Source organism: Rahnella bruchi (assembly GCF_003614975.1).
GTDB lineage: Bacteria > Pseudomonadota > Gammaproteobacteria > Enterobacterales > Enterobacteriaceae > Rahnella > Rahnella bruchi.
This window is the reverse complement of record NZ_QZWI01000001.1, coordinates 172366-230036: the sequence shown is the minus strand read 5'-3', so window position 1 is coordinate 230036 and position 57671 is coordinate 172366. Positions and strand designations below refer to the sequence as shown.

The 57671-nt window shown below is 50.1% G+C and carries 56 protein-coding genes, 3 tRNA genes, 1 other RNA gene and 1 other annotated feature (2 of these 61 only partly in view); of the genes, 37 read left to right on the top strand and 23 right to left on the bottom strand.

Annotated elements, in window-relative coordinates; all coding sequences use genetic code 11:
• From infC to ihfA, 7 genes are all read left to right on the top strand, one after another.
• On the top strand, nt 1-412 hold the 3' portion of the coding sequence (infC, locus tag D5398_RS01080) for a translation initiation factor IF-3 (protein ID WP_013576136.1). The gene continues 140 nt to the left of window position 1, outside the view; only the last 412 of its 552 coding nucleotides appear in the window; its start codon lies off the left edge, out of view; the stop codon is at nt 410-412.
• Between the two features lie 95 nt (nt 413-507).
• Nucleotides 508-705, top strand: coding sequence for a 50S ribosomal protein L35 (rpmI, locus tag D5398_RS01075; protein ID WP_013576135.1), 198 nt, complete (start codon nt 508-510; stop codon nt 703-705).
• Nucleotides 706-747: 42 nt separating this feature from the next.
• Nucleotides 748-1104 carry a 50S ribosomal protein L20 gene (rplT, locus tag D5398_RS01070; protein ID WP_056773451.1) on the top strand — a complete coding sequence of 119 codons (357 nt, stop codon included), beginning with the start codon at nt 748-750 and terminating at the stop codon, nt 1102-1104.
• 139 nt (nt 1105-1243) lie between these two features.
• Nucleotides 1244-1368, top strand: a sequence feature (Phe leader region).
• Nucleotides 1249-1293, top strand: a complete 45-nt coding sequence (gene pheM / locus D5398_RS25380; RefSeq protein WP_106120997.1) for a pheST operon leader peptide PheM — start codon at nt 1249-1251, stop codon at nt 1291-1293. It overlaps the preceding feature by 45 nt.
• 99 nt (nt 1369-1467) lie before the next feature.
• Nucleotides 1468-2451 carry a phenylalanine--tRNA ligase subunit alpha gene (pheS, locus tag D5398_RS01060; RefSeq protein ID WP_120505978.1) on the top strand — a complete coding sequence of 328 codons (984 nt, stop codon included), beginning with the start codon at nt 1468-1470 and terminating at the stop codon, nt 2449-2451.
• Nucleotides 2452-2465: 14 nt separating this feature from the next.
• Nucleotides 2466-4853 carry a phenylalanine--tRNA ligase subunit beta gene (pheT, locus tag D5398_RS01055; protein WP_120505977.1) on the top strand — a complete coding sequence of 796 codons (2388 nt, stop codon included), beginning with the start codon at nt 2466-2468 and terminating at the stop codon, nt 4851-4853.
• 4 nt (nt 4854-4857) lie between these two features.
• Nucleotides 4858-5154, top strand: a complete 297-nt coding sequence (ihfA, locus tag D5398_RS01050; protein WP_004089944.1) for an integration host factor subunit alpha — start codon at nt 4858-4860, stop codon at nt 5152-5154.
• A gap of 384 nt (nt 5155-5538) precedes the next feature.
• Here ihfA and D5398_RS25750 read toward each other — a convergent pair whose 3' ends face one another.
• Nucleotides 5539-5667, bottom strand: a complete 129-nt coding sequence (locus D5398_RS25750) for a lipoprotein (RefSeq protein WP_274387345.1) — start codon at nt 5665-5667, stop codon at nt 5539-5541.
• A gap of 269 nt (nt 5668-5936) precedes the next feature.
• Between D5398_RS25750 and D5398_RS01045 the strand changes: the two genes are divergently transcribed.
• From D5398_RS01045 to lplA, 13 genes are all read left to right on the top strand, one after another.
• The gene (locus tag D5398_RS01045; RefSeq protein WP_120505976.1) at nt 5937-6350 is read left to right on the top strand and encodes a DUF2502 domain-containing protein; all 414 of its coding nucleotides are present in this window, start codon (nt 5937-5939) and stop codon (nt 6348-6350) included.
• Between the two features lie 152 nt (nt 6351-6502).
• Nucleotides 6503-7510, top strand: a complete 1008-nt coding sequence (btuC, locus tag D5398_RS01040; protein ID WP_120505975.1) for a vitamin B12 ABC transporter permease BtuC — start codon at nt 6503-6505, stop codon at nt 7508-7510.
• A 63-nt stretch (nt 7511-7573) separates the two neighbouring features.
• Nucleotides 7574-8125 carry a glutathione peroxidase gene (locus tag D5398_RS01035; protein WP_120505974.1) on the top strand — a complete coding sequence of 184 codons (552 nt, stop codon included), beginning with the start codon at nt 7574-7576 and terminating at the stop codon, nt 8123-8125.
• A 19-nt stretch (nt 8126-8144) separates the two neighbouring features.
• On the top strand, nt 8145-8900 hold the full coding sequence (btuD, locus tag D5398_RS01030; protein ID WP_120506650.1) for a vitamin B12 ABC transporter ATP-binding protein BtuD: 756 nt from the start codon (nt 8145-8147) through the stop codon (nt 8898-8900).
• 352 nt (nt 8901-9252) lie between these two features.
• Nucleotides 9253-10395 carry a UDP-4-amino-4-deoxy-L-arabinose aminotransferase gene (arnB, locus tag D5398_RS01025; RefSeq protein WP_120505973.1) on the top strand — a complete coding sequence of 381 codons (1143 nt, stop codon included), beginning with the start codon at nt 9253-9255 and terminating at the stop codon, nt 10393-10395.
• Nucleotides 10395-11375, top strand: a complete 981-nt coding sequence (gene arnC, locus D5398_RS01020) for an undecaprenyl-phosphate 4-deoxy-4-formamido-L-arabinose transferase (protein ID WP_120505972.1) — start codon at nt 10395-10397, stop codon at nt 11373-11375. Before arnB ends, arnC begins: the two co-directional genes overlap by 1 nt.
• Nucleotides 11375-13357, top strand: coding sequence for a bifunctional UDP-4-amino-4-deoxy-L-arabinose formyltransferase/UDP-glucuronic acid oxidase ArnA (arnA, locus tag D5398_RS01015; RefSeq protein ID WP_120505971.1), 1983 nt, complete (start codon nt 11375-11377; stop codon nt 13355-13357). The genes arnC and arnA overlap by 1 nt, the downstream gene beginning before the upstream one ends.
• Nucleotides 13358-13370: 13 nt before the next feature.
• Nucleotides 13371-14270, top strand: a complete 900-nt coding sequence (gene arnD / locus D5398_RS01010) for a 4-deoxy-4-formamido-L-arabinose-phosphoundecaprenol deformylase (RefSeq protein ID WP_120505970.1) — start codon at nt 13371-13373, stop codon at nt 14268-14270.
• Nucleotides 14270-15940 carry a lipid IV(A) 4-amino-4-deoxy-L-arabinosyltransferase gene (gene arnT / locus D5398_RS01005; RefSeq protein WP_120505969.1) on the top strand — a complete coding sequence of 557 codons (1671 nt, stop codon included), beginning with the start codon at nt 14270-14272 and terminating at the stop codon, nt 15938-15940. The genes arnD and arnT overlap by 1 nt, the downstream gene beginning before the upstream one ends.
• The gene (gene arnE, locus D5398_RS01000) at nt 15937-16269 is read left to right on the top strand and encodes a 4-amino-4-deoxy-L-arabinose-phosphoundecaprenol flippase subunit ArnE (RefSeq protein WP_120505968.1); all 333 of its coding nucleotides are present in this window, start codon (nt 15937-15939) and stop codon (nt 16267-16269) included. The genes arnT and arnE overlap by 4 nt, the downstream gene beginning before the upstream one ends.
• Complete coding sequence (gene arnF / locus D5398_RS00995) at nt 16266-16655, top strand: 4-amino-4-deoxy-L-arabinose-phosphoundecaprenol flippase subunit ArnF (RefSeq protein WP_120505967.1); 390 nt, start codon at nt 16266-16268, stop codon at nt 16653-16655. Before arnE ends, arnF begins: the two co-directional genes overlap by 4 nt.
• 155 nt (nt 16656-16810) lie before the next feature.
• Entirely contained in the window at nt 16811-17290 is a 480-nt protein-coding gene (locus D5398_RS00990) for an NlpC/P60 family protein (RefSeq protein WP_120505966.1), read from the top strand.
• Nucleotides 17291-17385: 95 nt separating this feature from the next.
• Entirely contained in the window at nt 17386-18399 is a 1014-nt protein-coding gene (gene lplA / locus D5398_RS00985) for a lipoate--protein ligase (RefSeq protein WP_120505965.1), read from the top strand.
• Here lplA and D5398_RS00980 read toward each other — a convergent pair.
• Complete coding sequence (locus D5398_RS00980; RefSeq protein ID WP_120505964.1) at nt 18367-18687, bottom strand: hypothetical protein; 321 nt, start codon at nt 18685-18687, stop codon at nt 18367-18369. The genes lplA and D5398_RS00980 overlap by 33 nt on opposite strands.
• A 490-nt stretch (nt 18688-19177) precedes the next feature.
• Here D5398_RS00980 and D5398_RS00975 point away from each other — a divergent pair, with 490 nt between their 5' ends.
• Both D5398_RS00975 and D5398_RS00970 read left to right on the top strand, forming a co-directional pair.
• Nucleotides 19178-19906 (top strand): EAL domain-containing protein, encoded by a 729-nt coding sequence (locus D5398_RS00975; RefSeq protein ID WP_120505963.1) that lies wholly within the window; start codon nt 19178-19180, stop codon nt 19904-19906.
• 142 nt (nt 19907-20048) lie between these two features.
• The gene (locus D5398_RS00970) at nt 20049-21503 is read left to right on the top strand and encodes a protein adenylyltransferase SelO (RefSeq protein WP_120505962.1); all 1455 of its coding nucleotides are present in this window, start codon (nt 20049-20051) and stop codon (nt 21501-21503) included.
• Between the two features lie 54 nt (nt 21504-21557).
• Here the strand turns inward: D5398_RS00970 and D5398_RS00965 are convergent, their stop codons facing one another.
• The 6 genes from D5398_RS00965 to ppsR all read right to left on the bottom strand — a co-directional run bounded on the left by D5398_RS00965 (nt 21558) and on the right by ppsR (nt 27546).
• Nucleotides 21558-22346 (bottom strand): heme ABC transporter ATP-binding protein, encoded by a 789-nt coding sequence (locus tag D5398_RS00965; protein WP_120505961.1) that lies wholly within the window; start codon nt 22344-22346, stop codon nt 21558-21560.
• Complete coding sequence (locus D5398_RS00960; protein ID WP_120505960.1) at nt 22339-23367, bottom strand: FecCD family ABC transporter permease; 1029 nt, start codon at nt 23365-23367, stop codon at nt 22339-22341. The genes D5398_RS00965 and D5398_RS00960 overlap by 8 nt, the downstream gene beginning before the upstream one ends.
• A complete protein-coding gene (locus tag D5398_RS00955) occupies nt 23364-24194 on the bottom strand; it encodes a heme/hemin ABC transporter substrate-binding protein (protein ID WP_120505959.1) in 831 nt (276 codons plus the stop codon). The genes D5398_RS00960 and D5398_RS00955 overlap by 4 nt, the downstream gene beginning before the upstream one ends.
• Complete coding sequence (locus D5398_RS00950; RefSeq protein WP_120505958.1) at nt 24191-25225, bottom strand: hemin-degrading factor; 1035 nt, start codon at nt 25223-25225, stop codon at nt 24191-24193. Before D5398_RS00950 ends, D5398_RS00955 begins: the two co-directional genes overlap by 4 nt.
• A 324-nt stretch (nt 25226-25549) precedes the next feature.
• Nucleotides 25550-26596 carry a 3-deoxy-7-phosphoheptulonate synthase gene (locus D5398_RS00945; protein WP_120505957.1) on the bottom strand — a complete coding sequence of 349 codons (1047 nt, stop codon included), beginning with the start codon at nt 26594-26596 and terminating at the stop codon, nt 25550-25552.
• 128 nt (nt 26597-26724) lie between these two features.
• A complete protein-coding gene (gene ppsR, locus D5398_RS00940; RefSeq protein ID WP_120505956.1) occupies nt 26725-27546 on the bottom strand; it encodes a posphoenolpyruvate synthetase regulatory kinase/phosphorylase PpsR in 822 nt (273 codons plus the stop codon).
• A 520-nt stretch (nt 27547-28066) separates the two neighbouring features.
• Between ppsR and ppsA the strand changes: the two genes are divergently transcribed.
• Entirely contained in the window at nt 28067-30442 is a 2376-nt protein-coding gene (gene ppsA, locus D5398_RS00935; RefSeq protein WP_120505955.1) for a phosphoenolpyruvate synthase, read from the top strand.
• Nucleotides 30443-30620: 178 nt separating this feature from the next.
• On the opposite strand, the gene rprA is transcribed toward ppsA, so the two are convergent.
• Nucleotides 30621-30731, bottom strand: an RNA gene (gene rprA, locus D5398_RS00930) — antisense sRNA RprA.
• A 199-nt stretch (nt 30732-30930) separates the two neighbouring features.
• Nucleotides 30931-32028, bottom strand: coding sequence for an AI-2E family transporter YdiK (gene ydiK, locus D5398_RS00925; protein WP_120505954.1), 1098 nt, complete (start codon nt 32026-32028; stop codon nt 30931-30933).
• 391 nt (nt 32029-32419) lie between these two features.
• Here ydiK and ydiJ point away from each other — a divergent pair, with 391 nt between their 5' ends.
• Both ydiJ and D5398_RS00915 read left to right on the top strand, forming a co-directional pair.
• Nucleotides 32420-35476 (top strand): D-2-hydroxyglutarate dehydrogenase YdiJ, encoded by a 3057-nt coding sequence (ydiJ, locus tag D5398_RS00920; protein WP_120505953.1) that lies wholly within the window; start codon nt 32420-32422, stop codon nt 35474-35476.
• Nucleotides 35477-35491: 15 nt separating this feature from the next.
• Complete coding sequence (locus D5398_RS00915; protein ID WP_120505952.1) at nt 35492-35911, top strand: hotdog fold thioesterase; 420 nt, start codon at nt 35492-35494, stop codon at nt 35909-35911.
• Nucleotides 35912-36023: 112 nt separating this feature from the next.
• On the opposite strand, the gene D5398_RS00910 is transcribed toward D5398_RS00915, so the two are convergent.
• A complete protein-coding gene (locus tag D5398_RS00910) occupies nt 36024-36428 on the bottom strand; it encodes a hypothetical protein (RefSeq protein ID WP_112287950.1) in 405 nt (134 codons plus the stop codon).
• Between the two features lie 458 nt (nt 36429-36886).
• Between D5398_RS00910 and sufA the strand changes: the two genes are divergently transcribed.
• From sufA to D5398_RS00875, 7 genes are all read left to right on the top strand, one after another.
• Nucleotides 36887-37258, top strand: coding sequence for a Fe-S cluster assembly scaffold SufA (gene sufA, locus D5398_RS00905; RefSeq protein WP_120131975.1), 372 nt, complete (start codon nt 36887-36889; stop codon nt 37256-37258).
• Nucleotides 37259-37310: 52 nt separating this feature from the next.
• Nucleotides 37311-38834: a Fe-S cluster assembly protein SufB gene (sufB, locus tag D5398_RS00900; protein ID WP_120131974.1), complete on the top strand. Its 1524-nt coding sequence runs from the start codon at nt 37311-37313 to the stop codon at nt 38832-38834.
• 116 nt (nt 38835-38950) lie between these two features.
• On the top strand, nt 38951-39697 hold the full coding sequence (sufC, locus tag D5398_RS00895; RefSeq protein WP_120131973.1) for a Fe-S cluster assembly ATPase SufC: 747 nt from the start codon (nt 38951-38953) through the stop codon (nt 39695-39697).
• Complete coding sequence (sufD, locus tag D5398_RS00890; RefSeq protein WP_120505951.1) at nt 39672-40973, top strand: Fe-S cluster assembly protein SufD; 1302 nt, start codon at nt 39672-39674, stop codon at nt 40971-40973. The genes sufC and sufD overlap by 26 nt, the downstream gene beginning before the upstream one ends.
• On the top strand, nt 40973-42193 hold the full coding sequence (gene sufS, locus D5398_RS00885; RefSeq protein ID WP_120505950.1) for a cysteine desulfurase SufS: 1221 nt from the start codon (nt 40973-40975) through the stop codon (nt 42191-42193). Before sufD ends, sufS begins: the two co-directional genes overlap by 1 nt.
• A gap of 28 nt (nt 42194-42221) precedes the next feature.
• Nucleotides 42222-42635 carry a cysteine desulfuration protein SufE gene (gene sufE / locus D5398_RS00880; RefSeq protein WP_120505949.1) on the top strand — a complete coding sequence of 138 codons (414 nt, stop codon included), beginning with the start codon at nt 42222-42224 and terminating at the stop codon, nt 42633-42635.
• A gap of 260 nt (nt 42636-42895) precedes the next feature.
• The gene (locus D5398_RS00875) at nt 42896-43912 is read left to right on the top strand and encodes a L,D-transpeptidase family protein (RefSeq protein ID WP_120505948.1); all 1017 of its coding nucleotides are present in this window, start codon (nt 42896-42898) and stop codon (nt 43910-43912) included.
• Between the two features lie 201 nt (nt 43913-44113).
• On the opposite strand, the gene D5398_RS00870 is transcribed toward D5398_RS00875, so the two are convergent.
• From D5398_RS00870 to D5398_RS00845, 6 genes are all read right to left on the bottom strand, one after another.
• Nucleotides 44114-44350 (bottom strand): major outer membrane lipoprotein, encoded by a 237-nt coding sequence (locus D5398_RS00870; RefSeq protein ID WP_056773575.1) that lies wholly within the window; start codon nt 44348-44350, stop codon nt 44114-44116.
• Nucleotides 44351-44643: 293 nt separating this feature from the next.
• The gene (gene pykF, locus D5398_RS00865; RefSeq protein WP_120506649.1) at nt 44644-46056 is read right to left on the bottom strand and encodes a pyruvate kinase PykF; all 1413 of its coding nucleotides are present in this window, start codon (nt 46054-46056) and stop codon (nt 44644-44646) included.
• Between the two features lie 554 nt (nt 46057-46610).
• Nucleotides 46611-46687, bottom strand: a tRNA-Val gene (locus tag D5398_RS00860).
• Between the two features lie 28 nt (nt 46688-46715).
• Nucleotides 46716-46792, bottom strand: a tRNA-Val gene (locus D5398_RS00855).
• A gap of 28 nt (nt 46793-46820) precedes the next feature.
• Nucleotides 46821-46897 (bottom strand) — tRNA-Val (locus D5398_RS00850).
• A gap of 220 nt (nt 46898-47117) precedes the next feature.
• Nucleotides 47118-48491: an MATE family efflux transporter gene (locus D5398_RS00845; RefSeq protein WP_120505947.1), complete on the bottom strand. Its 1374-nt coding sequence runs from the start codon at nt 48489-48491 to the stop codon at nt 47118-47120.
• 256 nt (nt 48492-48747) lie between these two features.
• Here D5398_RS00845 and D5398_RS00840 point away from each other — a divergent pair, with 256 nt between their 5' ends.
• Nucleotides 48748-49401 carry a riboflavin synthase subunit alpha gene (locus tag D5398_RS00840; protein ID WP_120505946.1) on the top strand — a complete coding sequence of 218 codons (654 nt, stop codon included), beginning with the start codon at nt 48748-48750 and terminating at the stop codon, nt 49399-49401.
• A gap of 95 nt (nt 49402-49496) precedes the next feature.
• On the opposite strand, the gene cfa is transcribed toward D5398_RS00840, so the two are convergent.
• Nucleotides 49497-50648: a cyclopropane fatty acyl phospholipid synthase gene (cfa, locus tag D5398_RS00835; protein ID WP_120505945.1), complete on the bottom strand. Its 1152-nt coding sequence runs from the start codon at nt 50646-50648 to the stop codon at nt 49497-49499.
• Between the two features lie 377 nt (nt 50649-51025).
• The gene (punC, locus tag D5398_RS00830) at nt 51026-52219 is read right to left on the bottom strand and encodes a purine nucleoside transporter PunC (RefSeq protein ID WP_120505944.1); all 1194 of its coding nucleotides are present in this window, start codon (nt 52217-52219) and stop codon (nt 51026-51028) included.
• Between the two features lie 136 nt (nt 52220-52355).
• Here punC and punR point away from each other — a divergent pair, with 136 nt between their 5' ends.
• Complete coding sequence (gene punR, locus D5398_RS00825; RefSeq protein ID WP_120505943.1) at nt 52356-53261, top strand: DNA-binding transcriptional activator PunR; 906 nt, start codon at nt 52356-52358, stop codon at nt 53259-53261.
• Between the two features lie 39 nt (nt 53262-53300).
• Here punR and purR read toward each other — a convergent pair whose 3' ends face one another.
• On the bottom strand, nt 53301-54326 hold the full coding sequence (gene purR / locus D5398_RS00820) for an HTH-type transcriptional repressor PurR (protein WP_120505942.1): 1026 nt from the start codon (nt 54324-54326) through the stop codon (nt 53301-53303).
• Between the two features lie 262 nt (nt 54327-54588).
• On the opposite strand from purR, the gene cydH reads away from it, so the two are divergent.
• Nucleotides 54589-54750: a cytochrome bd-I oxidase subunit CydH gene (gene cydH / locus D5398_RS25815; RefSeq protein WP_120505941.1), complete on the top strand. Its 162-nt coding sequence runs from the start codon at nt 54589-54591 to the stop codon at nt 54748-54750.
• A gap of 174 nt (nt 54751-54924) precedes the next feature.
• Here cydH and D5398_RS00810 read toward each other — a convergent pair whose 3' ends face one another.
• Complete coding sequence (locus tag D5398_RS00810; protein WP_120505940.1) at nt 54925-55830, bottom strand: C40 family peptidase; 906 nt, start codon at nt 55828-55830, stop codon at nt 54925-54927.
• Between the two features lie 354 nt (nt 55831-56184).
• On the opposite strand from D5398_RS00810, the gene D5398_RS25745 reads away from it, so the two are divergent.
• Both D5398_RS25745 and D5398_RS00805 read left to right on the top strand, forming a co-directional pair.
• Nucleotides 56185-56313 (top strand): hypothetical protein, encoded by a 129-nt coding sequence (locus D5398_RS25745; RefSeq protein WP_279634994.1) that lies wholly within the window; start codon nt 56185-56187, stop codon nt 56311-56313.
• Nucleotides 56294-56635 carry a Grx4 family monothiol glutaredoxin gene (locus D5398_RS00805; protein ID WP_120505939.1) on the top strand — a complete coding sequence of 114 codons (342 nt, stop codon included), beginning with the start codon at nt 56294-56296 and terminating at the stop codon, nt 56633-56635. Before D5398_RS25745 ends, D5398_RS00805 begins: the two co-directional genes overlap by 20 nt.
• Before the next feature lie 128 nt (nt 56636-56763).
• Here D5398_RS00805 and rnt read toward each other — a convergent pair whose 3' ends face one another.
• Together rnt and gloA are read right to left on the bottom strand one after the other, a co-directional pair.
• On the bottom strand, nt 56764-57480 hold the full coding sequence (gene rnt, locus D5398_RS00800) for a ribonuclease T (RefSeq protein ID WP_120505938.1): 717 nt from the start codon (nt 57478-57480) through the stop codon (nt 56764-56766).
• Nucleotides 57481-57571: 91 nt separating this feature from the next.
• Nucleotides 57572-57671 carry the end of a lactoylglutathione lyase gene (gene gloA, locus D5398_RS00795; RefSeq protein ID WP_112287933.1) on the bottom strand. It continues 308 nt past the right edge of the window, so the window shows 100 of its 408 coding nt (coding positions 309-408); its start codon lies off the right edge, out of view — the gene reads right to left on this strand; its stop codon occupies nt 57572-57574.

The following is a 57671-nucleotide window of genomic DNA, read 5'->3' as shown; positions in this document are numbered from 1 at the left end:
GGAAGCGGGCGTCGATTTAGTAGAAATCAGTCCGAATGCCGAGCCGCCAGTTTGTCGAATCATGGATTACGGCAAATTCCTCTACGAGAAGAGCAAGTCGACTAAAGAGCAGAAAAAGAAACAAAAAGTTATTCAGGTTAAGGAAATCAAATTCCGACCTGGTACCGATGATGGCGACTATCAGGTCAAACTACGCAACCTGATTCGCTTTCTGGAAGATGGCGATAAAGCCAAAATCACCCTGCGTTTCCGTGGGCGTGAAATGGCGCACCAACAGATCGGTATGGAAGTGCTTAACCGCGTCCGTAAAGACCTGTGTGAAGATTCTGAATTGGCCGTTGTCGAATCCTTCCCTACGAAGATCGAAGGCCGTCAGATGATCATGGTGCTCGCACCTAAGAAGAAACAGTAAGGCTTCCAAGTAATCCTGCTGCGCGGTGCTTGCACCGCGTATGCTGGATTCGCCTTTCTGATTCATGTTAATAACAATGCGAAGTGGAATTTAAAATGCCAAAGATCAAAACAGTACGCGGCGCCGCTAAACGCTTCAAAAAAACCGCCAACGGTGGTTTTAAGCGTAAGCACGCAAACCTGCGTCATATTCTGACCAAAAAAGCTACTAAGCGTAAACGTCACTTGCGTCCAAAAGGCCTGGTATCCAAGAACGATTTGGGTCTGGTCTCTGCATGTCTGCCGTACGCATAAATACACTTTTTTTCATCTAGAATATAAAACTCAGGAGAGCATATGGCTCGCGTAAAACGTGGTGTGATTGCACGTGCACGTCACAAAAAAATCTTAAAACAGGCGAAAGGCTACTACGGTGCCCGTTCTCGCGTATATCGTGTTGCATTCCAGGCTGTTATCAAAGCTGGTCAATACGCTTACCGTGACCGTCGTCAGAAAAAACGTCAGTTCCGTCAGCTGTGGATCGCGCGTATCAACGCAGCAGCTCGTCAGAACGACATGTCTTACAGCAAATTCATTAACGGCTTGAAAAAAGCTTCTATTGAAATTGACCGTAAGATCTTGGCTGACATCGCAGTATTCGACAAAGTGGTATTTGCCGCTCTGGTCGAAAAAGCGAAAGCAGCACTGGCGTAAGTCAGGTGAAAGAGGGAGCTTGCTCCCTCTTTTATATTTTGTGTTTAAAAACATTCTGTTTCGTTGTTTAATACCCCTGATCTGATACGAAGCATTTCGTCAGAACATCAGCACAAAATTTACAACTGATAAGGTAACGCAAGCATGAATGCTGCTATTTTCCGTTTCTTTTTTTACTTTAGCGCCTGACTCAGGAAGGCTTTCGCGCGTAAGAGAAGAAACGAAAAGTAGCGCCTAAGCCTCCCTCGTGGAGGCTTTTTTGTATCTGTGCTTTATACACTAAGGTTCAGGGTCAAAATCGCGCCCCTGATTAATCACGGTTATTTTACATCGGGCCATATTGGCCAGAAGAAGAGGAAAGCAATGCCACATCTCGCAGAGCTGGTTGCCAATGCCAAGGCAGCCGTAGAGAGTGCTCAGGATATCACCGCGCTGGATAACGTGCGTGTCGAATATCTGGGTAAGAAAGGCCACCTGACACTCCAGATGACAACCCTCCGTGAATTACCTGCGGAAGAACGTCCGGCAGCGGGCGCGGTCATTAACGAAGCGAAAGCGCAGGTTCAGGAAGCCCTGAACGCGCGTAAAAATATGCTGGAGTCTGCCGAACTGAATGCACGCCTGGCTGAAGAAACGATTGACGTTTCTCTGCCTGGTCGTCGCATTGAAAACGGCGGTCTGCACCCGGTGACCCGTACTATCGACCGCATTGAAACCTTCTTCGGTGAACTAGGCTTTACCGTGGAAACCGGCCCGGAAATCGAGGATGACTATCATAACTTTGATGCACTGAATATTCCGGGTCACCACCCGGCACGTGCCGACCACGATACTTTCTGGTTTGATGCCAAGCGCTTGCTGCGTACCCAGACTTCCGGTGTTCAGATCCGTACGATGAAAGACCAGCAGCCGCCGATCCGCATTATCGCGCCGGGCCGCGTTTATCGTAACGATTACGACCAGACTCACACCCCGATGTTCCACCAGATGGAAGGCCTGATTGTTGATAAAGACATCAGCTTCTCCAACCTGAAAGGCACACTGCACGATTTCCTGAACAACTTCTTTGAAGCTGATTTGCAGATCCGTTTCCGCCCTTCCTATTTCCCGTTCACAGAGCCTTCTGCGGAAGTGGATGTGATGGGTAAAAATGGCAAATGGCTGGAAGTGCTGGGTTGCGGCATGGTGCATCCGAATGTACTGCGCAACGTCGGTATTGACCCTGAAGTGTATTCCGGTTTTGCCTTCGGGATGGGAATGGAACGTCTGACCATGTTGCGCTATGGCGTGACTGACTTGCGTGCATTCTTCGAAAATGATCTGCGTTTCCTCAAACAGTTTAAGTAAGGCGGGAATATCACATGAAATTCAGTGAACTCTGGTTGCGTGAGTGGGTAAACCCAGCCATCAGCAGCGAAGCATTATCAGACCAAATCACCATGGCCGGCCTCGAAGTCGATGGCGTGGATCCGGTTTCCGGCGCATTCAATGGCGTGGTAGTCGGTGAAGTTGTCGAATGTGGTCAGCACCCTAACGCAGACAAACTGCGTGTGACTAAAGTGAATGTCGGCGGCGATCGCCTGCTGGACATCGTTTGTGGCGCACCCAACTGCCGTCAGGGCCTTAAAGTTGCAGTCGCGACTGTGGGCGCCGTATTGCCGGGTGATTTCAAAATCAAAGCCGCCAAACTGCGTGGCGAGCCTTCAGAAGGCATGCTGTGTTCGTTCTCCGAGCTGGGTATTTCCGAAGATCATGACGGCATCATTGAACTGCCGCTGGATGCACCGGTTGGCACCGATATCCGTGAATTCCTGAAACTCGATGACACCATTATCGAAATCAGTGTGACGCCAAACCGTGCGGACTGTCTGGGTATTCTGGGCGTGGCGCGTGATGTTGCGGTGATTAACCAATTGCCGCTGGTTGAGCCTGAGATCAATCCGGTCAAAGCCACCGTTGACACTACGATTGCTATTGATGTGCAGGCTCCCCAGGCGTGTCCGCGTTATCTGGGTCGTGTCATTAAAGGCATTAACGTTAAGGCCACCACGCCATTATGGATGCGTGAAAAACTGCGCCGCTGCGGGATCCGCTCTATCGACGCCGTTGTCGATATCACCAACTTCGTATTGTTGGAACTCGGTCAGCCAATGCACGCATTCGATCTGAATCGCATCAGCGGTGGCATCGTTGTGCGCATGGCGCAAAAAGACGAAGCCCTGACCCTGCTCGATGGGACCACGGCAAAACTGGCGGAAGATACGCTGGTCATTGCAGACCATGAAAAAGCGCTGGTTATGGCCGGTATCTTTGGTGGTGAACATTCCGGTGTGAACGATGAGACGCAGGATGTCCTCCTGGAGTCTGCGTTCTTCGCTCCGCTTTCGATCACGGGACGTGCACGCCGTCAGGGCCTGCATACGGATGCTTCTCACCGCTATGAACGTGGTGTGGATCCCGAGCTGCAATTTAAAGCAATCGAACGCGCAACTGCTTTGCTGTTGAGCATCTGTGGTGGTGAAGCCGGTCCGGTTATCAACGCGACTTCAGAAGAGCATCTGCCGAAAGCGGCGACCATCACTTTGCGCCGTGAAAAACTCGATCGCCTGATTGGTCATCACGTCGAAGACGTACAGGTGACGGATATCCTGACCCGTCTGGGCTGCCAGGTTAAGCACAATGGCGATCATTGGGTGGCTGTGGCGCCAAGCTGGCGTTTCGACATGCAGATTGAAGAAGATCTGGTGGAAGAAGTTGCGCGCGTTTACGGCTATAACAACATCCCTGATGTGCCAGTGAAAGCCAGTCTGGTGATGACGAAGCATCATGAAGCGAATTTGTCGCTGAAACGTGTGAAAAATCTGCTGGTTGACCGCGGTTTCCAGGAAGCAATCACCTACAGTTTTGTGGATCCAAAAGTTCAGGCTCTGCTGCATCCGGGTGAAGAAGCGCTGATTTTGCCAAGCCCGATCTCCGTAGAAATGTCCGCGATGCGCCTTTCTCTGTGGTCCGGCCTGCTGACTGCAGTCGTAAATAACCAAAATCGTCAGCAAAGTCGTGTGCGTTTATTCGAGAGCGGCCTGCGCTTTGTACCTGATACACAAGCTGATTTGGGTATCCGTCAGGACGTCATGCTGTCAGGTGTGATCTCCGGCACGAAAAATGAAGAGCATTGGGATCTGGCGCGCCAGTCAGTTGACTACTACGATTTGAAAGGTGATCTTGAGGCTATTCTTGAGCTTACCGGCAAAATGAACGACGTACAGTTCAAGGTTGAAGCAAATCCTGCGTTGCATCCTGGACAGAGCGCAGCGATTTATTTACACGGCGAACGTATTGGTTTCATTGGTGTAGTCCACCCTGAGCTGGAACGTAAACTCGATCTTAATGGTCGTACCGTGGTGTTCGAACTCTTATGGAATAAGGTCGCAGACCGCGTACTGCCTGATGCGAAAGAGATTTCTCGCTTCCCGGCGAACCGTCGTGACATCGCTGTTGTAGTGGCCGAAAACGTGCCCGCAGACGATATTTTGGCAGAGTGCAAGAAAGTTGGCGCAAATCAGGTAGTTGGCGTAAACTTGTTTGATGTGTACCGTGGCAAGGGCGTAGCTGAAGGTTACAAGAGCCTGGCTATCAGTCTGGTGTTGCAGGATACCGGCCGTACACTGGAAGAAGAGGAGATCGCCGCTACCGTTGCAAAATGTGTAGAGGCTCTAAAACAGCGATTCCAAGCATCCTTGAGGGATTGAACCTATGGCGCTTACTAAAGCTGAAATGTCAGAACACCTGTTTGAGAAGCTCGGGCTGAGCAAACGGGATGCCAAAGATCTTGTTGAGATATTTTTCGAAGAAGTACGTCGTGCTTTGGAAAATGGCGAGCAAGTTAAACTGTCTGGCTTTGGCAATTTTGATCTGCGTGACAAAAACCAACGTCCGGGACGTAACCCGAAAACCGGCGAAGATATTCCGATCACGGCGCGTCGTGTGGTGACTTTCCGTCCGGGACAGAAATTGAAAAGTCGTGTAGAGAATGCTACTCCGAAAGAATAAGTGAAATCAGCAAAAAGGCCGCGAAAGCGGCCTTTTTTTTGGGCAGCATTTGCGATTTTTCTGAAATGAAATAATTAGCGTGAAATTGCACAGGAAGTGAAAAGATTTCGTTAATAGGGTGGTTGTTTCAGGAATCGTCTGATAGATTAAATTTATCAGCAAGCAAGTTAAAATATTATCTCTGGTGGATTGACCATTAATTAAGCTTTATTTTATAAGTACAGTATTGTTCAAATATTTATCCCAACGAACTGTGTAAATATGAACCCAATAAAAAATAAAAGGGGCCGAAGCCCCTTGATGTTAAACGCATTGATATCTGTTTATATTCAGATTCGCAGTCGGTAAATAAACAAATACAATGCCGAAAATTCTTAATCAGTGTTAGTGCCAGTAATAATGGGGATGACCACCGCCATGACCACCGCCGTGACCATAAGGGCCAGGGAAGATACAGCCACTGAGGCTTACCACGACCAGAGCAACACCAACGAAAGCGAGAATACGGCGCATAGGAATGTCCTTTATTGGAATAAACAATTTAATTATAAATAAAAGGCTGGCGGGTTATCGTCAGGCTTGCGTTAAGATTTGTTAGTATCGTAATAAGAATTGAATAGTTAATAATCTCCATCCTGCTGAATTATTTCAGTCAGGATATATTTGTATTTTTATTGTAAGGTCACAGCAAGTTATCCGAAAATACGCCGCACTCTTATATTCTCTGTCTTTACTGCCTGATATAAAAAGCACGTCATAAAAATAAAGAAGGCATGACTATTATGAAAAAATCTCTTTTATTGCTTTGTTGTGCACTGGCATTGCCTGTGATCGCGCAGGCAAATGTTTCTGTTGACGTTAACGTACCCGGCGTATCGGTTCATCTCGGGGATCAGGATCATCGTGGCTACTACTGGGATGGTTATGACTGGCGTCCGCCACAGTGGTGGCATGACCATCAGGGCCATCACTATGGTGAGCGCAATGAGCATGGTATGTACTGGCATGGTAACCGCTGGGATTCTAGTCCGCCACAACGTGGTCACAGTAATCCGCCGCACAACCAGCCACACCCGAACAACGGCGATCATCATGATAATGGTGATCACCATGATAATCGGGATCATCAGGGCGGGCATAATGACAATCACGGGAATGGCCAGCCGATCCCGCCAGACGGTCATCAGGGCCACTGATTCCGTAGCTTCCATTAAGACTTTTCAAGCCGGTGCTTTGTCACCGGCTTTTTTGTTTCCTGTTTTTGTCATTATCCGGTTCACTAGTCAGAGCTAACTGACTAATATCGGTAGGATAGTCATCTACAGTGAGTCTCAGGAAACTGCCTTTCATGCCCATTCCGCAGACCTATTCTGCTCTTGAACAACAACGGGAACGCCGTGACCGCCGCTGGCTGGTCGGGCTGAGTCTGTTGCTGATAATTATTTGCGTATTCAGCCTGAGTGCGGGTGAAAACTGGTTATGGCCCGATCAATGGCTCAGCAGTGAGGCGCGGCTGTTTGTGTGGCAACTGCGGTTACCCCGCGCTATTGCGGTAATTTTAGTCGGTGCGGGTCTTGCCGTTGCTGGCGCAGTGATGCAGTCATTATTCGAAAACCCGCTCGCAGAACCCGGATTGCTCGGTGTTGCTAATGGTGCCGGTGTGGCACTGGTTTTTTGCGTCATGCTTAGCCACGGCATTTTACCTGTCTGGATGATGAGTCTGGCGGCCATTGCAGGCGCATTGATTGTCACATTTTTCCTGTTAGCTATTTCCCGTAAGCGCCTGTTAACTAACGCCCGCATGCTGCTGGTCGGCGTGGCAATCGGTATCGTTTGCAGTGCCTTAATGACCTGGGCCATTTACTTCAGCAGTAATCTCGATTTGCGCCAGCTGATGTACTGGATGATGGGCGGTTTCGGAGGGGTTGACTGGAATCAGGTCTGGCTGGGCTTGCTGATATTGCCGGTATTGCTTTGGTTGGTCTTCCAGGGCAACGTCCTCAACCTTCTGTCGCTTGGCATTGTACAGGCGCAGCAACTGGGAATATCGCTGACGACGTGGCGCTACGTACTGGTTCTGGCGGTCGGGTGGATTGTCGGGCTGAGCGTGGCGCTGTCCGGCGTGATAGGTTTTATCGGACTGGTTATCCCGCATATTCTGCGACTGGCAGGTATCACCGACCAGCGTCGTTTGCTGCCAGCCTGCGCACTTGGCGGCGCTTGCGTGTTACTTCTCGCAGACGTGGTATCGAGAATCGGTCTGTATGCGGCTGAATTGCCCGTCGGCGTGGTTACCGCCACACTGGGAGCTCCGGTCTTCATCTGGCTTCTGATCAGAGTCGGACAAATCCGCTGATTATTTACGGCGGGTCGTCTATGCTCTCCCTTTACCTAACCTGCAACTATCAGGATAAAAACAATGAGTAATGACATTTTTGACATCTCCCTGAAAACCATTGATGGCGAAACCACAACGCTGGGTGCTTTTAAAGGTTCAGTATTGCTGGTCGTGAACGTGGCGTCACAATGTGGTCTGACTAAACAGTATGAAAGCCTGGAAAATATTTATCAGGCCTGGCATGACCAGGGATTTGAGGTTCTGGGATTCCCATGTAATGAGTTTGGCGCGCAGGAACCGGGCACTGAAGATGAAATTAAAACCTTCTGTACCACCAACTTTGGCGTGAAATTCCCTATGTTCAGCAAAATTAACGTGAATGGCGACAACCGTCATCCTCTGTATTCTGCGATGATTGCTGCCCGTCCTGCTGCGGTAAAACCGGAAGACAGCGCTTTCTACGAGCGTCTTGCGAGCAAAGGTCGTCAGCCTTTAAAACCCGATGATATTTTGTGGAACTTCGAAAAATTCCTTATCGGTCGTGACGGCACTGTAGTGCAACGATTTGCACCGGACATGACGCCGGAAGATCCTATCCTGATGGAAACGATTAAAGCCGCACTGGCGAAATAACACAGTCATGGAAGCACAGATGCTGGAATGTCGCGAAATTGCGGTTGAAGGCCGCCTTCAGGCGTTTAGTTCGCATATCGCGCCCGGAAGCCGGATACATCTTATCGGGCCGAACGGGGCAGGGAAGAGCACATTACTGAATCGGCTGGCAGGGATATCGGGCGGGAAAGGTGACGTCTTTATCGACGGACAAAGGCTGGCGGAGTTGCCGGGCCCGCGCCTGGCACGACTGCGCGCCTGGCTTTGCCAGCAACTGACACCGGCATCGCTGATGCCGGTATTCCAGTATCTGTCCCTGCATCAGCCAAAAAATTCCGACCCTGTTGTGCTGGAGCGCACGATTTCCCGTTTGTGCTCCGCTTTACATCTGAGCGATAAACTTGCCCGTCCGGTCACGCATCTTTCTGGTGGTGAATGGCAAAGGGTCAGGCTGGCCGCTGTCTTGCTCCAGGTATGGCCTGAAGTCAATCCGGACAGCCAGCTTTTATTTCTCGACGAACCGATGAACAGCCTGGACGTCGCGCAACAGCAGGCACTCGACCAGTTACTGACGGAGTTCTGTGCCGCTGGGCGTTCAGTGGTGATGAGTGATCATGATCTCAATCATACTCTGCATTATGCACATAACGTCTGGCTGATGTCGGCGGGTGAAGTTGTTAAGACGGGGAAATGTTCTGATGTTATGCAGGCCGAAACACTTTCTGCGGTTTATAAGGTGGCGTTTCAGGGATATAAACTGGCGGGGCGTCAGTGGATAATGGCCGCGATGACGTAACGCGAAACTTAATGAATAGCGGTGTAATTATTTTATTATCAGGTGTTAGGTTTATGACCGACCTGTCTGTTCATAAAAAGAACAGCGTTTCCAATATCTAAATAAAGTTCATTTTTTAGCATGCCCTGAAGATGAATTCAATGTATTGTTTTAAAAAGAGTTTTACCAATCACTTTTATTTATTTTCTTCTGGTTTAGTTTCTATTTAACTTCACAAAACTGGAAAATCCTTAAGGTTAAATTAAGATTAAACCGACATCATAAGATTCATAAATTCATGACAGTGTTTACCTGTTGTTAAATAAATACGGTCTAAAGTTGGCATCAATTAATTACCTTTCGGGATAGCGTAATGGAAAACTTTTTGCCTTTCTCACGTCCGTCTATGGGCGAAGAAGAGATAGCGGCTGTGGGACAGGTTTTGCGCTCAGGTTGGATCACTACCGGACCGCAAACAAATCAGCTGGAACAGGACTTCTCTTCGGCTTTCGGTTGTAAACATGCTATCGCAGTCAGTTCCGCAACCGGTGGCATGCATGTCACGTTGATGGCGCTGGGCATAGGTCCCGGCGATGAAGTCATTACCCCTTCTCAGACATGGGTTTCAACTATCAATATGATTGTTCTGCTGGGCGCAGAACCGGTCATGATCGACGTTGACCCCGATACCCTGATGGTAAGTGCACAAGCCATTGCTGCCGCCATCACGCCGAAAACTAAAGCGATTATTCCGGTGCATTACGCGGGCGCGCCTTTAGATCTTGACCCGATTTACGCAGTTGCTGATGAACACGGAATTCCGGTCGTGGAAGATGCTGCGCACGCGGCAGGCACCCGTTACCGCGACCGCTGGATTGGCGCGCAGGGAACGGCAATCTTTTCCTTCCACGCTATCAAAAATATGACCTGCGCCGAAGGTGGCCTGATTGCCACGGATGACGACGAACTGGCGAATCGGGTCCGCGCGTTGAAATTCCACGGTCTGGCCGTTGATGCATTTGATCGCCAGGTACTCGGGCGCAAACCGCAGGCTGAAGTTGTCGAGCCCGGTTTTAAATACAATTTGTCCGATATTCACGCTTCTATCGCAGTCGTTCAGCTTAAGCGCCTGCATGAAATGAATGCACGTCGTAGCGAACTGGCACAGCTTTATCTCGATAAATTACAGGGTTCACCTTATCTGCCAATGAATGTGCCGGCTTATCCGCACCTCCATGCCTGGCATTTATTCATGATCCGTGTGGATGAAGAGCGTTGCGGTATCAGCCGTGATGCGCTGATGGAACGCCTGAAAGAGCAGGGAATCGGAACCGGTTTGCATTTCCGCGCAGCCCATACTCAAAAATATTACCGTGAACGCTATCCGCACCTGAGTCTGCCAAATAGTGAATGGAACTCGGCACGTTTGTGCAGCCTGCCGCTGTTTCCTGATATGCAGGACAGCGATGTGGACCGTGTTGTCGCGGCTCTTTTTTCCCTTCTGGAGGCGCAGTAGTGGCGCAATACGAACCCATTCGTAAAGTCTCGGTAGTTATCCCGGTCTACAACGAAGAAGAAAGCTTGCCGGCGTTGTTATCACGTACGCAGGCAGCCTGTAAGCAATTAACTCAACAATACGAAATCATTCTGGTGGATGACGGCAGTTCTGACAGCTCCGGTGACATGCTCACTGCTGCTGCGGAACAACCGGACAGCCATGTTATTGCTGTTTTGCTCAACCGCAACTACGGCCAGCATTCGGCCATTATGGCTGGTTTCAGCCATGTGACCGGTGATCTGGTTATTACGCTTGATGCTGACCTGCAAAACCCGCCGGAAGAAATCCCGCGTCTGGTCGCCACCGCCGATGAAGGCTATGACGTTGTCGGTACCGTGCGCGCGAACCGCCGCGATTCCTGGTTCCGTAAATCTGCATCGAAAATGATCAACATGATGATCCAGCGCGCCACCGGCAAATCGATGGGTGATTACGGTTGCATGTTGCGTGCTTACCGTCGCCACATTATCGAAGCCATGCTGCATTGCCATGAGCGCAGCACCTTTATCCCGATTCTGGCGAACACCTTTGCACGCAAAACGATTGAGATCCCAGTTCAGCACTCAGAGCGCGAATTCGGTGATTCTAAATACAGCCTGATGAAACTCATCAACCTGATGTATGACCTGATCACCTGCCTGACGACGACGCCACTGAGAATGCTCAGCGTGGTGGGCAGTGCGATCGCCATCTTCGGTTTTGTGCTGGCGGTATTTCTGATTTTGATGCGCCTTATCAACGGTCCTGCCTGGGCTGCGGATGGCGTATTTACGTTATTTGCATTGTTATTCATGTTTATCGGTGCGCAGTTTGTTGGCATGGGGTTACTCGGTGAATACATCGGGCGTATCTACAATGATGTCCGTGCGCGTCCCCGTTATTTCGTTCAAAAAGTCGTCGGCGTTCGTTCCGAAGATAACAGTCAGGAAGAAGAGTGATGAAAGCGATTGTATTTGCCTACCATGATATAGGTTGTGTTGGTTTACAGGCTCTGGTTGACGCAGGTTATGATGTTCAGGCGGTCTTTACGCATACTGATGCCCCTAATGAAAACCAGTTCTTTTCATCTGTAGCCCGTCAGGGCGCTGAACTGAATCTGCCGGTTTATGCACCGGAAGATGTTAACCATCCATTGTGGGTCGACCGCATCCGTGCTTTGCAGCCTGATGTTATTTTCTCTTTCTACTATCGTAACATGCTGAGCGAAGAGATTTTATCTCTGGCGCCACGCGGCGGTTTCAACCTGCACGGTTCATTGCTGCCACGCTACCGTGGTCGCGCACCGGTTAACTGGGCGCTGCTGAATGGCGAAACTGAAACCGGCGTTACTTTGCATAAAATGGTTAAACGCCCGGATGCGGGTGATATCGTGGGTCAGCGTAAAGTGGCTATTACCGCTGATGACACCGCGCTCAAACTGCACGCTAAAGTCCGTGATGCCGCTAAAGCGCTTCTGACCGATGTTCTGCCAGAAATGAAAGCCGGTAAAATTACCCTGACACCACAAGACGAATCGCAGGCCACTTACTTTGGCCGTCGCACCGCTGCGGACGGCGAAATTCACTGGCACAAAACTGCCACTGAAATTAATAACCTGATCCGTGCTGTGACCGAACCTTATCCGGGGGCTTTCTCTTATCTGGGTCAGCGTAAACTGACTATCTGGCGCGCACGTCCGCTGGATACCCGGCATGACAAACAACCGGGTACCGTGCTTTCTTCTGATCCACTGACCATCGCCTGTGGCGAAGGCGCACTGGAGATCCTGGCGGGACAAAGTGAAAACGGCCTGTATGTTCAGGGTTCACGTCTGGCGCTGGAACTGGGCATCATGCCGGACATGCGCGTGTCGACGCTGCCAACGGCTGTCATGAAACGTCGTACCCGCGTGCTTATTCTGGGTGTGAACGGTTTCATTGGTAACCACCTCAGCGAACGTCTGCTGCGTGAAGACCGTTACGAAATTTATGGTCTGGATATCAGCTCTGATGCGGTCAGCCGCTTCATGGATAACCCGCATTTCCACTTCGTTGAAGGCGATATCAGCATCCATTCCGAGTGGATCGAATATCACATCAAAAAATGTGACGTCGTTCTGCCATTGGTGGCCATCGCAACGCCAATTGAATACACCCGCAATCCGCTGCGCGTATTTGAACTGGATTTCGAAGAAAACCTGAAAATCGTTCGCGACTGTGTGAAATACAAAAAACGTATCATCTTCCCGTCAACGTCTGAAGTTTACGGTATGTGTGATGACAAAGAATTCGATGAAGATCATTCCCGTCTGATCGTCGGCCCGATCAACAAGCAGCGCTGGATTTATTCTGTTTCTAAACAGCTGCTCGACCGTGTTATCTGGGCGTATGGTGCGAAAGAAGGACTGAAATTTACGCTGTTCCGTCCGTTTAACTGGATGGGACCACGTCTGGATAACCTGGATGCGGCGCGTATCGGTTCTTCCCGTGCGATCACTCAGCTGATCCTGAATCTGGTTGAAGGTTCACCGATCAAACTGGTTGACGGCGGCGAACAGAAACGTTGCTTCACTGACATCAACGACGGCATCGAAGCGTTGTTCCGCATCATCGAGAACCGCGACAACCTGTGTGATGGGCAGATTATCAATATCGGTAACCCTACGAACGAAGCGAGCATCCGCCAGCTGGCAGAAATGTTGCTGAGCAGCTTTGAAGCTCACCCGCTTCGCGCCCAGTTCCCGCCGTTTGCCGGTTTCAATCTGGTTGAAAGCAGCACTTACTACGGTAAGGGTTATCAGGACGTTGAGCACCGCACGCCGAGCATCAAAAATGCCCGTCGTCTGCTTGACTGGAAACCTGAAATTGGCATGGATAAAACTGTCGCCGAGACGCTGGATTTCTTCCTGCGTTCTGTAAATCCTGACGCTGACAAAGCCTGATACGGTGCCAGACATGAAGAAAGTGGGTCTGCGCATTGATGTGGATACCTGGAGCGGCACCCGAGAGGGTGTCCCTCAGCTTCTGCAAACTCTTGCAAAACATAAAATTACCGCCAGTTTCTTCTTCAGCGTTGGCCCGGATAACATGGGGCGCCACTTGTGGCGCCTGCTTAAACCGCGCTTTCTGTGGAAAATGCTGCGCTCTAATGCTGCTTCTCTTTACGGCTGGGATATCTTGCTGGCGGGTACCGCCTGGCCGGGTAAACCTATCGCGCGTGATCTCGGTTATCTGATGAAAGAAACCGCGAAACGTGGTCACGAAGTCGGATTGCACGCCTGGGATCATCAGGGCTGGCAGGCAAAAGTCGGTAAATGGTCAGATAAACAGCTGGAAGAACAAATCCGGCTGGGGCTGGATGCGCTGGAAAAGAGCCTGGGACATGATGTCGAATGTTCGGCGGTGGCGGGATGGCGTGCAGATGAGCGCGTCATAGAAGTGAAAGAGCGTTTTCATTTCTATTACAACAGCGATTGCCGCGGAACCCGTCCTTTCCTGCCGGTGCTGGAAAATGGAACCCTGGGAACCGTGCAAATTCCGGTGACGCTGCCGACTTACGATGAAGTGGCGGGCGGTGAAATTACGGCGGATAACTTCAACGATTTTATTCTTGATGCTATCGCCAAAGATACCGGTGTGCCGGTTTATACCATCCACGCGGAAGTTGAAGGGATGTCGCTGGCAACGCAATTTGACGAGTTACTGACTCGCGCTGCTGCGCAGGGGATCAAGTTTTGCGCGCTGGGCGATTTGCTGCCGCAAGATCTCAGTACGTTGCCAAAAGGCAAAGTGGTTCGCGCCAGTTTCCCAGGCCGGGAAGGCTGGTTAGGCTGTCAGCAAGAAGGTTTTTCCTGATGTCGAAAACAATTAAAAGCGTATGGAGCACCTTGATCCTGGTGTTCTTTGCGCTCGTTTACCTTGTTCCTCTTAATACCCGCCTGTTATGGCAACCCGATGAAACCCGTTATGCCGAAATCAGCCGCGAAATGCTTCAGCGTGGCGACTGGGTTGTGCCTCATCTTCTCGGATTGCGTTATTTTGAAAAACCGGTGGCAGGTTACTGGTTCAACAATATCAGCCAGATGATTTTTGGTGAAAGCAACTTTGCGGTGCGTTTTGGTTCCGTCTTCAGCACTATGCTGAGCGCCATTCTGGTGTTCTGGCTGGCAAATCTGATGTGGCGTAATCGCCAGACCGCTTACATCGCTGTGCTTATCTACCTTTCCACTTCTCTGGTGTTCAGTATCGGCACTTACAGCGTTCTGGACCCGATGATCACCCTTTGGATGACCGCCGCTATGGTGGCGACCTGGTTCTGCCTGCGGGTTTCGCGGACACCGCAGAAAGCCATGAGCTGGATAGCTCTGGGACTGGCCTGCGGTATGGGCTTTATGACCAAAGGTTTTCTGGCGCTGGCGCTGCCGGTGATTGCGGTTCTGCCGATTGTCTGGCGGGAAAAACGCTTCAGAACCCTGTTTGGCTGGGGGCCGCTTGCGGTTCTGAGCGCGGTGGTACTGAGTTTGCCGTGGGTGCTGGCAATTGCGCGACATGAACCTGATTTCTGGAATTACTTCTTCTGGGTCGAACATATTCAGCGGTTCGCTGAATCGGATGCACAACATAAAGCGCCGTTCTGGTTCTATCTGCCCGTGCTGTGTCTGGGCGCTCTGCCATGGCTCGGTTTGCTGCCGGGCGCATTGCGTGAAGGCTGGAAGAAACGGGTTATGCGCCCGGAGCTGTTCTTCCTGCTGAGCTGGGCGATTATGCCGCTGATCTTCTTCACCATCGCCAAAGGTAAACTGCCGACCTATATTCTGCCGTGCTTTGCGCCGATTGCGTTGCTGATGGCTGATCATCTCGAACAAATCCGCCAGTCAGGTAAATTGCGCGCGCTGAAAGCGAATGGCGTCATCAACATCATCTTTGGTGTTCTGATGGCGGTCGCTGTACTGGTGATATCCGGCATTCTGCCGTTCCACGTTAAGGCCGTCTTTACCCGTACGGAATTACCGCGCGCTCTGATCGGTATTCTTTGTTTTGCCGTATGGGCGCTGGCAGGGGCGATGTCTCTGACCGACGTGAAAAAACGCTGGTACTGGGGCGCTGTCTGCCCGCTGGTGCTGGCGCTTTTAGTCGGACAAGCCATTCCGCAGAAAATTATCGATTCCAAACAACCTCAGGTCTTTTTAGAGCAGCACTTCGACCTGTTGCAGGACAGTCGTTTTATTCTGGCAGATAACGTCGGAGTGGCCACCGCCGTGGCATGGTCACTGAAGCGCAGTGATATTCTGATGTTTGATGAAAAAGGCGAGCTGCAATACGGATTAAGTTATCCTGATGCCAAAGATAACTTTATTGATGCAGCAGGCTTCCCGGCATGGCTGCAGAAAGCCCGTCAGGAAGGTAATGTCTCGGTGATACTCAGGCTTGACCGCAATGCGCAAATAAAATCAACCATGCCTGTGGCTGACCAAACTGTGAAGTTTGATCGTCAGGCGATACTGTTCTACAAAAAACTGCCATGACCGGATTCCTTCTGGTTCTGGCGGTCAGTGTGATTACCTGTGCCGGTCAGCTTTGTCAGAAGCAGGCCGCACAGGTGTCCGCTGACGGAATGGCGCGCGTACTGCGCTGGCTGGGACTGGCGGTGCTGCTGTTAGGTATCGCCATGTTGCTGTGGCTGCGGGTATTACAGTTGTTGCCACTGAGTCTGGCGTATCCGATGCTCAGTCTGAATTTCGTGCTGATCACCTTATGTGCCCGCTGGTTTTTCCATGAATACGTCGACGGACGCCACTGGTGCGGCGTCGCGTTAATCATGTCTGGGATTGCACTGATGAGTGTCAGCTTATGAAAGGCTATCTGTGGGGCGCAGCCAGTGTGCTGCTGGTGACAACCGCGCAACTTCTGATGAAATGGGGGATGGTGCAGCTCCCGTGGATTGCTCTGTCTGCCATCGATACCTCGTTTATTCTTAGCCATTTATATGCGCTGATTGCCGTGTTATTGGGTTTGTGCGGATACGTATTATCTATGGGCTGCTGGTTTTTTGCCTTACGGCATCTGCCGCTCAACCGCGCTTATACCTTACTGAGTCTGAGCTATGCGCTGGTATATATCGCGGCGGTAACCTTGCCCTGGTTCAATGAAAGCATCAGCTTAACCAAAACGATGGGCGGGTTACTTATCCTGTCTGGTGTGTGGTTGATTCACAGTAAACCTGTCAAAAAGCCCGAATAAATTTATTCTGAAACGATAAAAATCATCATAAAAGATTGGATGACGGATAAAATAGCGCTAAATTCTATTAGTTCTTAGATAACGGCGACTTATCCGGCCCGCGCAAACCTTCGTGTTCCGGTGATGCCGTGACGCTATTGAGGAAGGAATGCACTATGCGCTGGTCGTCCGTATCCATGTATTCCCTGCTGGCTGTTGCCGCGTTAATTCTTAACGGTTGCAGCAGCCACGCTCCACCGCCAAGCGGCCGGTTTGCTGATTCAATTACCGTTGTTGCCGAGCTTAATGATCAGCTCAGTCAATGGCACGGTGCGCCTTATCGCTATGGCGGCTTACAACCCAGCGGCGTCGATTGTTCCGGTTTTGTCTTCCGCACTTATCGCGATCGTTTTGGTGTGGTATTACCAAGAACAACGGTCGATCAGACGAAAATCGGCACGAAAGTTTCCCGTGATGAACTGCTTCCTGGCGATCTGGTGTTCTTTAAAACCGGCAGCGGAGAGAACGGTTTGCACGTCGGAATTTACGATACTGCCGATCAGTTTATTCACGCCTCGACCAGTCAGGGCGTCACGCGTTCTTCGCTCGATAACGTCTACTGGCGCAAAGTGTACTGGCAGGCTCGTCGTATCTGATACGGCATAAAACCCATTCCCCCCGATTTCACTGCGTATTTCATCCTGTTTTTTGCTGGTATTATCAGAGCAGACTCATTCAGGATGAATATGCGATGAAACCACTCAGACTATTACTTTCCGATTCTTATGATCCCTGGTTTAACCTGGCCGTAGAAGATTGCATCTTCCGCGAAATGACGACTCAGCGGGTTTTATTCCTCTGGCGTAATGCAGAAACCGTGGTGATCGGGCAGGCGCAAAATCCCTGGAAAGAATGTAATACCCGAAGAATGGAAGAGGACGGTATCCGGCTGGCGCGTCGCAGCAGCGGCGGCGGCGCGGTGTTTCATGATCTGGGAAATACCTGCTTTACGTTCATGGCCGGCAAACCGGAATATGACAAAAGTGTCTCAACCAACATTATCCTCAATGCGTTAAAACGCTTAAACATCGAAGCCAGCGCTTCCGGTCGCAACGATCTGGTGGTTCAGACCACAGAAGGGGAGCGGAAAATCTCCGGATCAGCGTATCGTGAAACGGCTGACCGTGGTTTTCATCACGGAACTTTGCTGCTCAATGCCGACCTGAGCCGTCTGGCAAACTACCTCAATCCTGACATCAAAAAACTACAGGCGAAGGGAATTACGTCAGTGCGTTCAAGGGTGGCAAATCTCAGTGAATTTGTGCCAGACATCAATCATGAGCAGATTTGCGAAGCCGTGACTGCCGCTTTCTTTAACTGGTTCGGTGCGAGTGTGGAACCGGAAATTATCTCACCAGACGTTTTCCCTGATATTCCGGGTTTCCCGGAACGATTTGCTAAACAAAGCAGCTGGGAATGGAATTTTGGCAAAGCACCGGCTTTCAGCCATCTGCTGAACGAACGTTTTGTCTGGGGTGGGGTGGATATCCACTTTGACATAGAAAAAGGCAGCATCAGCCGCGCGCAGGTTTTCACTGACAGCCTGAATCCAACCCCTTTACTGGCCTTAGCCGATGCACTTGTTGGTACGCGCTACCATGCGCAGGATGTCGGACTCACGTGCCAGGAAATCATCGGTCAATATCCGGAAATGCGGGCAGAACTGACCGAACTACAATCCTGGCTGGTGCGTTGTATTCAGTAGGGATGAGTCCCGGAGATAGCCTTTCTTTCGCTGTCTCCGGTAAGAATTTAGCCATGCGTTATGGACGACAACGAATGGCAGCGCGCGTCCCGCCGCCTGCTCACTCAGTGCATCATCGATATACTTCCCAACCGTTTCCAGGCGGGGAACGGAGGTAAACCAAAGCTCCCATAATTCGCCGTCGGCAGCGGCTTCGGCCAGTGCATCCGCATGGTCGTGACGTAAAGGGTGCAAACTGATAGTACTGCTTTCCAGAACCGCTTCTTTTAACCATAACGTCACTGACATTTTCTAATAACCCCAGCTTTATTATTTGTTTAGAGGAGATGAAACGTTCGGAGTGAGTGCCTTATATGCCGCAGTACGCCTTGCGCGATATCTCATAAGACACTATAACCATTAACTAAAATATTTGAAGATGCCTCCGTTAAGACGTTAGCGCAAATTGTGACCGTTAATTTGTCTGAATATGTCTGACAGCGCTGACACTGCACGTTGCGTGTTTTCATTGCTGACGATAAGATTAGTCTGAAACCCCTGTAATGACAGATATATCCCTCAATCAGAAGGTGAGAAAGGGGAATCACATCTTGCAACGTATTATTTTGCAGTCATCAGCACCGTTGTCGCCGCAAACTGGCAACCGGACTGGCTCTTTCTTGATATCAATTTCTCTAACGTTTCGGTTACGCCTCGGGGCTCCGGCATTTTTATGATTTGATTGATAGTCAAAAAGTTTATTAATCAATTCGCAGTGCCGTTGATGTTTTGGATAAAAATGAAAATACAATTCGATACGGCCTTTAACAGTAGCTATCTGTGTCAGCCGGTCTACACCACTGAAGGGAAATTGCTTGCCGTAGAATTAATTTGCCGTTTTTCAAGCGCAGACAGCAAGCTGGTTATGCCCACAGAACTGGTGTTGAACCTGTTATCACCCCAGCAGTTATTGCGTTTTCTCAGTGAACAGCAAGCCTGGGCGAATGAACACGCCCAATGGTTTCACGACAATCAGGTTATCTTGAATATCAGTGTTGAAGAAAAACAGGTGGCTTTATTGCTTGGGGATGAAAAGATCCGTGAGGCTTTTAAAGCGCATCCTTTTATTCATCTCAACCTGAGCGAATCCTTTCCACAGCTTTCTCAGGGAAGGAACAACGTGCAACTGGTCGCACTCAAGCAACATTTTACCTTGTGGCTGGAAAACTTTGGCTCGGGGAATATTACGATGGCGCCGGTTTTCGACCATCTGTTCCAGTGGGTTAAACTGGATAAAAACCTCTTCTGGCAACTTTATGACGGCGAGCATTTTACTATCGTGATGCCGTCATTAATCCGCAATGTTAACCGTTTTTGCCGCAATATTGTGGTCGACGGACTGGACAGTCAGGAGTATTTCGATGCACTGCGTAAAAAGGATGTACAAGGTGTAAAAGGCTTGTTGTGGCCTGGCGTTGACCCCGCTGAGCTGGACCGCTTGCTCAACCGGCCTGCTCAATTTCATTAATCGTCACTGTCGTCGTGATATTCAGGATCCCGGTCAGTACCTGCTGTACCGGGATTTTTTATGGTGACCGCCCATAATCTCCCTGCATTTACTCAGTGTTAATCGGGACGGAGCAGACCTACACTAAAGAAAAGGGGGATTTATGCCACAATTCGAACACCATTATGCAGACCAATTGCCCGGATTTTACACCGCGCTGCAACCGACGCCACTCAAAGGTGCGCGCCTGCTTTATCATAGCGAGTCGCTGGCGCAGGAGCTGGGGCTGGATGAATCTCTTTTCGGCGCAGATCACCGTGAATACTGGTGCGGCGAGAAATTTTTCCCGGGCATGCTGCCCGTGGCACAGGTCTACAGCGGGCATCAGTTTGGTGTATGGGCCGGTCAGCTGGGTGACGGTCGGGGAATTCTTCTCGGTGAACAGGTTTTGCCCGGCGGAAAACGCGTTGACTGGCATCTGAAAGGGGCTGGACTGACACCTTATTCACGCATGGGCGATGGTCGTGCAGTATTACGGTCCGTCGTGCGTGAGTTTCTGGCATCAGAAGCGCTGCATCATTTATCGATCCCTACCACCCGCGCTTTGACGATTGCCACCAGCGATGAGCCTGTTTTTCGTGAACAGCCGGAGCGCGGCGCGATGCTTATTCGCGTGGCCGAAAGCCATATTCGTTTCGGACATTTCGAACACTTCTATTATCGTAAGCAGCCCGAACAGGTGAAGCAATTAGCCGATTATGTCATTGCTCACCATTGGCCTGAATTGCTGGAAAGTGAACCGGTAGAATCATTACGTTATCAGCGCTGGTTTACTGAAGTTGTTGCGCGAACCGCCAGTCTGATGGCGCAATGGCAAAGTGTCGGATTCGCCCACGGCGTGATGAATACGGACAATATGTCTATTCTCGGGCTGACCATCGATTACGGCCCGTTCGGGTTTCTGGATGACTATCAGCCGGGTTACATCTGCAATCATTCTGATCATCAGGGACGTTACAGCTATGATAATCAGCCCGCCGTTGCGTACTGGAATTTGCATCGGCTGGCGCAGACGCTGTCCGGCCTGATGACCACCGAACAACTGCAAAGTGCTCTGGATGAGTATGAACCGGCGCTGATGAAGGCTTACGGTACGCTGATGCGCGGAAAGCTGGGCTTCTTTACCGAGAACAAACAGGACAACGACCTGCTGACCGGTCTGCTGAGTCTGATGGCGAAAGAAGGCAGGGATTTCACCCAAACCTTCCGGTTATTAAGTCAGACCGAACAGCAACAGGCCACTTCCCCGCTGCGGGATGAATTTATTGATCGTGCGGCTTTCGACAGCTGGTATCAGGCTTATCGCCAGCGCCTGCTGACCGAAGAAGTTGCCGACGCGACGCGCCAGGATGCGATGAAACAGCGTAATCCGAGAGTCATTTTGAGGAATTATCTTGCGCAGCAGGCCATTGAACGCGCCGAAAAAGATGACATCAGTGCGCTGACCCAGCTGCATCAGGCGTTGCGTGATCCCTACAGCGACGCGCCGCAGTATGATGCAATGGCGGCGCTCCCGCCGGACTGGGGAAAGCATCTGGAAATATCCTGTTCAAGCTGACAAAAAAGCCACAAAGCAAACTGCCTTGTGGCTTTTTCATTTATTCACCGCGTTTTACTGGCGCAGAAAAACCTGAGGCAACGCGGTATCCGGATGCGGGCAGACGTTTAAATCGGCCTGATACCAGCGACTCAGCGTTTCTTCACTCAGTACCTGAGCCGGAGTCCCGCTGGCAACCACTTTCCCGCTGTGCAGCAAAATAATGCGGTCGGCATACAGCGCGGCTAGATTCAGGTCATGTAAAACACAACACACTGCCAGCGGTGTCTGTTGCGTGAGCTGACGTAACAGACGCAGCGCATGTTGCTGATGATACAAATCGAGCGCAGAAGTCGGTTCATCGAGAAACAGCCATCGCGGGGCGGGCTCAGGTTGCCAGAGTTGGATTAATACCCGTGCAAGCTGGACGCGTTGTTGTTCTCCGCCGGATAACTGGCGGTAGTCACGCTCAGCCAGATTCAGGCAGCCTGTCTGCGCCATCACCTCTGCCAGCGCGAGCTGCATATTTTGCTGACCGTGCGGTGAACGCCCGAGGGCCAGCACTTCACGAACACTAAATCCGAAAGCCAGCGTACTGTTCTGGCGCATTACCGCACGTGTGCGTGCCAGTTCTTGTGGCTGCCAGTCGTTCAGCAGCTTGCCCATCATCGAACATTGCCCGGAATCCGGGGCAAGATAACCGGTTAACATGCGCATCAGTGTTGATTTACCTGCGCCGTTTGGCCCGATCAGTGCCACCATTTCGCCACTTGCCAGACTGAGCGACACATCATCGATCAGCCGGCGACCACTGACAGAATACGTCAGGTTTTCTGCCATCATGGATGAGGAAAAATCAGACATTGCGTGGCACTCCAGGGCGCAGGATCAGCCAGAGAAAATACGGGCCGCCAAGTAAACTGGTCAGTAAACCCACCGGCATTTCTGCCGGGGCGACCAGCGTGCGGGCCAGCGTATCCGCCAGCAATAACAGACAGGCTCCGGCCATGGCTGAACCCGGCAGCAGCCAGCGGTGGTCGGCACCAACACGCATACGTAAAAGGTGTGGGATCACCAGCCCGATAAAGCCGATAACACCTGATACTGCCACCGCAGCGCCCACCAGCAACGCACTCAGCAGCAACAACTGCAACTGGGTACGACGGACATTCACGCCCAGATAATGGGCATCTTCTTCACCCAGTTGCAGAATATTCAGACGCCGCGCCATGAACAGCGCCGCAATACAGGCTGGCAGGATCAGCGAAGACGCGACGGCCAGTGTCGGCCATTGTGCCTGACCCAGACTGCCCATGCTCCACAGCGAAAACTGGCGCAATTGCTGGTCATCACTGACATAAGTCAGGACACCCACGGCAGCGCCACACAACGCATTAATGGCGATCCCTGCCAACAGCAGACGTGATAATCCGCCATGCCCGAAACGGCTCAGGGTAAACACAATGGCTGAAATTGCGAGACTGCCGATAAAGGCGCTGATCATATGACTGTAAAGTGCCAGAAGCGGCGGCAGGGCGAGGGGCATAACAATAGTCAGCGCGACGGCCAGCGCCGCACCGCTGCTGATACCAAGCAAACCGGGATCCGCAAGAGGGTTACGAAATAATCCCTGCATCACGGCGCCGGAAGTTGCCAGCGCACAGCCGACCACGACAGCCAGTAAAACGCGTGGCAGACGGATGGTCAGCCAGACTTGCCAGAGACCATCATTAAAAGGACGAGAAAGCAGCGTTCTGAGGGACAACGCCATCGCACCGGTATTGGCTGCCAGAATTGCCAGAACCAGCAGAGCACCGCCGAGTACGATCAGCGCCCAAAGCGGCGAGCGGCGTCGAGATGGCACCGGAGGGCTCATGCTGCTCATTTCGCTTGTTCCGCCGCCTGACGAAGTTGAGCCATTACCGCCGGAGTTTGCAGGCCAAAGCCCAGCAGTGACATATCATCCAGCACTAAAACGCGTTTGTTTTTACCGGCAGGCGTCATGGCTACTCCCGGTAATTTCCATACCTGATCCAGCCCGCCCAGCGTTTTGACACCGTCTGCGGTCAGCAGAAGAATATCCGGCGCACGGGCAATCACGCCTTCCTGAGAAAGCGGGCGGTAACGACTGAATCCCTGCATAGCGTTTTTGGCGCCAACGGAAGTTATCATCGCATCTGCTGCCGTATTTTGCCCCGCTGCCATAGAAGACATGCCGCCGTGGCTCATCACAAACAGCATTTTTACGGGCAACTCGTCGTGGCGAATAGTTGAAAGCTGTGAACGATAAGTAGCAATCAGTTTTTCGCCTTCAGCCTGACGGTTCAGGGCACCGGCGATAACTTCGATTTTTTCAGGAACGGTATTGATCGAAGGCGTACCCGGCACACGAACGACCTTTACGCCATTTTGCGCAAGCTGTTGTAATACCAGTGAGGGTTCTGCCAGTTCGCTGCTTAGTACCATTGAAGGATGCATAGATAAAATGCCTTCGGTATTCAGCTGGCGCATATAACCGACATCCGGCAGCGCCAGTACAGCTTTCGGGCGCAGACTTGTGCTGTCGCGGGCTACCAGTTCATTGCCTGCCCCAAGGGCATAAACAATTTCGGTCACATCACCGCCGATACTGACCAGTTTTTCAGCGGCATGTACCAGCGGTGCTGCCAGTAATGTGCTGGCAGCGAGCAGGACTTTCAGGGTGAGATTCATGCTGCAACGCCTTCACTGCTGAGCTGAGCCAGCTGCTCGCGCCATTGAGTCTGCTCTGGTGTGCCTTCGGTACGCTGTCCGTAAAGCTGCGCAATCTGAGTCCCGTCGGCAGCAAACAATTCCAGGCTGGTGACGAAACCGTCTTTGGTCGGCTTACGGGTGATCCAGCTTTGTGCGATGGCGCTTTCCACCAGATGCAGCGTGAAACGTTCATTGAATACGTTGATCCACTCACCGTGCGGCATGACTTTTTCGATCTTACCGGTAAATATTTGCACACAGCCACGGTTACCAACAAAAATCATAATTTCGTTTTGGTCGTCTTTAGCGATGTTAAGCAAACGGGTTAGGGAACCATTTTCCACGCGCCATGCAAGATCATCACCGACCGCTTCAAAGGCCTGCTGACGGGTAATATCATGACGTTTCAGTAACTGGAAAAACTGATGAACGTCGGTCATTGCGCGCCAGTCTGCATCGATTGTAATGGTGTCAGCAGCTTTCACTGCCGGAGCCGTTGACGCAGCTTCAATTTGCAGTGGCGGATTGATATCGCTTTTATACTGCGCAATCAGCGCGTTCCAGGCCACAATATCGGTTTCATCGGTGTTGTAGACTTTATGCACCGCATCGCCGTGCGCATCAAAAAACTGAATGCTGTGGCGAACGCCGCGCGGCGTGGTCTCGGACATACTGAAAATATGCTGCCAGTGTTGCAGGAACAGGCGTAAATCCAGTGCGCGCGGATTCAGAATCAGACCAGCATGACCATTCAGATGCTGATTCTCATAGCGACCTTGCTGCTCGTGTACCGCAAAGTCGTTACGGGTAATTGATTTTGTGCCGCCGACATTTTCCAGAGCCGCCAGTAAGGTGCGGGCATCCACATCCAGTCGTGCGGCATCATGGGAAACGCGTAATGCGGTTAATTCCGCCTCGCTGATACCCAAAATCGCCGCCAGATCGCGAGCATATTTACTTGGGTTAGCTTCTTTAGCCTGTAAATAATCCTGATAGTGAACTGAATGCATTGCTGTCTCCTCGTTAGCCTAAGTCACCCGCTATCTGACGGGTTAAAACTCGCGATATTATGTGAATGATTTGTAATGATATTTTAGATAGAATCTCGTAAATTCATATATGGTAATAGGAATTAATATCAATTTGATAATCATTATCAAATCATTACAACAACACATCAAGAAAATTTTGTTGATGGAATGTAATTTTTGCACGATATCCCTTTAATTTAAGAGGGATAGAGAGAGATTTTGTAAAGGCAATCGCAGGTGTTCAGGGGAGGCAGGGAACAGCAGGTATAAAAAAGGGCAACGTCGTTGCCCTTGAAAAAGTTATCAAAACCGGCTGTCAGTGGCCTCAGCCAACATCGACAACAAGGTTTCAGTATCTTCCCAGTTAAGGCAAGGGTCAGTCACTGACTTGCCGTAAACTAACGGCTTACCCGGATGTATCGCCTGTGTACCCTCTACCAGGAAACTTTCAGCCATAATACCGGCAATAGCCGTTGAGCCGCTGCGGATCTGCTGGCAAATGTCTTCTGCCACCTCCAGTTGACGACGGTGCTGCTTCTGACAGTTACCGTGGCTGAAATCGACCACCAGACGCTGAGGCAAATCAAACTCAGCCAGGTTCTGGCAAGCCTGCTCCAGATCTTCTGCATGATAGTTTGGCTTTTTACCGCCACGCATGATCACGTGACCATAAGGGTTGCCTGAAGTGCGGTAAATCGTCATCTGACCGGTTTTGTCCGGTGACAGGAACATATGGCTGGTGCGTGAGGAACGTATGGCATCAATGGCGATACGTGTATTGCCATCTGTACCATTTTTAAAGCCAACCGGGCATGACAGGGCCGATGCCATTTCACGGTGGATCTGACTTTCCGTGGTTCGTGCGCCAATCGCGCCCCAGCTGATCAGGTCAGCGATATACTGGCCGATCACCATATCCAGGAATTCGGTAGCAGTCGGAATGCCAAGCTCATTAACGGCAAGCAGGACTTTGCGCGCCAGCTCAATACCGTCATTCACGCGGCAAGAACCGTCCAGCTCAGGATCCGAGATCAAGCCTTTCCAGCCGACAACCGTACGGGGTTTCTCAAAATACGTACGCATCACGATTTCAAGACGGTCCTGATATTTGTCACGTAATACACGCAGCTTGCCCGCGTAATCAATCGCCGCTTCAATATCGTGGATAGAGCAGGGGCCGACAACAACCAGCAAGCGCTGATCTTCGCCGCTGACAATTTTTTCAATCCGTTTACGTGATTCCATCACGTGTTGTGCGACCGACGGGGAAATTGGCAATTTGTCTGCCAAGGCCTGAGGCGTAATCAGGCTGTCGATGCGCGTCGTACGCAGTTCATCTGTTTGTGACATGGTGTTCTCGAAAATTTGTTTCTTCTCTGCGGCAGGAATACCGGGAAGTGATGGCGATCACAATAACCCAAAAACAGATGAATTCAACCACTGTCCGCAGGATATGCCACCCAAATCAGTAAAAGGATTCAGAACATACGGCGACTCATGCCGAAGCTGTCCATAATCTTCGCTGATATCTCTTCAACGGAATAATTCGTACTGTTGAGATAGCGGATTTTGTTCTTGCGAAATAGCGCTTCCACTTCCGAAACTTCCATCCTGCACTGGCGCAAAGACGCATATCGGCTGTTTTCTACGCGCTCCTGACGGATGGCTGTCAGACGTTCCGGATCAATCGTCAGACCGAACAGTTTATGCATATGCGGTTTCAGTGCCGCTGGCAGCTGGATGTTATCCATATCGTCAGCAGTAAAAGGGTAGTTAGCGGCGCGGATACCGAACTGAAGCGCCAGATAGAGGCTGGTGGGGGTTTTACCGCAGCGCGAGACGCCCAGTAAAATCACTTGCGCCTGATCAAGATTACGCAGGGAAATACCATCGTCGTGCGCTAGCGTGTAATCAATGGCGGCAATACGTGCATCATATTTGGTGATGTTGCTGGCCGTCAGACCGTGTGTCCGGTTAGCAATGGGAGTGGGATCGACACCCAGCTCATTTTGCAGAGGTGCCACCAGTGACTGAACAATATCCTGGCAAAAACCTTCGCTGGCCTTAATGATGTCGCGGATGTTGGGGGAAATAATCGAGTAAAACACCAGCGGACGGGCACCTGTTTTTTCAAAGATTTCGTTAATCTGCTTGCAGACAGTTCTCGCACGGTCCTCACTTTCCACAAAAGGTAACGAGTAAGTAGTCGCGTTGACCGGAAATTGAGAAAGCACCGCATGGCCCAAAACCTCTGCCGTGATAGCCGTACCATCGGAAATGTAAAACACGCATCTGTCCACAAACGACTCCTGAATTAAATCACTTCATTTTATTTATTCGTGCCGATGTCTCGCGGCTTATTAAGTAATAACCAGAATTGAAGGAAATAAAAAGGGTAATTTCCTGGCAACCACAACTTATCGTCATTGCTGCGAGATAGTGCGCAAAATCGCTGTAATAAATGAAATGGCATTTTAAATTTCTCGCGATTCATCGCAGGTTTCTGATTTGCTTCAGCACGGCTTCAGCAGCTCTGTTAGCATGAATCATTGATCGGGGGGTGAGATAACTTCTTCATGATTCATAAGGAATAATACTCATTTCCCGTCAGTAACAAAAATCCGGCGTCTGGAATTTTCCTAAACAAAAATAGTTTGATTTGCTGGATCGATTCACCTGTCCATCTCTTATGGATCATTATGCTAGTCTCAAAATGAAAGCGTTGTTTAATGACACAAAAAGTGTTGCAGGCAGCGGTGGAATAACCGGTTTTACACTCCTGTTGACTATTACTGTAAATAAATAAGAAAGGATTGTTTCATGGCTCATCCCGATCCCGATTTACGCAATGTTATCTGGTACAACCAACTGGGTATGAACGACGTTGATAAAGTCGGGGGCAAGAACGCATCCCTCGGAGAAATGATCACTAATTTGTCTGACCTGGGTGTTTCCGTTCCAAATGGTTTTGCAACGACGTCTCAGGCATTTAATGATTTTCTCGATCAGAGCGGCGTAAACCACCGTATCCATGAACTGCTGGATCAAACGGATGTGGACGACATCGCACAACTGACCAAAGCGGGCACGCAAATTCGTCAGTGGATCATTGATACGCCATTCCAGCCAGAACTTGAGCAGGCTATTCGCGAGGCTTATCAGCAGCTTTCTGAAGGCGAGCCGGATGCCTCTTTCGCTGTACGTTCATCGGCCACAGCCGAAGATATGCCCGATGCGTCTTTCGCCGGGCAGCAGGAAACCTTCCTGAACGTTCAGGGATTTGACTCAGTAATGACGGCTGTGAAACATGTTTATGCCTCCCTCTTTAACGACCGTGCGATTTCTTATCGTGTGCACCAGGGCTACGACCACCGTGGGGTGGCATTATCTGCCGGTGTTCAGCGTATGGTGCGCTCTGACCTCGCCGCAGCTGGCGTGATGTTTACCATTGATACTGAATCGGGTTTCGATCAGGTGGTCTTTATCACTTCTGCATACGGCCTGGGTGAAATGGTGGTGCAGGGGGCAGTGAACCCCGACGAGTTCTATGTGCATAAGCCGACGCTTGAGAAGAAAAAACCTTCGATTGTTCGTCGCACCATGGGCTCAAAGAAAATCCGCATGGTTTATGCACCCAGCCAGGAACACGGTAAGCAAGTTCAGATTGAAGATGTGCCTTCAGAGCTGAGCACCCGATTCTCCCTGACCGACGATGAAGTGCAGGCGCTGGCGCGTCAGGCTTTGTTAATCGAAAAACATTATGGCCGTCCGATGGATATCGAATGGGCTAAAGATGGTCATAACGGCAAACTTTATATTGTGCAGGCGCGTCCTGAGACCGTGCGTTCAAACGGTCAGGTGATGGAACGTTACCAGCTCAATGGCAGTAGCAAAGTGCTGGTAGAAGGGCGTGCAATTGGTCATCGCATCGGTGCTGGACCCGTTAAGATCATCCACGACATCAGCGAAATGCATCACGTTAAAGCAGGTGATGTTCTCGTGACAGATATGACGGATCCCGATTGGGAGCCGATCATGAAAAAGGCCTCGGCCATCGTCACTAACCGCGGAGGCCGCACCTGCCACGCCGCGATTATCGCCCGCGAACTGGGCATTCCTGCTGTTGTCGGTTGCGGAGATGCTACGGAGAAACTCACTGAAAATCAGAAAGTCACGGTTTCCTGTTCAGAAGGCGATACCGGGTATGTGTATCAGGATGAGCTGGATTTCACCGTACAAAGTTCTGAAATCGATGAGCTGCCAGAATTACCGCTGAAAATAATGATGAATATCGGCAATCCCGACCGTGCCTTTGATTTTGCCTGTCTGCCGAATGAAGGTGTCGGGCTGGCGCGTCTGGAATTTATCATCAACCGTATGATTGGCGTCCATCCTAAAGCCTTGCTGGAGTTTGATCAGCAATCGCCTGAACTTCAGGAAGAAATCAGCAAGCTGATTCAGGGCTACGACAGTCCGCGTGAATACTATGTCGCGCGTCTGACAGAAGGGATTGCGACACTAGGTGCGGCATTCTGGCCAAAACGCGTCATCGTGCGTTTGTCTGATTTCAAATCAAACGAATATGCCAATCTGGTCGGCGGCGAGAAGTATGAACCGCATGAAGAAAACCCGATGCTCGGCTTTCGTGGTGCTGGTCGGTATGTCTCAGATAGCTTCCGTGATTGTTTTGCACTGGAGTGCGAAGCAATGAAGCGCGTGCGAAATGATATGGATCTCACTAACGTTGAAGTAATGATACCGTTTGTGCGTACCGTGGCTCAGGCTGAAGCCGTCGTAGCTGAACTGGCTAATCAGGGACTTAAGCGCGGCGAAAACGGGCTTAAAGTCATCATGATGTGTGAAATACCGTCCAATGCTTTACTGGCGGATCAGTTCCTCGAACACTTTGATGGTTTCTCGATTGGTTCGAATGATATGACTCAGCTTGCTCTGGGGTTGGATCGCGATTCTGGAGTGGTTTCAGAACTCTTTGACGAGAGAAATGAAGCCGTCAAGGCACTCCTTTCAATGGCAATCAGAGCAGCGAAAAAACAGGGGAAATATGTCGGTATTTGCGGGCAGGGGCCTTCTGATCATCAGGACTTTGCGCAATGGCTGATGGATGAGGGAATCGACAGTCTGTCGCTGAATCCGGATACGGTTGTCCAAACCTGGCTGGCATTAGCGGAAAAGTAAGCCGATTCCTAAAGTTATTCCTAACGCATTAAAGTAAAGGCTGTCACTCGCGGGTGATGGCCTTTTATTTTGGCAAAAATCGGAGGCGAATAATTATACCGGAGAGGGTTAAGAAAAAAACGGAGGTTTTTGTCGGGTACTTGTACCGGCAATAATTAAAAAACCCAGGACAATAAATAAAAAAAAAAGCCCGTCATAGGAGACAGGCAAAGACTACACACAGCAATTTGGGGTATACCGGCTCAGGGGAAAGCCTGTATATATATCAGTGGGTTGAAATCCGAACTGTTAATAATACTAAGTTTCTCCAGGTATTTAGTCTGTAAGAATTCTCCTAATAGGGTTTATTCTCATACTAATTAAGGAGGGCAGTTATTGAGGGCAGGCCAGCTGCTGAAAAATGAGGAGATATGAGAAGGGAATAAAAAACGGCGCTGCCACATTCAATTTCATGTGCAGCGCCGTCGGCGTGTTACTTAATGACGATATTATTCATCCAGTGCTTTCAGAGCTTCTTCAGGATCCATCTCCGGCTCTGGAGCTTCATGTACCCAGAGAGAAATCAGGCGATAGGATACGGCCAGTACGACCGGCCCGATGAACAACCCGATCATACCGAAGGCGAACAACCCGCCAATAACACCAGACAAAATCAGCAGCATAGGCAAATCCGCACCCATGCGGATCAGAACCGGACGCAGTACGTTATCAAGTGACCCGACCACGCAGCTCCAGACCAGAAGCACGGTGCCCCAGGTATTGTCGCCAGACCAGTAGAGCCAGATAATTGCCGGGATCAGTATCAGTAACGGGCCTATTTGTGCGACGCAGCAAACGAACATTATTACGGTGAGGACCGTGGCATAAGGGATGCCCGCAATCGCCAGTCCGATACCACCAAGAATTGACTGCACAATGGCTGTTACGACCACGCCTAAAGCTACAGCACGGATAGCTTGCCCGGCGAGAATAACGGCGGCGTCACCGCGTTCTGCGGCCAGACGAATGGCGAAGTGGCGGATCCCCAGAGCAACCTGTTCACCACGGCTGTACAGTAAGGCGCTGAATAACAGCATCAGCGAACAATGGACAATAAACCGACCCAGATGGCCTGCCTGGGTAACAAACCACGCAGCTGTTTGTCCTACATAGGGCTGAACTTTACTCATCAGCGCATTACCACCGCCATTAATCAGCGCGTGCCAGCCGGTATAAAGCTTATGACCCACCAGCGGAATGGAGTTGAGCCAGTGGAAATCAGGCATATGCAAAGAGGAAGGGTGGCTGGCAATTTCAACCAGTGGCGCACCATTTTCAATAGCGCTGCTCACCAGCATCGCAATAGGTAAAACGAACAATAGGATCAGCAGCAAAGTCATGATGATGACGGCAAGAAACCGGCGTCCCCAAAGAATGCGTTGCAGCTTTATCATCAGCGGCCATGTCGCGATAACCACCATGCCTGCCCAGACAAACCCAAGGATAAAGGGCTGAACGATCCAGATACTGGCGATGGTCATCAGTGCAATAAACAGCACCCCAAACATAATCTGGGGTAAATCGTAACGTTTAATTGGGAGATTCATTCATGTTTCTCAATGTGGTAAACGAATTAAGGCACGAACCCTGTGCCTCCATACCTTGTATTTCAAACCCGGGACTTTCAAAATCCTGAGTATTCAAAATTCATAGTCTTCAAAATCCAGAGTGTTCAAAATCCATGCAATCTGAATTAAGCATGGAACATCCGGCTGCTTTTGGATAGCTCGCCGCAAGATTAGTTGCAACGCGGTTTGTTGATACGTGCTTTTTGCGATTCATTATGAAAGTAATGCAACAAAGGGCAACCAGACTGAGCGCGGAAAAACGAAGTATGTTAGTTTTTATTCTGGGTAATTAACAGGTGGATCTGCAAGGCAGATCCGGCAGGTCGCCTCGGGCCCGCCAGGCATACAACAAAGACAGAGTCATAATTCAATGATCCCACAGATTTCTCAGGCGCCGGGTGTCATCCAGCTGGTGCTCGATTTTTTGGAAGCGTTAAAAAAGAACGGTTTTACGGGTGATGTCACAACGACTTACGCAGACCGGCTGACGATGGCGACGGACAACAGTGTCTATCAGCTGTTGCCAGATGCCGTCTTATTCCCGATCGCCACATCAGATGTTGCACTGATTGCCCGCCTTGCAGGGCAGGAACGTTTTAAAGCGCTGGTATTCACTCCGCGCGGTGGCGGTACCGGTACCAATGGTCAGTCGCTTAACCGTGGAATTGTGGTTGATATGTCTCGTCATATGAACCGCATTTTGGATATTAATACCGAGCAGGGTTGGGTCAAAGTTGAATCTGGTGTGATAAAAGATCAACTTAATGATTATCTGCGACCATTTGGCTATTTCTTCTCGCCAGAACTCTCAACCAGTAACCGCGCCACGCTTGGCGGAATGATTAATACCGATGCCTCCGGGCAGGGGTCGCTGGTGTACGGCAAAACCTCAGATCATGTACTGGGCGTCCGCGCTATCGTGCTTGGCGGCGACATGCTTGATACCACTGCCATTCCTACCGAGCTTGCCGATAAACTCGGTGAAGAAGATTCAGTTATCGGGCGGATTTACCGCACGGTTCTCGACAGTTGCCGTGATAACCGGGCGCTGGTGATTGAGAAATTCCCGAAACTAAACCGTTTCCTGACCGGATATGATTTGCGGCATGTGTTGAGTGATGACCTGCAAACTTTCAATCTGACCCGTATCCTGACGGGTTCAGAAGGTTCGCTGGCCTTTATCACCGAAGCCCGGCTGAACATCACGCCTATCCCAAAAGTGCGTCGTCTGGTCAACATCAAGTATGACTCTTTCAACTCGGCACTGCGCAACGCTCCTTTTATGGTGGAAGCGAAAGCCCTTTCAGTAGAAACCGTGGACTCAAAAGTGCTAAATCTGGCGCGCGAGGATATTGTCTGGCACAGCGTGCGTGATTACATCAAGGATGTTGAAGGCAAGGACATGCAAGGACTGAACATTGTCGAATTCGCGGGTGACGATGCGGACCTTATTGAAAGCCAGGTCAGCGACTTGTGCGAGCGTCTTGACGGCCTGATGAGCGACAAAGAAGGCGGGGTGATTGGTTATCAGATTTGTGCCGACCTGCAGGGTATTGAGCGCATCTATAACATGCGTAAAAAAGCCGTCGGGTTGCTGGGTAATGCGAAAGGTCAGGCTAAACCGCTGCCCTTTGCCGAAGACACCTGCGTGCCGCCTCAGCATCTTGCAGACTACATCGTTGAATTCCGGGCGTTGCTCGACAGTCATAATTTGAGTTATGGCATGTTTGGGCACGTCGATGCTGGTGTATTACATGTTCGTCCAGCACTGGATATGTGTGACCCACAACAGGAAATGTTGCTCAAACAAATTTCCGATGAAGTGGTGGCGCTGACGGCAAAATATGGTGGTTTGCTGTGGGGCGAACATGGGAAAGGTTTCCGTGCCGAATACAGCCCGGCATTCTTTGGGGAAGACCTGTTCCATGAGTTACGCCGGATCAAGACCGTGTTCGACCCGGATAACCGTCTCAACCCAGGTAAAATTTGTGCGCCGCTGGATTGCGACGAACCGATGATGAAAGTAGACGCGGTAAAGCGCGGCACACTGGATCGTCGTATCCCGCTGGAAGTTCGCCAGTCATTCCGCGGTGCGATGGAATGTAACGGTAACGGTTTATGTTTTAATTTCGATGTGAAAAGCCCGATGTGCCCGTCGATGAAAATCACCGGCAGCCGCATTCATTCGCCAAAAGGTCGTGCGGGTCTGGTACGTGAATGGTTGCGCCTGCTGTCAGAACAGGGTGTTGATCCGCTGGCGCTGGAAAATGCCTTGCCTGAAAAAGGCCTCAGTTTCCGTACCCTGATTGACCGCACTCGCAACACATGGCACGCCAGTAAAGGCGAGTATGATTTTTCGCATGAAGTGAAAGAGGCGATGTCCGGTTGTCTGGCCTGCAAAGCCTGTTCCACACAGTGCCCGATTAAAATTGATGTTCCCGGATTCCGATCGCGTTTCCTGCAGCTTTATCACACACGTTACCTGCGTCCTGCCCGTGATCATTTCGTGGCCAGCGTGGAAAGCTATGCACCGCTGATGGCGAAAGCGCCAAAGTTGTTTAATTTCTTCCTCAAACAGCCCTGGGTGCGTGAAATGAGCCGGAAAAGTATTGGTATGGTAGATCTGCCATTGCTCTCTTCTCCGACACTGCGCGAACAACTGCTTGGGCATCGCGCCAGTACAATGACGCTTGAGCAACTGGAAGCGATTCCTCCCGCGCAGCGTGGTGAATATGTGCTGGTAGTTCAGGATCCGTTTACCAGTTTCTATGACGCGCAGGTAGTAGCGGATTTTGTCCGGCTGATTGAAAAGCTCGGCCTTAAACCAGTTTTGTTGCCATTCTCTCCGAACGGTAAAGCGCAGCACATTAAAGGCTTCCTGACCCGCTTTGCGAAAACAGCAAAGAAAACGTCACTGTTCCTCAACCGGGTTTCGCAATTAGGGATGCCGATGGTGGGCGTCGATCCTGCGCTGGTGCTGTGTTATCGCGACGAATATAAAGAAATCCTGGGTGAATCGCGTGGCTCATTCCAGGTGCAGTTGGTACATGAATGGCTTGATGTGTGGCTGGCAGAGCGTCCGGCTCAGCAGCAAAGTGGCGAATCCTGGTATCTGTTTGGCCATTGCACAGAAAGTACGGCGTTGCCAAACAGCGGCAAACAATGGGGTGATATTTTTGCCCGTTATGGCGCGAAGCTGGAAAGCGTCAGTGTGGGCTGCTGTGGAATGGCCGGGACGTACGGTCATGAAACCAAAAATCTCGAGAACTCCTTGGGGATTTACGAGCTCTCCTGGCACACGTCTTTGCAGCGATTACCGCGCCAGCGCTGTCTTGCAACCGGCTATTCTTGTCGCAGTCAGGTAAAACGCATTGAAGGCAACGGTGTTCGCCATCCGTTACAGGCCTTACTGGAAATCATTCCCTAAACATAAGGAAGCGCTATGCCACTCTGGAAACGCAGTACCACGCTGGATGCCCTGAATCAGCGCAGTCAGGGATGTATGGTCGGGCATGTGGGAATAGAGTTTACCCGCCTGGGTGAGGACTTTCTCGAAGCCACTATGCCGGTAGACAACCGTACGACACAACCTTTTGGTCTGCTGCATGGTGGGGCGTCGGTGGTTTTGGCTGAAACGATGGGGTCGATGGCTGGCTACTTATGTTGCGAGGGCAGTCAGACGGTCGTCGGCGTGGAGATTAATGCCAGCCATATGCACTCAGCGCGGCAGGGACATGTTCGCGGCGTATGTCGTGCATTGCGTACCGGCCGTCGCAGTCAGGTCTGGCAAATTGAAATTTTTGATGAGAAAGAAAATCTGTGCTGTGTTTCAAGGTTAACGACGATGGTGATTGATCACTGATACAGGCGCTAATCAGTTTCACGGAGTCGAGTGACAGAGGAGGGCGGATACTTCAATCGGGTGTCCGCCTTTTTATTTGGCTTAAGGAGTTTTATAAGGCATTGATATTTAATCAAAGCTGGAAAGGGACGCGTTTTGCGAAGTCAGTTTGGAAGGCCGTTGCTTTTTCCCAGATGCCCATCATGGCATAATACTGACAAATGAGTTTTAACGTATGCCGCGCAAAATGATAACTCTGAACACGAAAAAGCTCACAGCGGACAACACTGTTGATTTCAAGGATCAGGCGGTTGTGTAATTTGCAAAGCGCATGAAGATAGCTGTGGTCATCCCCGTTTTGCAGGCAAAGATTAGCCATTTCCAGGCAAATATTGTTGAAGCGTTTGAGCTGGCACAAATGTGCATCAGGGCGTCGTAAGGCAGCATCTGCCATGTAGAAATCCACAGTAGCATCGCGGACATTCGATTTATATTCGTCGATCTTGCCTTGCAACCACGCATTTACCGATTGAGCCATTCTCAGTATTCCGGGTTATCTGAATGATAATCATTATCAAAGAATGAACATCATATTGGCAAAAAATGGCCGGATCAACGTTTTCATCGGTTTTTTTTCATTTTGTTGTGTGAAAGCCGATAAGCAAAAAGAGCTTTAATTTTTTCGGTTGTGGCGAATTCATAAATAGGCATTTCCGATGAATGTTTTATAATAGACACAATGAAAGCTATTAGTCCGCACTTTTTGTAAGGTTAATTTTAATTTTTAACAAAAAATTGACAATTTATTCAATCAGTTGATGGTTGCGGTGTTCAAGACCCGCCAGCGACCAGGTGTTAACCCGATGCACGTTGAGTGACTTTCCTCATGGGCAATCGCTATACCCTCTTAAAACAAGAGGTTGAAGTGGTACCTGTTATCACTAGAATAGAGACAATAGGTCTTGTCTATGACCGTAATTTTATGAGGTAAGACAGATGCAAACTGAAACTGTCGGCTCTTTCTCTTTAGACGACAACGTATGGCAAGGTGTGAGCCTGACTGATTCTGCGGCGAAACAGATTAACACTCTGATGGCGCAGGACTCTGACGTCAAAGGTCTCCAGCTCTCGGTGAAACAATCGGGCTGTGCCGGCTTTGGCTACGTTCTGGATTTAACCAAACAACCGGCCAGCGATGACCTGGTGTTTGAACATGACGGCGCTTTGCTGTTTGTTCCGCTGAAGGCCATGCCTTTCATCGACGGAACCGAGGTGGATTTTGTCCGCGAAGGACTGAATCAGATATTTAAATTCAATAATCCTAAAGCTCAGCATGCCTGCGGGTGTGGCGAAAGTTTCGGCCTGTAAGAAAACAGCTTTCAGTCTCTAAGATTATTGTAAACAAAGCGATGTAACCAACATGTCACGAAGCAACGTAGAAATTCCAGATGATGTGCAGTCTTGGGTCGGCGAGGGGACGAACTATAAAGAAGGGTTCTTCACCCAGCTGGCAACCGATGAATTAGCATCAGGCATCAATGAAGATGTGGTGCGTGCCATTTCCGCGAAGCGTAATGAGCCTGAGTGGATGCTGGAGTTCCGTCTGCAGGCTTATCATGCCTGGTTGAAAATGGAAGAACCGCACTGGCTCAAAGCGTATTACACGCCTCTTGATTACCAGGATTACAGTTATTACTCCGCGCCATCTTGTGGCAGCTGCGATGATACCTGCGGTTCTCAGCCTGGCGCCACGCAGCAACCTCCGGCCGATTCTCACAGCATTCCTGCACTCGACGGTAAAAACTATCTGACCAGTGAAGTGGAAAAAGCCTTTGAGCAGTTAGGTGTTCCTGTTCGTGAAGGCAAAGAAGTGGCGGTCGATGCAATCTTCGACTCCGTTTCAGTGTCAACCACCTACCGTGAAAAGCTGGCGGAATCTGGCGTTATTTTCTGCTCATTCGGCGAAGCCATTCACGAATATCCTGATCTGGTGCGCAAATACCTCGGTACTGTCGTTCCCGCTCAGGATAACTTCTTCGCTGCGCTGAATGCTGCCGTTGCTTCTGATGGGACCTTCGTCTATGTGCCAAAAGGCGTGCGTTGCCCGATGGAGCTGTCGACTTATTTTCGTATCAACGCAGCGAAAACGGGTCAGTTTGAACGTACGATCCTGATTGCCGACGAAGGCAGTTATGTCAGCTATATCGAAGGCTGTTCTGCACCCGTTCGTGATACCTACCAGCTGCACGCAGCGGTGGTTGAAGTGATCCTGCATAAAGACGCGGAAGTGAAATACTCCACCGTGCAGAACTGGTTCTCAGGCAGCAAAGACAGCAGTGGCGGTATTCTGAACTTTGTGACCAAACGTGCATTGTGCGAAGGCGCAGGTTCGAAAATGTCCTGGACGCAGTCTGAAACCGGCTCAGCGATCACCTGGAAATACCCAAGCGTTATCCTCAAAGGCGATAACTCTATTGGTGAGTTTTTCTCGGTTGCACTGACCAGCGGTAAACAGCAGGCGGATACCGGCACCAAAATGATCCACATTGGTAAGAACACCAAGTCGACCATTATCTCCAAAGGCATCTCTGCGGGTCACAGCCAGAACAGTTATCGCGGCCTGGTGAAGATCCTGCCAAGTGCAGAAAACGCGCGTAACTTTACGCAGTGTGACTCGATGCTGATTGGCGCAGACAGCGCAGCGCATACCTTCCCGTATGTTGAAGTGCGTAACAATACTGCGCAGCTGGAACATGAAGCCACAACGTCAAAAATCGGCGATGACCAGCTGTTCTATTGTCTGCAACGTGGTATCAGCGAAGATGATGCTATTTCCATGATTGTTAATGGTTTCTGTAAAGATGTCTTTTCCGAGCTGCCGCTGGAGTTCGCTGTCGAAGCACAGAAACTGCTGGCCATCAGTCTTGAACATAGCGTCGGTTAATTCGTCGACGTTTTACCTCCCGACATAGCGTGGTGTGACGTCTGTGCCGGGCAGGTTTTAGTTCAGCAAAGCATAAACAGAATTATGAGCGCGCAGGCGCAAACTCAAGGATACGTATGTTAAGCATTAAGAATTTGAAGGTCCGTGTCGAAGAAAAGGAAATTCTGAAAGGCCTTGATCTGGAGATCAAACCGGGTGAAGTACACGCCATCATGGGCCCGAACGGCTCAGGCAAAAGTACGCTCTCCGCGACACTGGCTGGCCGTGAAGATTACGAAGTCACCGATGGCTCCGTCATGTTCAACGGTAAAGATTTGCTGGAACTCGCTCCTGAAGATCGCGCAGGTGAAGGCGTCTTTATGGCTTTCCAGTACCCGGTGGAAATTCCCGGTGTGACTAACCATTTCTTCCTGCAAACTGCAGTGAATGCGGTACGTAAATACCGCGGGCAGGAACCCATGGACCGTTTTGACTTCGCTGATTTCATCGAAGAAAAAATCGAAATGCTGAAAATGCCAGCCGATTTGCTGACCCGTTCAGTGAACGTTGGTTTCTCCGGCGGTGAAAAAAAACGTAACGATATCTTGCAGATGGCAGCCCTTGAGCCAAGCCTGTGCATCCTTGATGAAACCGACTCCGGTCTGGACATCGATGCGCTGAAAATTGTTTCCAACGGTGTTAATGCTCTGCGTGACGGCAAACGTTCATTCGTTATCGTGACCCACTACCAACGTATCCTCGACTACATCAAGCCTGACTACGTGCATGTTCTGTATCAGGGCCGCATTGTTAAATCCGGCGATTTCACCTTGGTTAAACAGTTAGAGGAGCAGGGTTATGGCTGGCTTACCGACGAAGAGTAATGCACCTGCGGCGGGCAGTTCGCACGCCATGCAGCAGCTTTACCGTCTTTTTGAAAGCCGTGGCGGTGAACAATCCACTCACGCTCATGCACACTGGCAACAGGTGCTGCGTCTGGGTTTCCCGCACGCAAAACTGGAAGACTGGAAATACACCCCGGTGTCTTCATTACTGGGTAATCAGTTCTTTGCTCCGCAGCAACAGGCGCTGACTGTTGATCAGGTTAAATCGCTGGCGCTGCCAGTCGATGGTTACCGTCTGGTGTTCGTTGATGGTCGTTTCGATGCGGATCTCAGTGATTCAGACACCGGTGCTTTTGAAATTGATAAACTGAGCCCGGCGGCGCAGCAAACGTTGCCCGACCCAATTCAGTCAGAAGTGTTTTTACACCTGACAGAAAGCCTGGCGCAAGATTCTCTTTCTGTCCGTTTGCCAGCGGGCAAGCAGGCGGAAAAACCGTTGTATCTGCTACATCTGAACAGCGGTCGTGACCAGTCACGCGAAATGAATACCGTACATCATCGCTATCATCTGGCGATTGAAGGCGGTGCGAATGCAGAAGTTATCGAACATTATCTCAGCCTGAACGATCACGGCCATTTCACCGGCGCACGCATGACGGTGAACGTGGGTGATAATGCCGATTTCACGCATTACAAACTGGCCTTTGAAAGCCAGTCAAGTTTCCACTTCTCGCACAACGATCTGGTTATTGGTCGTGATGCGCGTGTTTCCAGCCACAGCTTCCTGCTGGGTGCGGGCCTGACCCGCAACAACACCAGTGCGCAGTTGAACGGCGAAAACAGCAATCTGAACATTAACAGCCTGGTTCTGCCGGTTGATTCTGAGATTGCTGATACCCGTACTTACCTGGAACACAACAAAGGTTATTGCAACAGCAATCAGTTGCATAAAGTGATCGTGAACGATCGTGCTAAAGCGATTTTCAACGGCATGATCAAAGTGGCTCAGCACGCACTGAAAACCGACGGCAAAATGACCAACAACAACTTGTTGCTGGGCAAACACACAGAGGTTGATACCAAACCGCAGCTGGAAATTTATGCCGATGACGTGAAGTGCAGCCACGGTGCTACTGTGGGTCGTATCGACGACGAACAGCTTTTCTATCTGCGTACCCGTGGGATCAGCGGGCAGGATGCTCAGCAAATGATCATCTTTGCTTTTGCCGCTGAACTGACGGAAGCCATTGAGAATGAAACCCTGCGTGAAGTCGTGATTGCCCGTATTGCAGGCCGGCTAAATCGAGGTAAGTAATGAGTTTTCCACTGGAAAAAGTACGTAGCGATTTCCCTGTACTGAGCCGTGAAGTTAACGGCCAGCCGCTGGCCTACCTTGACAGCGCGGCCAGCGCACAGAAACCGCGTCAGGTCATTCAACGTGAAATGTCTTTCTTCGAGCAAGGTTATGCTGCGGTTCACCGCGGCATTCACACCATGAGCGCAGAAGCGACCGAGCAGATGGAAAACGTCCGCACGCAGGCCGCACAATTCATGAATGCTGCGTCGGCAGAAGAAATTGTCTTCGTGAAAGGTTCCACGGAAGCCATTAACCTGGTCGCTAATACCTGGGGGCGAGAATTTTTGCAGCCCGGCGACCACATTATTCTGACCGAAATGGAACATCACGCAAACATCGTGCCCTGGCAGATGCTGGCGAAAGAACGCGATTTGCATATCGACGTCTGGCATCTGACGCCGCAAGGCGAGCTTGATTTATCGCAGCTCGAATCCCTCATCACGTCGCGCACTAAATTGCTGACGCTGGCACATGTTTCCAATGTGCTGGGCACCGTTAACCCACTCGAAAAAATCATTCCTCAGGCGAAAGCCGCCGGGCTGACCGTATTGGTGGATGGCGCGCAGGCAGTTATGCATCACGCGGTAGACGTTCAGGCGCTGGGTTGTGATTTCTACGTGTGGTCCGGGCATAAACTGTACGGGCCGACCGGTATCGGGATTCTGTATGGTCGAAAAGCGTTACTTGATCAGATGCCACCCTGGGAAGGCGGCGGCTCGATGATCAAGCATGTCAGCCTGACAGAAGGCACCACTTTTGCAGCAGCCCCGTGGCGCTTTGAAGCGGGTACCCCGAACACCGGCGGTATCATGGGGCTGGGCGCTGCCATCGAATATGTGACTGAACTGGGCCTGGAGAATATCCACGGTTATGAACAGGAACTGATGGACTACGCGCTGAAAGCGATGGAGCAGGTGCCGGATATTCAAATCTACGGCCCGGCGACGCGTGCAGGGGTGATTGCGTTCAATCTGGGTAAACACCATGCCTATGATGTCGGCAGTTTCCTTGATCAATACGGTATTGCAATTCGCACCGGTCATCACTGTGCGATGCCGTTAATGTCCTTCTACGGTGTACCGGCTATGTGCCGCGCGTCGCTTGCGATGTACAATACCCGTGAAGAAGTCGACCGACTGGTCGCAGGACTGCAACGTATTCACCGGCTGTTGGGTTAATCCTGCCAGCCTTGATCAGGATGTTGTTATGGCTTTGCCCGATAAAAATAAGTTAGTTAAAAACTTTTCCCGGTGCCCGAACTGGGAAGAGAAGTATCTGTATGTGATCGAACTGGGCGGCCAGTTACCGGTGCTGGCAGAAGAACATCGTCAGGATCAAAACCTGATTGCAGGCTGCCAGAGCCAGGTGTGGATTGTGATGCGTACAGATGAAAATGGTGCGCTGACCTTTGAGGGTGACAGTGACGCTGCCATCGTTAAAGGTCTGGTGGCTATCGTGTTCAGCCTGTATCAGGGGTTAACGCCGCGTGATGTGGTTGAGCTGGATGTGCGTCCATTCTTCACTGAACTGGAACTGAGCCAGCATCTGACACCTTCCCGCTCGCAAGGGCTGGAAGCGATGATCCGCTCGATTCGGACTAAGGCTGCACAGCTTTCTTAATATAGCCTGCCGTCGCGCTGCTTTGCTCATTAGGAATTATCTGCTAATGAGCAAGGCAAATTCCCCGTTCTCCCTTTCGCATTTCCTTTTTAGTCTGATTTTTCAATTCACTATCTTTGTCGTTTTCTCCAGACTTCCTTCAGGTAACTTTCTGATTTTCTGTGGTTTGATTGCCACCAGATTCTGCGCTGCTAGTATTACCAGACTAGATAATTGTCTTGCCTCAGATTGTCTGAGTGCAGGCCGAAAAAGGACTGAGTATGAGACGCGCATTACCCCTTCTGGCAATGTTAGTTGGCACTTTTATGGCAGCCCATTCCATGACTGCAAGTGCAGCAGAATACCCTTTGCCGCCGGATAATAGCCGCCTGATTGGCGAAAACACGACTTATGTGGTGCCCAATGATGGCAAACCGCTGGAAGACGTGGCAGCCAAATATCAGATTGGCCTGATCGCTATGCTGGAAGCTAACCCGGGTACAGACCCTTATCTGCCAAAAGCCGGAACAGTACTGACTATTCCTTCACAGATGCTGTTACCCGACACAAAACGCGAAGGGATTGTGGTGAATCTGGCTGAACTGCGTCTGTACTACTACCCGAAAGGCGAAGATAAAGTCATCGTCTATCCGATTGGTATTGGCCAGCTGGGCCGCAATACGCCGGAGATGGTGACATCAGTCAGCCAGAAAATCCCTAACCCTACCTGGACGCCGACGGCCAATATCCGCAAAGCGTACCTGAAAGACGGCATTACGTTGCCTGGAATGGTGCCTGCCGGACCGGATAACCCGATGGGGCTGTTCGCGATGCGTCTGTCAGCCGGAACAGGGCAGTATCTGATACATGGTACTAACGCCAACTTTGGTATCGGGATGCGCGTGAGTTCAGGCTGTATCCGTCTGCGTCCTGACGATATCGAGGCGCTGTTTAACTCGGTGCCAAAAGGAACGCGTGTGCAGATTGTGAATCAGCCAATCAAATATGACGTGGAGCCGGACGGTAAGCGTTATATCGAAGTGCATCAGCCTTTATCACATACCGAAAAGGATGATCCGCAAACCAAACCGATTCCGCTGACCGCCGCCATGAAGAAATTCATCAGGAACGATGAGACTAACTCTGCCATGGTAAAAGAGGCGATTACACGCCGTTCAGGCATGCCTGTCGTCGTGAGTGTGGGTGATAAGGCGACAGATACGCCACCACCTGTGAATGAGCCACAAACGGCTGCTGCGACACAACAATCTGAAGTCACAACAGCAAGCGCGCAGTAAGCGCTACAGAAACGATTCAGAAGCGATTTTTTCTAAAGGAGCCATTATGGCTCCTTTTTTATGTCTGATATTCAGGGGTGCCATAGGGAGCGTTTTAAGAAGGGGCCGGGTTAAAGGTAATGCCAGATGAACGGAGGGGAGGGTAAATTGCAGACAAAAAAATGGCGCACTGAGTGCGCCATTGAACTAGAGAAGTAAATATTACTTCTTGTAAGCGTGAGCTTGGTTGTCAAGACGTTGGTTAGCGCGAGCTGCATCGTCTTTAGCTGCCTGAACGTCAGAACGCATTGCGTTCACGTCGTTGCTCAGTTGGTCAACTTTAGAGTTCAGAGTAGAAACGTCTGAAGACAGTTGGTCGATTTTAGCATTGCTTGAACAACCAGCCAGCATAGTTGAAGCCAGGATTACAGCGCCCAGTACCAGTTTAGTGCGATTCATTATAAAACCCTCTAGATTAAGTTAATCTCCATGTAGCGTTACAAGTATTACACAAACTATTTTCTAATGAGAATAATTTTTTGCCGGTAAACGCTATATTTTGATCGTTCGCTCAAAGAAGCATCTTTTTTTACGAAAAAGTTAAAAATTGCAGCGAAAACAGCTGTATTCCATGGGACTTATCCCAATTTTGCTGCTACCGCTTTTCGCACTTTTTATGAAGCAAGATACTTTTTGAATAAATGAACGCCACTTCACGCGGCGTTCATTAATGCTTCTGGTCACGTTTTTAATTAAACAACATGTACCGATGAAGTATTTGTTGTGCCGCTCTGAACCAGCGCACCAGAAACCATCACTACGATATCGCCTTTCTGAGCCAGACCACTTTCGATGGCGGCTTCTTTCCCGATACGGTAGAAATCATCAGTAGAGGCAATTTCTTTCACCAGCTGAGTGACAACACCTTTGGTCAGGATCAGCTGACGTGCAGTAATTTCATTGGTGGTCAGAGCCAAGATAGTGGCGTGCGGGAAGTATTTACGCACAGCTTTAGCGGATTTACCACCGCTGGTTGCGACAACGATCAGTGGCGCATCCAGTTTCTCAGCAGTTTCTACCGCACCACGGCAAACGGCTTCAGTAATACGCAGTTTGCGGTTGTCGTTCTGACCATCGATGCGGCTTTGCATTACGCGGTCAGTACGGTCACAAATGGTCGCCATGATGGTCACAGCTTCCAGCGGGTACTTACCTTTCGCACTTTCACCCGACAGCATAACTGCGTCGGTGCCGTCGATGATGGCGTTAGCTACGTCGCCTGCTTCAGCGCGGGTAGGGCGTGGGTTTTTGATCATGGAATCGAGCATCTGCGTAGCGGTGATAACCACTTTGCGTGCACGGTTACATTTCTCAATCATCATCTTCTGCGCGAAGATAACTTCTTCAACCGGGATTTCAACGCCCAAGTCGCCACGTGCAACCATGATGCCGTCAGAAGCTTCGAGGATTTCGTCGAAGTTGTTCAGGCCTTCCTGGTTTTCAATTTTGGAAATGATCTGGATGTGCTCGCCACCGTGTGCTTTCAGGTGTTCGCGGATTTCCAGAACGTCAGAACGTTTACGGATGAAAGAAGCCGCGACGAAGTCGACGCCTTGCTCACAACCGAAGATCAGGTCACGTTTGTCTTTTTCAGCCAGCGCTGGCAGTGCGATAGAAACGCCTGGCAGGTTAACGCCTTTGTTTTCACCCAGATCGCCATTGTTCAGCACTTTACAGGTGACTTCGGTTTCAGTGACGTTGGTCACTTCCATACCGATCAGGCCATCATCGACCAGAATGGTGTTGCCGATTTTAAGGTCAGCTGCGAAGCCCTGATAAGTGACTGCAACGCGCTCGGTGTTACCGATAACGCTTTGATCAGTTGTGAAGGTATAAGTCTGACCCGCAACCAGAGAAGCGTCTTTGCCGCCTTCCAGTTTCATGGTGCGGATTTCAGGACCTTTGGTGTCCAGCAGAATTGCCGCTTTGTGACCGGTCTTCGCCATCACGTTGCGGATATTTTGAATGCGCTGACCGTGCTCTTCATAATCACCGTGGGAGAAGTTCAGACGCATAACGTTCATGCCTGCATCAAGCAGTTTGGTCAGCATTTCTTCGGATTCGGTTTTCGGGCCGATGGTACAAACAATTTTAGTCTTTTTCATGACGATTTTATCTACAAGTTGTGATGGAATGGAAAAGTGTTTGCCTGACAGCATTGCTGTCCGCGCGGAATTGAGATGGTGCCTGGTTGAATCAAATCATTACTAAGCGTAGAAGACTGTGAAAGGAATGGTGTAGTAAGTTCAGCCAAAGCATAGCGATTTGTACGATTTATCATCGCTACTGGAGTGGTCACGCTTTTATTAGGGCGATATCGACAGATCAAGGGGCTGAAACCATTCAATCGAAGAGACGATGCGTATTATAGAGGGGAACGGGTTGGGAAACCAAATAAAAAACGTGATGTTGCGCAAGCTTAGGGCATATATCGGAACGTTGTTTTGAATTCATCCAATGCGGGCAGCGTATAAATCAGCAGGTCACAACATTTCTTTCACGCTGCGATCGGAAATGACACAAGTGATAAATAATCTTAAAAAATACAAACGGATGTCGCTGAGAAACGCTGAGCGTAAGCAGAAAAGGGTGTTCAGAGATTTTAATGTTGGGATTTGAATCAGAGTTTACAGCAGAAAGGAAAGAGAGAACATTGCTTTGGTGCGTCCGAGTGGACTCGAACCACCGACCCCCACCATGTCAAGGTGGTGCTCTAACCAACTGAGCTACGGACGCACATCATGCAACGGTACTGCGAGAAATTTGGTGCGTCCGAGTGGACTCGAACCACCGACCCCCACCATGTCAAGGTGGTGCTCTAACCAACTGAGCTACGGACGCACATCATGCAACGGTACTGCGAGAAATTTGGTGCGTCCGAGTGGACTCGAACCACCGACCCCCACCATGTCAAGGTGGTGCTCTAACCAACTGAGCTACGGACGCAACGTTTTTCTTTTTTGTCAGCCAGTGTTGGCGACGGGGACGAATATTAACGGCCTCTCTGAATACTGGCAAGGGAAAAAAGACATTTTCCTGTCATATTGTGCGTGACTGTCGAGCGAATGCGCATTGCGTTGTTTTTTTAGGCATAACAGGCACTGCATTGATATAAAATCCCTCGCGCCGAAAGAGAGCTCATCAGCGCGGGGGATAGAACAGCAGATCAGCGACCGGCTTTTTGCAAAATCGTATAGGACGGTTGCTTCTGTAACCAGCGCATGCGCAACGTCATCATCAGCGCCGCAAAGGTCAGCCCCAGAATAAATCCGCACCAGAAACCACTCGGCCCCATTCTTGGTACCAGCAAGTCGGTAAGACCCAGCATGTATCCGACCGGTAGTCCCAATACCCAATAGGCAATAAACGTTATATAGAAGATAGAACGGGTATCTTTATAGCCGCGCAGAATGCCGCTGCCAATCACTTGGATGGCGTCTGAGATCTGGAACAACGCAGCAAAAATCAAAAGATGTGAGGCCAGCGTCACCACTTCAGGGCTGTCGTTATACAGTGCAGCAATGTGTTCGCGGAACAAAATCGCCGTTGTTGCGGTACAACAGGCCATAAGAACACCGGTCATAATGCTGGTATATGCAGCGACTTTAGCGCCTTCAACGGAAGATTCCCCCAGTCTTGAACCGACCCGAATCGTTGCTGCTACACCGAGTGAAAGGGGTACGACAAACATCAGTGAGCCCACGTTAAGGGCAATCTGATGGCTGGCCACGGCGACAATACCCAGCGGAGAAACCAGCAGGGCCACGATGGCGAACAGTGTGACTTCAAAGAATAATGCCAGTGCAATGGGCAGGCCCAGCTGAGAAAGACGGCGCAGCGTCGGCCAATCGGGTTTAGCAAAACGCGTAACAGGTTGTATGTCACGCAGGGCACGGTTATGACGGACATAAAATCGCATCATAAAGAACATCACCCAATAGACAGTTCCCGTTGCGACGCCGCAACCGACGCCACCGAGGGCAGGCGCCCCGAATTTACCGTAGATGAAAATATAGTTAACGGGAATATTCACCAGTAAACCGATAAAGCCAAATACCATCCCCGGCTTGGTTTTTGACAGGCCTTCGCATTGGTCGCGTAGCACCTGGAAGAACAAATAACCCGGTGCACCCCACATAATGGCGTGCAAATAACCGACAGCCTTTTCTTTCAGCTCCGGATCAATATTATGCATCAGGCCGAGAATATGGTCGCATTGATATAATACGGCGATAACCAGAACGGAAACACCGGAAGCCAGCCAGAATCCCTGCTGAACCTGATGCCCGATTTTATCGCGACGACCAGCACCATTTAAATGCGCAATGGTTGGCGTCAGGGAGAGTAACAAGCCGTGTCCGAACAATATCGCGGGCAACCAGATGGAGGTCCCGACTGCGACGGCGGCCATATCCGTGGCACTGACTGAGCCGGCCATTATGGTGTCGACTACGCCCATGGAAGTCTGAGCGATTTGCGCAAGGATGACCGGAATGGCAAGCGCTAATAAAACCCGCGCCTCTGCAAGGTACTTCTGCACAGATACACCTTTTTTTGTTGATTATATTGAATAAAAATCGCCACGAAGGGTGGCCGCAAAGAGTGGGAAATAGTCCGAAGATTGTACATTGTCGGTATTTTTAAGCAAACAAAGCTGTTAACGAGCGGTTAAATAATGAAATGAAAGCAGACGGTGCTATTTCTGCCCGTGAAGATTTGGCTTTCCCTGAAATCTGCGGCAAACTGACAGCAGTGTCGTTTTTAATACAACAGACTTATGAATTGAGGAAAGGGCTATGTTTACCGGAATTGTTCAGGGAACCGGAGCGGTCGTATCGATCGATGAAAAACCTAATTTCAGAACCCATGTTGTCCGCTTGCCGAAAGATATGCTCGACAATCTGCAGCTGGGTGCATCTGTTTCACATAACGGCTGCTGCCTGACAGTGACTGAGGTCAAGGGCGATCTGGTCAGTTTTGACCTGATGAAGGAAACGCTTCGCCTGACCAATCTGGGTGATCTTAAGGTGGGTGACCTGGTGAATCTGGAACGCGCTGCGCGTTTTGATGATGAAATCGGCGGCCATCTGATGTCGGGACATATTATTTGTACCGCGGAAGTGGCAAAAATTTTGACGTCGGAAAATAACCGTCAGATCTGGTTCCGTATGCCACATGAAGATCTGATGAAATATGTATTACATAAAGGTTATATCGGCATTGATGGTATTAGTCTTACCATCGGCGAAGTTACCCGTACCCGTTTCTGCGTGCATCTGATTCCGGAAACATTGCAACGTACTACGCTGGGGGTGAAACGTCTGGGCGATAAAATCAATATCGAAATCGACCCGCAGACTCAGGCGATAGTTGATACCGTTGAACGTGTTTTAGCCAGCCGCGAAGCCGCTATTGCGACCGCACAGGCGATGATCGAGAAATCTGAATAAAGGATTTATCCTCAGATTTTTAAGCATCTGCAAAAAGAAAAACCGGACATGCTAGTCCGGTTTTTTTATGCCTTTTAGTCTCGGTCAAAGTACGATTAACGTGGAACGCGGATCCCGCCGTCAACCCCTTCAGGACTGAATACCACTTGCCAAAGCTGAATATCACGTGCCCTGAATGCCCCTGCGCAGGCATTGAGATAATAAGTGAACATGCGGTGGAAACGATCACCATATTTCTCTGCCAGTTCAGGCCAGTATTTCTGGAAACGTTCATGCCACGCCATCAGGGTACGATCATAATCCGCACCAATATTGTGCCAGTCTTCCATCACAAACAAAGATTCGCTGGTTTGCGCAATTTGCTGAATTGAAGGCAGGCAGCCGTTCGGGAAGATATATTTATCAATCCACGGGTCGACGTTCAGATCTGTTTTGTTAGAACCAATAGTGTGCAGCAGGAAAATGCCGTCGGGTTTGATATTACGTTTGGCGACATTAAAGTAAGTCTGATAATTCTTCGGACCGACATGCTCGAACATGCCGACCGAGACAATCCGGTCGAACTGATCGTTGAGGTCACGGTAATCCTGTAAAAGGATCGTGACATCCAGTCCTTCACATCTTTTTTGCGCGAGCTTTTGTTGTTCTGCAGAAATAGTGACACCAACGACGCTGACACCATAATTTCGCGCCGCAAACTCAGACAATCCACCCCAGCCGCAACCAATATCCAGCAAACGCTGGCCGGGTTTTAATTGCAGTTTATCGCAGATCATTTTGAGTTTGGCTTCCTGCGCTTCTTCAAGCGTTGTCGCTTCTTTCCAGTAGCCACAGGAATATTGCATGTAAGGGTCGAGCATCAGAGTGAATAAATCGTTGCCCAGATCATAATGCTCTTTGCCGACAATCCATGCACGTTTACGCGATTGTAAATTGGTAAGGCGTGCAGCGGCGACGCGCAAAGTGTCTTTAAAATGGTGGGGGAGTTTATTTTCCAGACCTGCACGGAGAACACGCTGGAAAAATATATCAAGGCGGTCGCATTCCCACCAACCATCCATATAGCTTTCACCCAGACCCAGAGAACCTTCCTGTAAAACACGCTTAAAAAAGTCAGTGTTTTTTACTTTAAGGTCGAAAGGGCGATTGCCATTAACCTGGATGTCCGCCATTGCCAGCATTTCACTGGCTATCCGATACCACTGATTGTCCTGAATGCTTAGGTCTTCTATACACGATGAACTCATAGCTTCTCCATCACTTTCTCTTCTGACTTATTAACCTGCCGGGAAAAGCAAAGGCTATTTTGCAGGTCTTTATGAGAACAGACGACTAGCGCCTCGTCCGATATCCGACAACAACAGAGGAAATTTAGAAGAACACCTGCGGCCAAAAGACACGCAGGAAAATCATCCTTGAAAAACGTACTAAAAAAATAGTGTGACGCATTCCGCGCGTCCGGCTTAAGTATCTAATAAAAGTTTTGTAAAAATGCTATTTTATTGGGTTTTGTTGAGTATAGGCTCGCCAGCAGGCATTCTCAATAGTTAATCGTCATGAATGAAAATGTCCGTTAAGTGATTGTTACTTATGGTCATTATAACGATTAACTCTCGAGGCTGACTCAGGCTTCCTGCTCTGACTTTTGCTCAGTATATTGCGGATTTTCGTGCCGTACAGACATCCACCGGCCCAAAACTACCAACAATAGTGTAGACAGCATGGTGGTGACTGTCGCTATTAATGGTTGCACAATAAATGCGGAAACCAGAAGACTGGCGAGGAAGCATAATCCCAGTTGCAGGGTATTTTGCAACGCGGCGGCTTTGCCTGTATTAGCAGGAAATGGCATTAATGCGTTTGCGACAACAATTGGATAGATTGCGCCATTCACCAGCGCCATGAAGCAGAATGGGATCAACAGGCTCACTAACCCGGCATCAGTGAACATGGCGACACAAAACAGACCCGCAACACTCAGGCCATACCCCGTCAGCAGCCAGGGCAAAATTTTATTCCCGTCTAACTTACTGATAAGCAACCGGCAGCCAAAACCACCCAGCAGGAAGGCGATGGTCTGCGGAACATAGCTCAGGCCAATCACGCCCGGCGAATAGCCCATATCGCTCAGAATAAACGGTGAGCCTGTCAGCCACGCAAAGAAACCAGCGGAGCAGGCGGCGTAAATCATGACATTACCGCTGTAAACGCGTGATCTCAGCAAAGTGCCAAAACCCGCTTTATCCGCAGATTTGTGTTCTGCCGGCTTGTTTTCCCGCAGCGTGAAGGTGGCGATAAGCAACAGTGCGGCTACCGCAGTGAGCAGGGCAAAGATGGCTTCCCAGTCAAAATGGTTAAGGACCCATGCGCCCAGCAAAGGGGCCAGCGCCGGTGAAAGTGCCACCAGAGGCATGATGCTGGCGAAGGTTTTTTTAGCAACATCCGCAGAAAAACGATCAACTACGATAGCCTGCCAGGTCACCGCAGCAGCACAGACGCCCATAGCCTGTAAGAAACGCAGAGCGAGAAGGGCGCGCACGTTGTCGACCCAAATTACACCCAGACAGCCCACGGCAAACAACGTTAGTCCGAGTAATAAAACCGGTTTACGGCCAATGCGATCCGACAGCGGTCCCCAAAGCAATTGTCCGAGAGCGAATCCGCCGAGAAAAATACTCAGGCTGGCGCTGATCATTCCCGGACTGGTCATCAGGCTGGTTTGCATTGCGCTAAACGCAGGCAGGTACATATCTGTGGCTAAAAAGCCGAGCATGCTCAGGCCAGCCAGATAGAGCATAAATCCAAAGGAGGGTTTCATTATTATCTCGTTAATTTATTTGTTGCAGGTGATTTGAGGCAGAAATCAGTTCGGAGACGGATTTTAACGCTTTGATAACAGCATTGTGAAACGCTAATATTTGTACTCTGCTATCAAAAATATTGAAGGCTAAATTATGTGGTCAGAATATGCTCTGGAAGTCGTCGATGCTGTGGCGAGAACGGGCAGTTTCAGCGCAGCAGCACAGGATTTACACCGGGTGCCTTCTGCCATCAGCTACACCGTTCGTCAACTGGAACAATGGCTGGCGGTGCCGCTGTTTGAGCGCCGCCACCGTGACGTTGTTTTAACGCCAGCAGGAAAAGTTTTCGTGGATGAAGCGCGCGTTCTGACAAAAAAAATGATAGCTACACGCCGCCAGTGTCAGCAGGTTGCTAATGGTTGGCGGGGCGAGTTGCGTATTGCAGTCGACAGAATCGTCAAACCGGCAAGAACCCGGCGACTGGTGCTGGATTTTTATCGCCATTTCCCTGATACCGAACTGATCATTCACTCTGAAGTGTTTAATGGTGTCTGGGATGCGCTGGTCGACGGGCGGGCTGATGTGGCAATCGGCGCGACCCGTGCGATCCCGGTTGGCGGTCGCTTCAGCTTTCGCGACATGGGATTTATGGACTGGCACTGCGTCGTTAGCCCGCAGCATCCTCTGGCGCAGTTATCGGGCGCACTGACTGATGAACAGCTCAGGCCATATCCCGCGCTGTGCCTGGAAGATACTTCACGAACGTTACCCAAGCGTGATACCTGGACTCTGGATAACCAGCGACGCCTGGTTGTCCCGGACTGGACCTGCGCGCTTGAATGTCTGAGTGAAGGTTTATGCGTAGGAATGATGCCGGTACATCGCGTGAGCCACTGGATAGAGCAGCAGAAATTACAGGTTCTGGCACTGGAGAATACGTTCCCTGACAGTCCGTGTTGTCTGACCTGGGATCAGAGCAATCCGTCACCTTCACTTGCCTGGTTGCTGGAATATATGGGTGATACAGAAACCATGAACCATGAATGGCTGCGGGATTAAGAAATAAAAACGCCTGCAAATGCAGGCGTTAAAACAGTATTAACGACGGTAATCACGGTACGGGCCATCGGCCACCGAACGACGCTCAACCAGTTTCGGATGCACCTCGATGGTTTGTGATTCTTCGCGTTTACTGATGATACGGTCGAGCAGCATCGTAAAGGCCATCTCACCCAACCGTTCTTTCGGCTGATGCACGGTCGTCAGGGCGGGAGAGAAGTATCGCGCATTACGCACGTTGTCATAACCGATCACTGAAATATCCTGCGGAACGCGCAATCCGAGCTCATCAGCAGCGCAAATTGCGCCCATCGCCATGACATCACCACCGCAGAAAACGGCGGTGGGACGTTGTTTTTGCATCAGAATCTTGTGCATCGCCTGATAGCCTGACTCTGGCTCGAAATCACCCTGAACAACCCATTCTTCGCGAAGCGGGATGTTGGCTTCTGTCAGTGCTTTGACGAACCCCTGAAAACGCCCGCCGCCGGTGTTGCGTGCCAGCTGTCCCGGGATCACACCGATATCGCGGTGCCCGCGTTCAATAAGATAGCGTCCGGCCATGTAACCGCCTTCGAATGCGTTATCGATAATGCTGTCGGTGAAGTTTTTACGCGCTTCGCCCCAGTCCATCACGACCATCGGAATTGAACGATACTCTTCGAGCATATTGAGCAACTCGTCAGGATATTCCGCGCACATCACCAGCAGGCCGTCGACGCGTTTTTGCGCCAGCATTTGCAGATAGGCCTGTTGTTTTTCCAGATTATTGTGCGAGTTACACAAGATGAGCGTATAGCCTTTAGAGAAACAGCTGTTCTCAACGGCTTCAATTACCTCGGCGAAATAGGGCGCTTCACTTGAGGTGGCAAGCAGGCCGATCGTTTTAGTGTTATTGACCTTAAGGCTGCGCGCAACGGCACTCGGAGAGTAATGTAACTCTTTGATGGCAAGGAGAACCGCATCTTTGGTTTCTTCGGCGACGAAACGTGTTTTATTGATGACGTGCGACACGGTTGTAGTGGAAACGCCAGCGCGCTTTGCGACATCTTTAATCGTTGCCATGTAAAGAATGACTCCTAAACTTCCGTGCTTCAGCACGTTAGCATTATGTTAATCGTTTGCTTGCGTGGATTTAACTGCTGACTCAGAAAAGGGCAGTGAAATCGTTAGGTGGACTCTTCAGAATGAGGCGCGAAATGCTCTCGGGTGAAATCGACCGGCACACAGGCGTGTTAACCGACAATTTTCTCTTATAATGCATGAAAGTGGAAGTAAAATTGTCATGCTGGCATTGTCATTCAGCAGAAGATTTTAAATGTGAATTATGCGAAAATGCGTTGGCACACATTTAGTGTGGCTAAAAGAAACGCCACAACCTGATCCGAAAGGGGGTTTGATGGACAGCAACCTGAAATTATCGTTGATCACCACGGTATGCGCTTTGCTCATGATTATCGCTTTCAGCTTCACGGCAGTGATGAACTAATTCAGTACTGAGCAGCAGTGAGACGCAACAAAAAAGGGCGATACCTTTCACAGGAATCGCCCTTTTCAATTTTACGTAGCGCCCGTTACCGCCGATACTCTTCCCTGCAGAAACTCTTCGTTAAATGCTATTCAATGGCTGATTAGCGAAACTTCAGACTTAACGAATTGTTTATTATCGTATTGTTTTCGGGGTCATCACCCGACGCGCGCCAACATAATGATCCTGCCAGTAATCGTCGCCCAGTGAGGTGATTTTTATGTCTTCACCGGTTCTTGGTGACTGTATGAACTTGCCGTTGCCGACATAAACACCCACGTGGTCCGCCGCGCCTCGATTGTTGATCCTGAAGAACACAAGGTCACCGCTTTCAAGTTCGCCACGTTTGACGGGAGCCGCATCGCGCAGGTGGTACATCTCATTTGCCGTGCGCGGCATTTTAATGCGGATCAAATCTTTGTAGGCGTAATAGACCAGGCCACTGCAATCGAAACCGGTATTCGGGGAGGTGCCTCCCCAGCGATAAGGTTTACCGACCTGATGCATCAGTTTCGTCATCGCCGTTTGTTGTGCATGCTGATAGCGTTTTTTATGTGTCGCACTCAGCGTAATCGGTTTGGTGTCTTCCTCTCGTAACCTCTTGCCTTTGCGGTGTCGGCCATACGTTTCTCTTTTACTGACCTTTTCAGTGCTGTTTTTGGCAAGTGTTCGGGATTTACTGTTTTTCTCTGTCTTGCTCTCAGCCCGCGTTGTCCTGAGTGTTTTTTCTTTTTTGCTTTCAGTGCGGGTTGTTTTTAGGCTTTTCTCTGAAGTCGTCTTTCGCTTGACCAGTTCGGTGCTGCTGATTTTTTTCGCTTTAGATGTTTTTTCCTGAGTTTTTTTCTCTGTCACCGGCGCGACTTTTGATTTCTTACTGGTTTTCGCCGCCACTGTTTTTCGCTTTCGCCGTTCTTCCGGCGTCACGGGAGTCGCATGACTCTTTCGCTGATCGGCAGAGACGCGTGACTGTGGCGATGCATGAGCCATATTGAGAAACAGCTGGGTAAAGAGCAGCACAAAAAGCGTGAACAGGACGCGCATAGCTTCGTTACCATGAGTGGTAGGGTTAAACATCAGGGATGTCAGAGTATTGCCTAAAAGAACCCGACAAAAAAGCACGAATTGACTCGATTCTAGATCATATTGTGAGAAAAAGTTAATAGCTTTTTTTATGTCGAAATAACCGCCATTTTCAGTCAAAAAAATAACCATTATTCATCAGGTTATTATTTGAGATAAAGAATGTGATTTTGCAAATCTGCCATTATCGTCGCACGGCAAAAATGTTATTCTCGATGGATCTTTAAATATGTGATGCTCAGCGCAGTCGCCGAAAATTGTTTAATAAAATGCCAGTATTGAGAAAGACCCCACAAAAAATGGCGTTTTTATCTGATGGCTGGCGTCGTTACAATAGAAAGTATTGTGTTTGCGCACCGTCTTTGGGTGCCGCGCGTGATGAGTAATGACCGTGACAGCCTGTACCGGCTTGAGGAAGCAAGAAATGACCACTCCAACTATTGAAAAAATTCAGAAACAAGTTTCTGAAAACCCGATCCTGCTTTACATGAAAGGTTCTCCAAAGCTGCCAAGCTGCGGTTTTTCCGCTCAGGCTGTTCAGGCGCTTTCCGCCTGTGGCGAACGCTTTGCTTACGTTGATATTTTGCAGAACCCGGATATCCGCGCTGAAATGCCAAAATATGCTAACTGGCCAACTTTCCCGCAACTGTGGGTTGATGGTGAACTGGTCGGCGGCTGTGACATCGTCGTTGAGATGTTCCAGCGTGGCGAACTGCAGCAGCTGATCAAAGAAACTGCCGAAAAATACAAATCTTCTGAAGAGTAATTCGAAGAAGGCAGCTGTCCTTTAAAGGATGGCGGAAACAAAAGAGCGACATTGCGTCGCTCTTTTTTTATGTCTGAATTAAGTCAGTCACGAATGCCGCCAGTTGAGTATTTACCGGCAGCCCGGACTTACTGTTGATTTTCCTGCTGTGCCGCTTCGTCTTCGGTTTCTTCTGCGGTCAGTGGCAACGGCCAGCCGCCAAGGCGCTTCCAGCGATTCACCAGCTCACAGAACAGCTCAGCAGTACGTTCGGTATCATACAGCGCAGAGTGAGCCTGACTGCTGTCAAACACCATTCCCGCGCTGATGCAGGCTTTCGCCAGCACCGTTTGCCCGAGCACCAGTCCGCTTAACGCCGCAGTATCAAATGTCGCGAAAGGGTGGAACGGATTACGTTTCAGCCCGGCGCGCTCGGCTGCCGCCATCAGGAAGCTGTGATCGAAATTGGCATTGTGGGCCACGATGATCGCGCGGTTGCAGTTTTGCTCTTTCATCCCTTTGCGGATGACTTTAAAAATTTCGTGCAGAGCGTCATATTCACTGACCGCGCCGCGCAGCGGGTTGGTCGGGTCGATACCGTTAAACGCCAGCGCTTCCGGCACCAGTACCGAGCCTTCAAAAGGTTCTACGTGGAAATGCACGGTCTCATCGCTTTGCAGCCAGCCGTCCTCATCCATCTTCAGTGTGATTGCCGCAATTTCCAGCAGCGCATCGGTTTGGGCATTAAATCCGGCAGTTTCAACATCAATTACTACCGGATAAAAACCACGAAAACGGCCTCTCAGGGCGTTAATGTCACTATTCTCGGCCATTAGTTTCTTATCTTCATCGAATTCAGCGCGCATTATGACAAATTTTGCCGCCTGTTGCAGGGCTGCGGCAAAAATTGGGCAATAAAAAAGGGCGCGATTGCGCCCCTTTCAGCATTCAGGGGGATCAGTTGCCCAGACCCTGACCTGCATGTTTGGATTCGATCAGCTCGATTTTGTAGCCATCCGGATCTTCAACAAACGCGATAATAGTGGAGCCGCCTTTA

Coding starts and splice junctions, on each gene's coding strand:
- arnF (WP_120505967.1), top strand. CDS start 16,266: ATGAAAGGCTATCTGTGGGGCGCAGCCAGTGTGCTGCTGGTGACAACC.
- sufE (WP_120505949.1), top strand. CDS start 42,222: ATGGCTTTGCCCGATAAAAATAAGTTAGTTAAAAACTTTTCCCGGTGC.
- arnB (WP_120505973.1), top strand. CDS start 9,253: ATGGAAAACTTTTTGCCTTTCTCACGTCCGTCTATGGGCGAAGAAGAG.
- arnT (WP_120505969.1), top strand. CDS start 14,270: ATGTCGAAAACAATTAAAAGCGTATGGAGCACCTTGATCCTGGTGTTC.
- lplA (WP_120505965.1), top strand. CDS start 17,386: ATGAAACCACTCAGACTATTACTTTCCGATTCTTATGATCCCTGGTTT.
- ydiJ (WP_120505953.1), top strand. CDS start 32,420: ATGATCCCACAGATTTCTCAGGCGCCGGGTGTCATCCAGCTGGTGCTC.
- D5398_RS00875 (WP_120505948.1), top strand. CDS start 42,896: ATGAGACGCGCATTACCCCTTCTGGCAATGTTAGTTGGCACTTTTATG.
- rnt (WP_120505938.1), bottom strand. CDS start 57,480: ATGCGCGCTGAATTCGATGAAGATAAGAAACTAATGGCCGAGAATAGT.
- D5398_RS00990 (WP_120505966.1), top strand. CDS start 16,811: ATGCGCTGGTCGTCCGTATCCATGTATTCCCTGCTGGCTGTTGCCGCG.
- D5398_RS00910 (WP_112287950.1), bottom strand. CDS start 36,428: ATGGCTCAATCGGTAAATGCGTGGTTGCAAGGCAAGATCGACGAATAT.
- D5398_RS00810 (WP_120505940.1), bottom strand. CDS start 55,830: ATGCGCGTCCTGTTCACGCTTTTTGTGCTGCTCTTTACCCAGCTGTTT.
- arnE (WP_120505968.1), top strand. CDS start 15,937: ATGACCGGATTCCTTCTGGTTCTGGCGGTCAGTGTGATTACCTGTGCC.
- pykF (WP_120506649.1), bottom strand. CDS start 46,056: ATGAAAAAGACTAAAATTGTTTGTACCATCGGCCCGAAAACCGAATCC.
- btuC (WP_120505975.1), top strand. CDS start 6,503: ATGCCCATTCCGCAGACCTATTCTGCTCTTGAACAACAACGGGAACGC.
- pheS (WP_120505978.1), top strand. CDS start 1,468: ATGCCACATCTCGCAGAGCTGGTTGCCAATGCCAAGGCAGCCGTAGAG.
- D5398_RS00870 (WP_056773575.1), bottom strand. CDS start 44,350: ATGAATCGCACTAAACTGGTACTGGGCGCTGTAATCCTGGCTTCAACT.
- D5398_RS25745 (WP_279634994.1), top strand. CDS start 56,185: ATGGCTGGCGTCGTTACAATAGAAAGTATTGTGTTTGCGCACCGTCTT.
- rpmI (WP_013576135.1), top strand. CDS start 508: ATGCCAAAGATCAAAACAGTACGCGGCGCCGCTAAACGCTTCAAAAAA.
- D5398_RS01045 (WP_120505976.1), top strand. CDS start 5,937: ATGAAAAAATCTCTTTTATTGCTTTGTTGTGCACTGGCATTGCCTGTG.
- ihfA (WP_004089944.1), top strand. CDS start 4,858: ATGGCGCTTACTAAAGCTGAAATGTCAGAACACCTGTTTGAGAAGCTC.
- D5398_RS00805 (WP_120505939.1), top strand. CDS start 56,294: ATGACCACTCCAACTATTGAAAAAATTCAGAAACAAGTTTCTGAAAAC.
- rplT (WP_056773451.1), top strand. CDS start 748: ATGGCTCGCGTAAAACGTGGTGTGATTGCACGTGCACGTCACAAAAAA.
- sufS (WP_120505950.1), top strand. CDS start 40,973: ATGAGTTTTCCACTGGAAAAAGTACGTAGCGATTTCCCTGTACTGAGC.
- D5398_RS00960 (WP_120505960.1), bottom strand. CDS start 23,367: ATGAGCAGCATGAGCCCTCCGGTGCCATCTCGACGCCGCTCGCCGCTT.
- sufA (WP_120131975.1), top strand. CDS start 36,887: ATGCAAACTGAAACTGTCGGCTCTTTCTCTTTAGACGACAACGTATGG.
- D5398_RS00945 (WP_120505957.1), bottom strand. CDS start 26,596: ATGTCACAAACAGATGAACTGCGTACGACGCGCATCGACAGCCTGATT.
- ppsA (WP_120505955.1), top strand. CDS start 28,067: ATGGCTCATCCCGATCCCGATTTACGCAATGTTATCTGGTACAACCAA.
- D5398_RS00965 (WP_120505961.1), bottom strand. CDS start 22,346: ATGTCTGATTTTTCCTCATCCATGATGGCAGAAAACCTGACGTATTCT.
- D5398_RS01035 (WP_120505974.1), top strand. CDS start 7,574: ATGAGTAATGACATTTTTGACATCTCCCTGAAAACCATTGATGGCGAA.
- D5398_RS00915 (WP_120505952.1), top strand. CDS start 35,492: ATGCCACTCTGGAAACGCAGTACCACGCTGGATGCCCTGAATCAGCGC.
- D5398_RS00840 (WP_120505946.1), top strand. CDS start 48,748: ATGTTTACCGGAATTGTTCAGGGAACCGGAGCGGTCGTATCGATCGAT.
- sufB (WP_120131974.1), top strand. CDS start 37,311: ATGTCACGAAGCAACGTAGAAATTCCAGATGATGTGCAGTCTTGGGTC.
- punC (WP_120505944.1), bottom strand. CDS start 52,219: ATGAAACCCTCCTTTGGATTTATGCTCTATCTGGCTGGCCTGAGCATG.
- sufC (WP_120131973.1), top strand. CDS start 38,951: ATGTTAAGCATTAAGAATTTGAAGGTCCGTGTCGAAGAAAAGGAAATT.
- sufD (WP_120505951.1), top strand. CDS start 39,672: ATGGCTGGCTTACCGACGAAGAGTAATGCACCTGCGGCGGGCAGTTCG.
- cydH (WP_120505941.1), top strand. CDS start 54,589: ATGCGAAAATGCGTTGGCACACATTTAGTGTGGCTAAAAGAAACGCCA.
- D5398_RS00950 (WP_120505958.1), bottom strand. CDS start 25,225: ATGCATTCAGTTCACTATCAGGATTATTTACAGGCTAAAGAAGCTAAC.
- ydiK (WP_120505954.1), bottom strand. CDS start 32,028: ATGAATCTCCCAATTAAACGTTACGATTTACCCCAGATTATGTTTGGG.
- btuD (WP_120506650.1), top strand. CDS start 8,145: ATGCTGGAATGTCGCGAAATTGCGGTTGAAGGCCGCCTTCAGGCGTTT.
- purR (WP_120505942.1), bottom strand. CDS start 54,326: ATGGCAACGATTAAAGATGTCGCAAAGCGCGCTGGCGTTTCCACTACA.
- D5398_RS00955 (WP_120505959.1), bottom strand. CDS start 24,194: ATGAATCTCACCCTGAAAGTCCTGCTCGCTGCCAGCACATTACTGGCA.
- punR (WP_120505943.1), top strand. CDS start 52,356: ATGTGGTCAGAATATGCTCTGGAAGTCGTCGATGCTGTGGCGAGAACG.
- arnD (WP_120505970.1), top strand. CDS start 13,371: ATGAAGAAAGTGGGTCTGCGCATTGATGTGGATACCTGGAGCGGCACC.
- arnA (WP_120505971.1), top strand. CDS start 11,375: ATGAAAGCGATTGTATTTGCCTACCATGATATAGGTTGTGTTGGTTTA.
- D5398_RS25750 (WP_274387345.1), bottom strand. CDS start 5,667: ATGCGCCGTATTCTCGCTTTCGTTGGTGTTGCTCTGGTCGTGGTAAGC.
- D5398_RS00980 (WP_120505964.1), bottom strand. CDS start 18,687: ATGTCAGTGACGTTATGGTTAAAAGAAGCGGTTCTGGAAAGCAGTACT.
- D5398_RS00970 (WP_120505962.1), top strand. CDS start 20,049: ATGCCACAATTCGAACACCATTATGCAGACCAATTGCCCGGATTTTAC.
- cfa (WP_120505945.1), bottom strand. CDS start 50,648: ATGAGTTCATCGTGTATAGAAGACCTAAGCATTCAGGACAATCAGTGG.
- D5398_RS00975 (WP_120505963.1), top strand. CDS start 19,178: ATGAAAATACAATTCGATACGGCCTTTAACAGTAGCTATCTGTGTCAG.
- pheT (WP_120505977.1), top strand. CDS start 2,466: ATGAAATTCAGTGAACTCTGGTTGCGTGAGTGGGTAAACCCAGCCATC.